Below are 57,222 nucleotides of genomic sequence, written 5' to 3' on the forward strand. Positions count from 1 at the left end.
CAGGACGAACGGCAGCTGCATCTGACCGGAGCCGAACAGCTCACCGACGACCTTCATCCCCTCCAGAAGGGTGTCGTTGACGATGTCCAGGGCCGCACGCGTCTGGAGAGCCTCATCCAGATCGGCCTCCAGGCCGTTCTTCTCACCGTCGATGATCCGACGCTGAAGCCGCTCGTCCAGCGGCAGCGCGAGGAGTTCCTCGGCGCGGCCCGCCTTCAGCGACTTGGTGTTGACGCCCTCGAACAGCGCCATCAGCTTCTGCAGCGGGTCGTAGTCACCCTCACGCCGGTCGTAGATCAGGTCCAGAGCCGTCTGGACCTGCTCCTCGTCGAACCGGGCGATCGGCAGGATCTTCGAGGCGTGGACGATCGCCGAGTCCAGACCCGCCTTCACACACTCGTCCAGGAACACCGAGTTCAACAGGACACGGGCGGCCGGGTTCAGACCGAAGGAGATGTTCGACAGACCCAGGGTGGTCTGCACATCCGGGTGGCGCCGCTTGAGCTCACGGATCGCCTCGATCGTGGCGATACCGTCCTTACGCGACTCCTCCTGCCCGGTACAGATCGTGAACGTGAGGGTGTCGATGAGGATGTCCGACTCACGGATCCCCCAGTTGACCGTCAAATCCCCGATCAGGCGCTCGGCGATGGCCACCTTGTGCTCGACGGTGCGGGCCTGGCCCTCCTCGTCGATCGTCAACGCGATCAGCGCCGCGCCGTGCTCCTGCGCGAGACGGGTCACCTTCGCGAAGCGGGACTCCGGACCGTCGCCGTCCTCGTAGTTGACGGAGTTGATGACCGCACGCCCGCCCAGCTTCTCCAAACCCGCCTGGATGACCGGCACCTCGGTCGAGTCCAGCACGATCGGCAGCGTCGAAGCGGTCGCGAAACGCCCCGCCAGCTCCTGCATGTCGGCCACGCCGTCACGGCCGACGTAGTCCACGCACAGGTCCAGCATGTGCGCGCCCTCACGGATCTGATCCCGCGCCATCTCCACACAGTCGTCCCAGCGGGCCTCCAGCATCGCCTCACGGAACTTCTTCGACCCGTTCGCGTTCGTCCGCTCACCGATCGCCATGTACGAGGTGTCCTGCCGGAACGGCACCGTCTGATACAACGACGCCGCGCCCGGCTCGGGCTGGGGGGTGCGCGGGGCGATCGCCGTGCCACGGACCCGTTCCACCACCTGCCGCAGATGCTCCGGCGTGGTACCACAGCAGCCACCGACCAGGGAGAGCCCGTACTCCCGGACGAACGTCTCCTGCGCGTCCGCCAGCTCGGCGGCCGACAGCGGATAGTGCGCGCCGTCCTTGGTCAGCACCGGCAGGCCCGCGTTCGGCATGCAGGACAGCGGGATCCGCGCGTTCCGCGCCAGATAGCGCAGGTGCTCGCTCATCTCCGCCGGACCCGTCGCACAGTTCAGACCGATCATGTCGATACCGAGGGGCTCCAGCGCCGTCAGCGCCGCACCGATCTCCGAGCCCAGCAGCATCGTGCCGGTCGCTTCCACCGTGACCTGGACGATCAGGGGGAGGTCGTCCATCCCGCACCAGTCCAGTGCGCGGCGGGCGCCGATGACGGCGGCCTTGGTCTGGAGGAGGTCCTGGGTGGTCTCGACGAGGAGGGCGTCGGCGCCGCCTCGGATCAGGCCCTCGGCGTTCTCCTGGTAGGCGTCGCGCAGCCGGTCGTAGGTGATGTGGCCGAGGGTGGGGAGCTTGGTGCCCGGGCCCATGGAGCCGAGGACCCAGCGGGGACGGCCGTCGTCCGCCGTGAAGGCGTCCGCGGAGGCGCGGGCGATACGGGCGCCGGCCTCGGCGAGTTCGTAGATCCGGCTCTCGATCCCGTACTCGGCGAGGGCGGCCAGGTTGGTGCCGAAGGTGTTGGTCTCGACGCAGTCCACGCCCACCGAGAAGTAGGCGTCGTGCACCGAGCGGACGATGTCGGGGCGGGTGGCGTTGAGGACCTCGTTGCAGCCCTCCAGCCCCAGGAAGTCGTCCATGGTGGGGTCGGCGGCCTGGAGCATGGTTCCCATCGCTCCGTCCGCGACCACGACGCGCTGGGCGAACTCCTCCCTCAGTGGCCGTCTCATCTCATTCCAGTCCCGTCAGGTGTATGGACAGTGCCGCCTCGCTCCGCGCCCCGTAGGCGGAGCGCAGCCGGGCCAGCAGGGCGTCCCGGGTCAGCCGGTACTCCTGGGTGCCGGTGTGGTCGAGTACGGTCGCCGCGACCGCACAGCCCAGCTGGGCCGCGTACTCCTCGGGCAGGCCCCAGGCCGTTGCGGCGAGGAAGCCGGCCCGGAAGGCGTCGCCCACGCCGGTGGGGTCGACGACGTCCGCGACGGGAACCGCGGGCACGTCCAGCGGTGCGCCGTCCGCGGTGCGAATGCGGACGCCGTCCTCGCCGCGGGTGGTGACCCAGGAGCCGACCCGCCGGAGGATCTGTTCCTCGGTGAGGCCGGTCCGCTCGCAGAGCAGGGCGGACTCGTACTCGTTGGTGAACAGCCGGGTGGCGCCGTCGAGCAGTTCCAGCGCCTCCTCCCCGGTGAGCCGGGCGAGCTGCTGGGAGGGGTCGGAGGCGAAGGGTACGCCCAGGGCGCGGCAGGCGCGGGTGTGGCGGAGCATGGCCTGCGGGTCGTCCGGCGAGACCAGCACCAGGTCGGGCCGGCCGGTGCGGGCGACGACCTCGCGCAGGTCGATCTCGCGGGCTTCGGCCATCGCGCCCGCGTAGAAGGTCGCTATCTGGTTCTGCTCCTGGTCGGTGGTGCAGACGAAGCGGGCCGTGTGGAGGGTGTCGCTGACGCGTACGGAGTCGGTGTCGACTCCGTGGTCCTTGAGCCAGACCCGGTACGGCTCGAAGTCCCCGCCCACCGCGCCCACCAGCAGGGGGCGCAGTCCCAGTACGCCCAGGCCGAAGGCGATGTTCGCCGCCACGCCGCCCCGCCGCACCTCCAGGTGGTCGGCGAGGAACGACAGGGAGACCCGGTCCAGCCGGTCCGCCAGCAGCTGCTCGGCGAACCGGCCGGGGAAGGTCATCAGGTGATCGGTCGCGATGGAACCCGTGACAGCGATCCGCATGTCAGACTCCGGCTGCCTTGCGCAGCGCGTGCACGCGGTCGGTGCGCTCCCAGGTGAAGTCGGGGAGCTCGCGGCCGAAGTGCCCGTACGCGGCGGTCTGCGCGTAGATCGGGCGCAGCAGGTCCAGGTCGCGGACGATGGCGGCCGGGCGGAGATCGAAGACGGCGGAGACCGCCTCCTGGATCCGCGTGTCGGGCAGGCTGCCGGTGCCGAAGGTCTCCACGAATAGGCCGACGGGCTCGGCCTTGCCGATCGCGTACGCGACCTGGACCTCGCAGCGCGAGGCGAGGCCGGCGGCGACCACGTTCTTGGCGACCCAGCGCATCGCGTAGGCGGCCGAGCGGTCCACCTTCGACGGGTCCTTGCCCGAGAAGGCACCGCCGCCGTGGCGAGCCATACCGCCGTAGGTGTCGATGATGATCTTGCGGCCGGTCAGGCCCGCGTCACCCATCGGACCGCCGATCTCGAAGCGGCCCGTCGGGTTCACCAGGAGCCGGTAGCCCTCGGTGTCCAGCTTGATGCCGTCCTCGGCCAGCTGCTTCAGGACGTGCTCGACCACGTGGTCGCGGATGTCCGGGGTGAGCAGCGACTCCAGGTCGATGTCCGCGGCGTGCTGGCTGGAGACCACCACGGTGTCGAGGCGGACGGCCTTGTCGCCGTCGTACTCGATGGTGACTTGCGTCTTGCCGTCGGGGCGCAGGTACGGGACCGTGCCCTCCTTGCGGACCTGGGTCAGGCGGCGGGAGAGCCGGTGCGCGAGGTGGATCGGCAGCGGCATCAGCTCGGGGGTCTCGTCGCAGGCGTAGCCGAACATCAGGCCCTGGTCGCCGGCGCCCTGACGGTCGAGCTCGTCACCCTTCTCACCTGCGTCAGCACCCTCGACGCGGGCCTCGTAGGCGGTGTCGACACCCTGCGCGATGTCGGGCGACTGGGCTCCGATGGACACCGACACGCCACAGGAGGCGCCGTCGAAGCCCTTCTTCGAGGAGTCGTAGCCGATGTCGAGGATGGCGCCCCGGACGAGTTCGGCGATCGGCGCGTACGCGGTGGTCGTGACCTCGCCGGCGATGTGAACCTGGCCGGTGGTGATGAGGGTCTCCACCGCCACGCGCGAGGCCGGGTCCTCGCGCAGCAGGGCGTCCAGGACGGTGTCGCTGATCCGGTCGGCGATCTTGTCGGGGTGGCCCTCGGTGACCGACTCGGAGGTGAAGAGCCGCTTGCTCATGCCTTCACCTCGGCGGAGAAGAAGTGGGTGGCGATGGCGTCGAGGGTGCGGATCTCGTCCACCTCCAGGGTCTCCATCTGGATGGCGCGGCCGCTGTGCTGTTCGAGCAGGAAGACGAACTCGACGAAGGACAGGGAGTCGATCAGCCGGTTCTCGATGAGGTCCAGGTCGGAAGCGATGTCGTCCAGTTCCTCGTGGCGGGCGAGGAGCCAGTTCTTCACGAGCTGCAGGCCGTCGGACATGGTGTCTCTCCTTGGAGTGCTGGGTGCGTGGTGCGGGGTGGGGGCGGACCCGGTGGCCGGGTCCGGTCGTGCGGGCGGTGCGGAGGGCCCCGGCGGGGCGGGCTCCAGGAGCGGGGCGGCGACCGCCACCGCGTAGTCCACGTCGTGGCTGATGGTCACGGTGACGCCGGTGACGCCGGAGTCGGCGGCCATGGCGGCCGCCGCCCCGCGGAGTTCCACGAGCGGCCAGCCGCCCTCGGAGCGCCGTACGACGATGTCCCGCCAGGGCAGGACCACCGCCCCGACGCGGAGGGTTTTGAACGCCGCCTCCTTGGCCGCGATCCGCCCGCACAGGCTCAGGACGTCGAGCCGGGCGGAGGTGTGGCAGTCGGCGAGTTCGCCGGGGGTGAGCATGCGCTGGAAGAAGTCCTCGCCGTAGGCGACGAGCAGCCGGCGGACCCGGCCGACGGAGACGATGTCCATGCCGAGGTTCGCCCAGCCCAGGCCGCCCGCCGGCGGGGCGACGGGTCGGGTGTGCACGTCAGATCGCCGGCCCCGCCGCGGTCGCGCTCAGGACGGCGGCGGTCGCCGCGCCCCAGCTGCCGTGGCGGCGGGTGAGCGCGGACAGCCAGCGCTCCAGGCCGAAGGCGACGCAGCTGGTGAAGGCCGGGCCCGCGCCGGAGGCGAGGGGGATCTCGCAGCGGTCGCCGAAGAAGTTGCGGTGGGTGTTGACCGAGGCGATGGCGAGGTCCTCGAAGAGGAACTCGTGCTTGACCGGGGTAAGGCGCTGGAGCACCGCCTTGGAGCTGCCCTTGTCGAAGAAGGGGTCGCAGGCGGCCTCCCGGCGCAGCGGCAGGTCCAGGGCCTCGGCGAAGGCGTTGATCCGCCGGGTGAAGCGGGCCAGGTGCTCCTCGGCGTGCTCCCGGGTGCCGATGGCGACGATCTCCCGCATACGGAAGCCGAGCTGGCGGCGCAGACCCTCGTAGTGCTGTTCCTTGCGGAAGCACCAGCCGACCACGGTGACGAGTTCGTCGTCGGCGGCCGGGCGGCCCTGGTGGTCGATGTAGACGGCGTAGCAGGACGCGGAGGGCAGGCCGAGGGCGGCCGGTTCCAGTGCGTCGCAGGGGAAGCAGCCGGTGTCGGTACAGAACTCGCTGGTCTCCCGGACGTCCAGGTTCAGCGGGGCGGCGACGACGGCCTGGTGGGGGAAGTTGTCGTAGTAGTCGAGCCGGGCCAGGTCGGCGGCCGGCAGCAGCGGGGGCATCGTCATGGAACGGGCTCCCGCGTGCACCCCCCAGCTCTCGAAGGTGTCGTCGAGGAGCCGGAGCAGTGCGGTGCCCTCGGGGCCGAGCGACGGCAGGCCGCGGGTGTCTGGGGTGGTGGTCTTGACGGTCGTGACGCTCATGGGGGTGTCACCTCTCGGACGGCGGTGGGCCCTCTCAGACGACGGGCAGGACGTCGTCCGTGAAGATCCCGGTCTTCAGGAAGAAGCCGAGCGGCTTGCGGATGGCCTTGCGCTCGTGGGGACGGCGCCGCTCGTCGGCGACGAGCGCGTTGCGCAGGCCGATCGGGTCGGCGATGCCGGCGTCCCGGTACACGTGGGGGTTGTAGAGGGAGTTGATGCTGTAGACCACGTAGCGCTTGAGGTACGCCTCGACCTCGGCGACGCGGGCGGCGGGGACGGCCTCCTTCATCCGGGTGAACAGGAGGGAGACCAGCTCGCGGCCGAAGGCGATGTGGCGGGACTCGTCCTGGTGGTGGATGCGGTTGACCTCGCGGATGGTGTGGCACAGCGACTCGTCGCGCGCCATCCGCGTGTTGTAGTGGTCGACCAGCTCCTCGAAGAACAGGATCCGGGAGAAGACCAGGAAGTTCTCCACCTCCGGCTCCCAGGCGGAGTCGGCGCGCAGGGCGGTGGAACCGTAGATCTTGTCGCCGTAGCGGCGGCAGAACTCGGCGAAGAACCACATGTGCTCGTTCTCCTCACCGATGAAGTGGTGGAAGAAGTCCGAGGGCACCTCGAAGCCGGGCATGTGGATCCGGCCGACGACCTCGATGAGCAGCTCGCGGATGCCGTGCACGTTGAGGCTGTAGAAGTTGATGCTCTCCCACTTCGAGAGGCGCTGGAGGGTCTCCTCGCCGAGCTCGTCGTAGAAGGGGGTCCCGTAGACGGTGAGCAGCTCGGGGGTCATCCACATGCGGCCCTCGTCGAGCTTCTCGGGCCAGTCGAACTGCTGGTACGGGTTGTAGTACTCCTCGATGGAGCGGGAGCTCAGCCGTTCCAGGACTTCCAGGAACCGGTCGTTGACCGGCAGGGGGGCGCTGACGCCCATGGTGACTCCTCGTCGGTGGTGGTGACGGCCGGGGCGTGCGGGCCCCGCGGTGGGCCGGGCCCTACGGGCGGACTTCGTAGACGGCGTTGACCGGGGTCTCGGTCGCGCGGCGCCAGCGGGTGAAGCCGGCCTCCTCGGCGATGGCGCGGAAGGCGTTCTCGCCGGAGTGGTTGCCGAGCGCGTGGGGGCCGCGCTGGGCGACGGCCACGGGCAGGCACATCACGGCGGAGAGCGCCATGAACATGCGGGCGGCGGGGGTCTGGGTGTCGATGTCGTCGGGCGACACGTTGGACTCGACGAGCATCCAGGTGCCGTCGGCGTCCAGGGACTTGTGCACGTGCTGGGCGGCGGAGACGGGGTCGCCCATGTCGTGCAGGGCGTTGAAGAAGGTGACCAGGTCGTAGCCGGTGCCGGGGTAGTCGTCGGCGGAGGCGACGTCGAAGACGACACGGTCGGAGAGGCCGGCCTCCTCGGCGAGCTGGCGGGCGATCGAGATGGCCTCTTCGGAGTAGTCGAAGCCGTGGACGGTCGCCTGCGGGAACGCCTTCGCGATGAGGAGGGTGGTGTGGCCGACGCCGCAGCCGACGTCGGCGACGGTGCCGCCGGCGGCCAGCTTGCCGGTGACCCCGGTGAGGGACGGCAGCCAGTCGGGGATCAGGCGGTGCTCGTACGTCGGCTGGAAGAAGCTGCCCATGCCGGTGTCGAGGGCCGGGTCGTGCTCGGCCCAGCCGACGCCGTCGCCGGTGCGGTAGGCGTCGACGAGGAGGTCCTCGGTGCCGTAGAGGGCCTTGAGGGCGGTGAAGAAGCCGGCGGCGAAGGTGATCGCGTTCGGGTCGGCCAGCACCGGGACGTGGTCGGCGGGCAGGGTGTACGTGCCGGCGTCCGCCTGGCGTTCGACGTAGCCGGCGCTCAGCTGGGCGTGCAGCCACTCCTCGGCGTAGCGGGCGTTGATCCCGGTGCGGGCGGCGAGGCCGGCCGGGGTGAGCGGGCCGGCCTCGGCCAGGGCCCGGTAGAGGCCGAGCCGTTCGCCGAGGGCGACGGTGAGGCCGCGTACGGCGGCGCCGGCGTCGCCGATGACGCGCTGGTGGAAGTCGTGGGTGGCGCTCATGCGGCTCTCACCTCGGGGGTCGGGAGGTCACAGGTGAACAGGAAGGACCGCGGGATCCGCGGGACGCTGCGCGCGGGCACGGGGTAGGGCCAGCGGCCGAAGTCGGCGCCGTCCTCTCCGGGCTGGCGGACCTCGCGGACGTCCCAGCCGCATTCGGCGAGGAGCTGCTCGGGGGTCTCGGTGCCGAACAGCCAGGGGTTGCCGTCCTCTTCGAGGGACTTGAGGAAGGGGCGGGAGAGCGGGTTCTCCAGCGCCGACTTGCTGATGACGTCGCCGAGGAGGACCGAGCCGGGCGCGGAGTGTCCGGCCAGGGTGGAGATCAGGTCGCGGACGGCGGCCTCGGGGAGGAAGAACAGCAGGCCCTCGACGACCCAGAGCACGGGCTCGTCGGAGCGCCAGCCGGCCTCCTCGAGGGGGCCGGTCCAGTCCTGGGTGAGGTCGACGGGGACGGCGACGCGGCTGCGTCCGGCCGGCTGCGGCTCGCCGGCCAGCATCCCGGCCTTGGCCTCCAGCAGGGCGGGGCGGTCGAGTTCGTAGACGGTGACGCCGTCGGGCCAGGGCAGCCGGTAGAAGCGGGTGTCCATGCCGGCGGCGAGGAACACGACCTGGCGGATGCCGTGCTCCTGGACGGCGGCGGTGATCTGCCGGTCCAGGTAGGTGGTGCGGATCGCGAGGAACGGCACGGTGCCGGCTCCGGCGTAGCGCTCCAGGAGTTCGAAGCCGATGGTGTCGGCGACGGTCCGGGCGTACGGATCGGCGAACAGCCGGTCGTCACGGTCGGTTTCCAGGGCCCGCGCTGCGGCGGTCCACTGGGCGGTGCGGGATACGGCCTCCACGGGAGGACTCCCTTCACTTCGGCGGACGGGGAGGGGGCGGGGCCGGGGCGGGGCGGCCCGGGCCCGGCCGGGTCAGGCCAGGGAGTTCACGCGGACGACCGGGTCCTCCGCGGCGCAGGGGTGCGGCGTGGCGCACTCGACGGGCCGGCGCCGGAAGATGCTGTGCAGGACCATGCTGAAGACGACGTTGCCGTCGGCATCGGAGAGCGTGCACTTGGGCTGGACGACGCCGGTGGCCGGGTTGAACGGCGAGGGGCGCGAGCCGAGGATCTCGACGCGCGCGGTGAGCACGTCGCCGGGGCGGACGGGCCGCAGGTAGCGGATCTCGTCGACGCCCGGCGAGCCGGTACAGGCGCTGTAGGCGAGCAGCCCGTCGACGTAGCGGCGCATGAACATCGAGGCGCTGTGCCAGCCGCTGGCGATGAGGCCGCCGAAGGGGCTCTGCGCGGCGAGCTCCGGGTCGGTGTGGAAGGGCTGCGGGTCGAAGCGCCTGCCGAACTCCAGCACTTCCTCCGTCGTGACGGTGATGGTCCCCAGCTCGTGGACGTCACCGGTCCGGAAGTCCTCGAAATAGCGCATCACGCGCCCCCCTTGACGTGGAGGAGTGGTTTTCTCTGGCGTGAACCAATCTACGAATCGTGCGCTTATTTTGTCAACCCAAAAGAAGACCGCAGTGCCTGTTCAGCGTCCTGCCAGAGGTCCTCCGGGTCCTCGATGCCGACCGACATGCGCACCAGGCCCGGGCCTATGCCCGCGTGCGCCAGCGCCCGTTCGTCCAGCTCCCGGTGGGAGGTGCTGGCGGGGTGGGTGACCAGCGTCTCCACCCCGCCCAGCGACAGTGCGAGCCGCGCGAGGCGGACCCCTTCGACGAAGGCGCGGCCCGCCTCCCGGCCGCCGTGCAGCTCGAAGGAGAGCAGCCCGCCGCCACCGGAGAGCACCTTGCGCGCCAGGGCGTACGAGGGGTGCGTTCTCAGCCACGGCCAGTGGACGGCCGCCACGGCCGGGTGGGTCGCGAGCCGCTCGGCGAGCAGGGCCGCGTTGGCGCAGTGCTCGCGCATCCGCAGGGGCAGGGTGGCGATCCCGCGCAGGGTCAGCCAGACGGCGAACGGGTCGGCGCTGGCGCCGAGTTCGACCGTGCGTGGCCAGACCTCCCGGCGCAGTGCGTCGTCCGCGAAGACGGCGGCCCCGCCGAGGACGTCGGAGTGACCGGCGAGGTACTTGGTGGTGGAGTGCAGCACGATGTCGGCGCCGTGTTCGATGGGCCGGCACAGCACGGGCGAGGCCAGGGAGTTGTCCACGGCGCCGATCACGCCCAGGCGGCGGGCCGCGGCCAGCAGGCCGGGCAGGTCGGGGACCTGGCCGGTGGGGTTGGCGATGGTCTCCAGGACGAGCAGCCGGGTGCGCGGGCCGGCGAGCGCCTCGAACTCCCCCACGTCGTCGCCGCCGATGTGGTCCACCCGGACCCCGTAGCGCTCCGAGAGGTCCTTCAGCGCCGCGTACGTCCCCCCGTACAGGCAGCGCTGCGCGATGACCTGGTCGCCGGGGCGCAGCAGGGCGAGCAGGACCCCGCTGATGGCCCCCATGCCCGAGGCGAAGGCGATGGCCGAGGCCCCGCCCTCCAGGCCGGCGAGGGTGCGTTCCAGGGCGCGCACGGTGGGGTTGCCGCGGCGGCTGTAGACGTAGGCGCCGTCGGGCCCGGCCATGGCCTCGGCCAGTGCGTCGGCGGAGTCGAAGGCGAAGGCGGAGGACTGCACGAGCGGGACGGACAGCGGCCGGCTCGCCGCGGGGGCTTCGAGCTCGTGGGCCACGTGCACGGCCCGGGTGCGGATGTCCTTCATGAGGGGTCTGCCTTTCGTCGGGCACGGAGCGGGTGCGGAACGGGTACCGAACGGGTACGGAGCGGTACGGAAAAGGGGCCGCCCGACGTCCGGGGGAGGACGTCGGGCGACCCCTGGGGCGGGCGCGGGGTGTTCCCGTGCGTCAGACCCCGGCCGTCTCGTTGCGTGACGCCGGGGCGTCGGCGGCCGGAGCGGCGGCGGCCGCCTTGTCGCTCTTCATGGCGAGGAGCGTGATGAGCGCGCCGGCGGCCGCGATGACGGCGGCGGCGATGAACGCGGAGCTGAACCCGTCGGTGAGGGCAGGCAGGTTGCCCAGCTCGCCGGCACCCTGGGTGGTGGCGAGGGCGGTCAGCGCGGCGAGACCCAGGGCCGAGCCCACGTTGTAGGTGGTGTTGACGATGCCGGAGGCCAGGCCGGCCTGCTCCTGCGGGGCGCCGGACATCGAGGCGATCATCGCCGGGATGTAGGCGAGCGCCATGCCGAGCGCGGCGACGAGCGAGGCGGGCAGGACGTCGACCAGGAAGGTGCCGGTCGGCTCGACGGCGGAGAGCCAGAGCAGGCCGAGCGCGAGGGCCAGCAGACCGCCGACGATCAGCGGCTTCGCCCCGAACCGGCCCATGAGGCGGGCGGTGATGGCCGTCATGAAGATCATCAGCAGGATGGTCATCGGGAGCAGGGCCGCACCGGAGGCGAAGGCGCCGTAGCCGAGGACCTGCTGGAGGTAGAGGTTGAGGAAGTACCACATCGGGATCCAGGCGGCGCCGAGCAGGGTCATGGCGAGGTTGCCCGCGCCCAGCCGCGGGATGCGCCACACGCTGAGCGGCATGAGCGGCTCGCGGACGGTCTTCTGGACCACGAAGAAGAGGACGAGGAGCACGGCGGCGCCGATCAGCTCCAGCACGGTGGCGGTGGAGCCCCAGCCGGTCTCGGGGGCCCGGACGACGGCGAACACGGCGAGCGCGAGCCCGGCGGTGACGGCGACGGCGCCGAGGACGTCCACGGAACCGCGGCGGGACTGGACCGCGGGCAGCAGCTTCGTCAGGGCGAGGGTGGCCACGCCGATGGGGACGTAGATGGCGAAGCACCAGGGCCAGCTCACCCACTCGGTGAACACGCCGCCGAGGAAGACGCCGGCGGTGCCGCCGGCCGGGGCGGCGGCGCCGTAGAGGGCCATCGCCTTGCCGAGCTCCTTCGGGTCGTGCCCGAAGAGCATCATCAGGAGGGTCATGGCCGAGGGCGCGATCAGCGCGCCGCCCACCCCCTGCACGGCCCGGCCGGCGATCTCGACCGAGGCGCTCTGCGCGGCTGCGGCGAGCACGGAGCCGACGATCATGACGACCCAGCCGGTGGCGAAGATCTTGCGCGCCCCGAACAGGTCGGAGAGCCGTCCGCCGAGCAGCAGCAGTCCGCCGAAGACGATCACGTAGGCGTTGAAGACCCACTGGAGCTCGCCCTGGGAGAAGCCCAGGTCCTTCTGCATCTCGGGGAGCGCCACCCCGATGATCGAAGTGTCCATGATCACCATGAACTGAGCGGCGGCAAGCACGCCAAGTGCCCACCAGCGCCGGGGATTGACGGTTGACATTGCCCTGGCCCTTCCTCTGTCGTATACCCCCAGGGGGTACCTTCGCGATGCAAAGTAGCATACCCATGGGGGGTATGTAAGGATGCCGCCGGAGGCTCAAGCGAGGCTCGATCCGCCCCGGCTGTGCCGCCCAGCGGTTACGAGGCCGTCCCTGAGCCGGCCTCGCGCTCCGGGGCCGTGATCCGTTCCAGGTCGGCCATCAGGGAGTCCAGCCAGGAGACCGCCGCGTAGGAGCGGCGCGGCGCACCGGGCGGCTCCGCCGCGCGCCCCCCGTCCGCGGGGTCCCGCAGGGGGAACGGCACCGGCGGGGTGTCCCCGCCCGGGTCCAGGTGCGCCGACACCAGCAGCATCCGCCCGGCCACCCGGTCCCCGAACCGGGTCAGCGCCTCGGCCGGCTCCGGGCCGAGCGGAGCGGCCGGGGCCTCGGCGGCGCACCCCGGTGGCGGCGGGTCCGGGGCACAGGTGAGCCGGTCCGCGCCCCACAGGGTGTGGTGCCCGGCCATCAGCGCCGCCTGCCAGTCGGGGCCGGCCGGGCGCGGGGCGGCGGCCCCGAAGCGCACCGGTTCGCTCTGGAACTGCGCGTACGCCGACTCGGCCAGGATCAGCGCGCGCCGCAGCGACCGGTAGCCGCCCGCGTCCGCCGCGCTGGGCCCGGCGGCGCCCGCCACGGCCGGCCCGGCACCGCCCGCCGCGACCGAGGCACTGGTGGCGACCACGATCTCGGCGGCCCGGCGCAGCAGCCCCGCCGCAGCCCGCCCCAGCTCGTCGTGCGCGCCCCGGGGCCAGGCCAGCAGCCCGATCGCACCGCCGATCAGGCTCCCGACCAGCACGTCGAGCATCCGCACGCCCGCCAGCCGCCAGGTCGCGGGCGCCAGCTGCGCGAACACCATCGCCACCAGCACGGTGAACAGCCCCTGCGCCCAGCCCACCCCCCGCACCGGCCCCACGGTGAAGGCGAAGAGCATCCAGGCGGGCAGCAGCACGGCGTACACCGCCGTGTGCGGGCCGACGGCGGTGAGCACGCCCGCGGTGAACAGGGCCCCGGCGAAGGTGCCGGCCAGGGCGAGCCGGATGGTGCTCCAGGTCTCGCCGACGGTGGTCCGCGTCAGGGAGAGCGTCGCCAGCATCGCCCAGAACCCGTGCGGCAGCGTGTCCACTCCGGCGACCAGCCGGGCCGCCGCCAGGGCGAGGCCGATCCGCACCGCGTTCTGGAAGAAGACCGACCGCCGCCCGGCGTGCCCGAGGATCCGGTGCCACCACAGCAGCGGCACGGGAGTCCGGGCGTACCAGAACCGCCCCGGCCGCACCCGGTCCGCCGCCGCCCGGCCGTGTACGGCGAGGGAGGCAGCGGTGGCCAGGGTCAGCGCGGCGTCCGCCACCTCCAGCACGGCCGCGTCCCGGCGCAGCACGGCCGGGGCGGCCGACCCGCAGGGTGCGGCGGCCAGCCGGGCGCGGGCCGCGGCGAGCTCCCCGTACGCGTCCCCCGGGCCCGGGTCCGCCCTCAGCCGCAGGTCGGCGGCGGTGCGTTCCGCGAGGCGCCGTACCCCGGCCAGCACCTCGGGGGCGCCGCCCGGCGGGCCCCCGGGGAGGGCCGCCAGCCGGCCCAGCAGGGCCCGTGCGGCCAGGCCCGTGTGGGTCAGCGCCCGCTCGCGCACCCCGGGGCCCGCCGGCCGGTCGGCCTCGGGCACGTGCAGCGACCGCAGGGCCGTCCCGTCGCGCAGGGCCCGCTCGGCGCGGGCCCGTGTGAGGGCGTACGGCGGCGTGGCCAGCTCGCGGGCGCACTGCGCGGCGGTGTCGGCGGCGCGGGCGGCGAGCTCCCGGTAGGGCGGCGGGGCGGGCTCGGGGAAGAGGTACCGCTCGGCGAGGACGAGCAGCGCGAGCCCGGTGGTGGTGCCGATGAGCCGGACGCCGAGGGAGCCGGGGTCGTAGGGCGGGAAGGAGGGGAGGATGTACAGCAGCTGGAGCCCGGGCCCGGCGCCGGCCGGCCGCGGGCCGCCCACGGCGGCGAAGGCCAGCGCGAAGCCGACGACGAGCATCCCGGCGACGGCGCTCCAGGTGCGCACCGACAGCCAGGTGCCCACCGCGACCAGCAGCCAGCACACCGGGACCAGCCGCAGCACGGTGGCCGCCCGCTGCGGTCCCGTGCCGGGGATCCGGGAGAGCCCGGCGAGGGCCACCGCCGAGAACAGGGCGTACGTGGCGGCGACGGGCGAGCCGAAGCCGTACAGGAAGAGGTAGAACCCGGTGACGGCGACCAGCGCCACCCGGACCGCCCGGACCGCCGGGGCCCGGTAGGCCGCCGGCAGCCACCGCGCGGGCACACCACCCATCCCCCCAGCATCACCCGTCCCCCGGGCCTCGGCACCACGGCCGGGTCAACACGGCGGTGCCCCGCCGACCGCAGTCGACGGGGCACCGCTGGTGAGGCTGCCGGGGACGGTCAGGCGACCGGGACCGGGTAGGTCGGGTACTCGACGCCGGACACGTGCTGGACCACACGGATGACCTGGCAGGAGTAGCCGAACTCGTTGTCGTACCAGAGGTACAGGATCGCGTTGTCGCCGTCGACCTTGGTCGCGCCGGCGTCCACGATCGAGGAGTGGCGCGAGCCGACGAAGTCCATGGAGACGGCGTCGGGGGCGGTGGTGAAGTCGATCTGGCGCTTGAGCGGCGAGTGCAGGGAGACACCGCGGAGGTACTCCAGGACCTCCTCGCGGGTGGTCTCACGGCCCAGGCGCAGGCTGAGGATGGCGATCGAGACGTCCGGGACGGGGACGCGGATCGAGCTGCCGGTGATCGGCGCCTTGAGGTCGGGCAGCGCCTTGGCGACGGCGGAGGCGGCGCCGGTCTCGGTGATGACCATGTTCAGCGGCGCGGAGCGGCCGCGGCGGTCGGCCTTGTGGTAGTTGTCCAGGAGGTTCTGGTCGTTGGTGAACGAGTGGACCGTCTCCACGTGGCCGCGCAGCACGCCGTACTCGTCGTCCATGGCCTTCAGCGGCGGGACGATCGCGTTGGTGGTGCAGGAGGCGCAGGACAGGATCCGCTCGTCCGGCTTGATCGTGTCGTGGTTGACGCCGTGCACGATGTTCGGGACGTCGCCCTTGCCCGGGGCGGTCAGGACGATTTTGTCGATACCGGGGCGCAGGTGCTTGGAGAGGCCCTCGCGGTCGCGCCACTTGCCGGTGTTGTCGATGAGGATGGCGTCCTTGATGCCGTACGCCGTGTAGTCGACCTCAGAGGGGTCGTTCGCGTAGATCACGCGGATCGCGTTGCCGTTGGCGATGATCGTGCTGTTCGCCTCGTCGACGGTGATCGTGCCCTGGAACTGGCCGTGGATGGAGTCGCGGCGCAGCAGCGAGGCACGCTTGACCAGGTCCGCCTCGCCGCCGCCACGGACGACGATGGCGCGCAGGCGCAGGCCGTTGCCGGAGCCGGCCTTCTCGATGAGGAGGCGGGCGACGAGGCGGCCGATGCGGCCGAAGCCGTAGAGGACGATGTCACGGCCGGAGGAGAGCTCCAGCTTGTTCTCGCCGGTGGCGCCGGCGACGGCCTCGGCGGTGAATTCGGCCACGGACAGTCCGCGGTCGTCGCTGCTGTAGTTGGCGGCGAGCATGCCGATGTCGATCTGCGACGGACCGAGATCGAGGGCGGCGAGCGCCTGCAGGAACGGCAGGGTCTCGGTGACCGAGAGCTCCTCGCCGTCGATCTGCCGGGCGAACCGGTGGGTCTTGAGGATGCTGACCACCGACTTGTTCACCAGGGAGCGGCTGTGCAGCAGGATCGTTACATCCCGCTCGCGGTGCAGCTTCCCGATGATCGGGATCATCGACTCCGCGATCTCCTCGCGGGTCTTCCAGTTGCTGAACGAGTCCTCGTTGACAGTCACAGAGTTATCTTTCGAGCTAGGCGGCGCTCATATGCTAACCCGACCGGAATCCGCCTCTTCGGCAGGGGTCAGCCGAGGCGCGGGTGGACCTCCGGGTGGGCGTCCCACCATGTCCGGTGGAAGGCGTGATTGTCCACGTTCGCCAGATACGCCTCCACGGCCGCGCGGTGCAGCAGCTCTGCCTGGTGGGCGGGGACCGACCCCCGGTTCCAGGCCAGCCGGATCCGGCCGCTGACCGGGGACCCGGCCAGGGGCCGCATGACCGTGCCGGGTGCGGCGGGGGCGGTGGGCTGGCTCAGCGAGATGGCCCGGCCCGCCGCGATCAGGTCGTGGTGCATCTTGCGGTCGGTGATCCGGTGGCGCAGCGAGGGGGTGAAGCCCGCCTGGGCGCAGGCCGCGATCAGGGCCTCGGGGCCGCCGTCGTCGTCCTCGACGAGGGTCATCCACTGCTCGCCGGCCAGGTCGGCCAGGTCCAGCCGGCTGCGGCCGGCCAGGGGGTGGCGTGCGGACATCCGGATGCAGAACGGCTCGCGGGGCACGACGGTGCGGGCCTGGACCCCGGCGGGCAGCGGGACCTCGTAGTCGTTGACCTCGCCGTAGACGATGGCGTCGTAGCGGCCGGCGGCGAGCATCCGGACGAGGGTGGTCACCGAGTCCTCCAGGTCCACGTCCACCTCCCGCCCGGACAGGGCCAGGTCGGTGCGGGCGAGCAGGCCGTCCACCAGGACGAGCAGGATGCAGCCGAGCCGTAGCGGGGAGTCCGCCGACAGGGCGCGCGCCTCGGCCCCCAGGGCGTCCATCTCGCCGAGCACCCGGCGGGCCTTGGCGAGGACGAAGTGACCCAGCGGGGTGGGCTCCACCCCGCCGCGGCCGCGGACGAAGAGCTCTCCGCCGGTGACCTGCTCGATCCTGCGCAGCTGGGCGGAGAGCGCCGGCTGGGAGACCCCGAGCCGTCGCGCCGCCGCGCCCAGACTGCCTGCCTCCGCTATCCGGCAGACGGCTTGCAGGTGCCTCAACTCCAGCTGCATCCCGGCAGCTTACGAACGGCGGTCCGGGCGCACCATAACCCGCGCCTTATGCCCGCAGGGATGTCCCGATCCCGTCATGTCCACGCCCATACTCGGCCTCGGCCCACAGCCGGCCACCCCCCACACACACACGATCGGAGTGGACTCGTGCAGCCCACCAGATGGATGGCGTCCGTGGCGGCCTTCACGCTGACCGCGAGCCTCGCCGGCGCGCTGGCCGCCGCCGCCTCGGCCGCGCAGCAGCCGGATCCCGTACCGCCCCGGCCCTCCCGGGCCGACCGGGCCGTGGCCGCCGCGGACGCGGCCGTCCGCAGCGGCCTGGACGGCCTGGTCAACCAGCCCCAGCAGCAGTACGACCGCCGCCTGGTCACCCCCTGGGTGCAGGACCTGTTCTCCGTCGCGTACGAGCGCAGCTACCGCGGCCTGCCGGTCGTCGGCGGTGACGCGGTGGTCCTCGCGGACGGGGAGGGCAAGGTCCGCGCCCTCCAGTCGGCCTCCTCGACGGTGATCGACGTGGCGACCACCCCGACCGTCAGCGCCAAGGCGGCGGAGACCTCCTCCCGGGCCGAGCTGACGAAGGTGGACCGGGTCGACAGCAGCCGCCTGGTCGTCCGGCTCAAGGACGACAAGCCGGTCCTCGCCTGGGAGACGGTCCTGAGCGGATCGGCGAAGTCGGCGCCCAGCCGGATGCACGTCTTCGTCGACGCCCGCAGCGGCAAGGTCGTCGACCGCTGGGACGAGGTCGTCGCGGGCAGCGGCACCAGCAAGTGGAACGGCCCGAACCCGCTGACCGTGGACACCACCGCCTCCGGGGGCACCTACTCCCTGCGCGACCCGAACCGCCCGGGTCTGAGCTGCGCGGACTACGGCAGCGGCACCGTCTTCTCGAAGTCCTCGGACTCGTGGGGCACCGGCAACCCCACCTCCAAGGAGACCGGTTGCACCGACCTGATGTTCGCGGCGCAGAAGCAGTGGGACATGCTGCGCCAGTGGCTCGGCCGCAGCGGCGTCGACGGCAACGGCCGCAGCTTCCCCGGCAAGGTCGGCCTGGGCGACCTCAACGCCTACTGGGACGGCAGCTCCGTCACCATCGGTCACAACAGCGCCAACGAGTGGATCGCCGGCATCGACGTGGTGGGCCACGAGTACGGGCACGCCATCGACTCCACCACCCCCGGCGGCACCAGCGGCCAGGAGTCCGGGTTGGGCGAGGGCACCGGTGACATCTTCGGCGCCCTGACTGAGGCGTACGCCAACGAGCCCGCCCCCTACGACACCCCCGACTACACCGTCGGCGAGATGATCAACCTCCAGGGCCGGGGCCCGATCCGCAACATGTACGACCCGTCCGCGGTCAACAACGACCCGGCCTGCTACAGCTCCTCGATACCCAACACCGAGGTGCACGCGGCCGCGGGCCCCCTGAACCACTGGTTCTACCTGCTGGCCGAGGGCAGCAGCCCCGGCGGCGGCAAACCGAGCAGCGGCACCTGCAACCAGTCCACCGTCACCGGCGTGGGCATCCAGAACGCCGGCAAGGTCTTCTACGGCGGGATGCTGCTCAAGACCAGCGGCATGTCCTACAAGAAGTACCGGACGGCGACGCTGAGCTCCGCCAAGGCCCTCGACGCGAGCTGCGGCCTGTTCAACCGGACCAAGGCCGCCTGGGACGCCGTCAGCGTGCCCGCCCAGTCCGGCGACCCCGCCTGCACCCCCAGCGGACAGGGCGACTTCTCCCTCACCCTCGACCCCGCCTCGGGCACCGTCCAGCAGGGCGCCTCGGTGACCACCACCGTGGCCACCAGCACCACCACCGGCCAGGCCCAGCAGATCACCCTCACCGCGAGCGGCCTGCCCGCCGGGGTGACCGCCTCCTTCAGCCCGGCCACCGTCCAGTCCGGCCAGTCCTCCACCCTGACCCTGTCCGCGAGCTCCGCCACGGCCCCCGGCCCGGCCACCGTCACCGTCAAGGGCCAGGGCGCCTCCCTCGCGCACACCGCCGACTACGCCCTGACCGTCGGCGGCGGCCAGCCCGGCCCCGGGACCCCGCCGGACATCAGCGCGGCCAACGTCCAGGCCCACCTGAACCAGCTGGGCACCATCGCCACGCAGAACGGCGGCAACCGCCGGGCCGGCAGCGGCGGCCACACCCAGTCCCTCGCGTACATCAAGGGCAAGCTCCAGGCCGCCGGATACACCGTCACCGAGCAGAGCTGCACCTCCTGCACCTACCCCTCGAACAACCTGATCGCCGACTGGCCCGGCGGCCCCGACGACCGGACCGTGATGTTCGGCGCCCACCTCGACAGCGTCTCCGCCGGCCCCGGTATCAACGACAACGGCTCCGGCTCGGCCACCCTGCTGGAGAACGCGCTGGTCCTGGCCCAGAAGAACCCCACCATGACCCAGCACGTGCGCTTCGCCTGGTGGACCGACGAGGAACAGGGCCTCAACGGCTCGAAGTTCTACGTAAGCCGGCTGAGCAGCGCCCAGCGCGCCGCCATCAAGGGCTACTACAACTTCGACATGGTCGGCTCGCCCAACGGCGGTTACTTCATCAACAACCTCGACTCCGCCACCGCCGCCCCCCTCAAGGCGTACTGGACCTCGCTGAACCTCGCCCCCGAGGAGAACACCGAGGGCCAGGGCCGCAGTGACGACTACTCCTTCCAGCAGGCCGGCATCCCCACCTCCGGCTACGCGGCCGGCGCCAGCGCCCGCAAGACCTCCGCGCAGGCCGCCAAGTGGGGCGGCACCGCGAACGCGGCGTACGACTCCTGCTACCACAGCTCCTGCGACACGCCGGGCAACATCAGCGCCACGGCGCTGGACCGCAGCGCCGACGGGGTCGCCTACACCCTCTGGAAGCAGGCCGTGGGCGGCACCACCCCCGCCTCGGACTTCTCGATCGGCACCTCCCCCGCGGCCGGCACCACCGCACCGGGCGGCAGCCTCACCTCGACCGTGAACACCGCCACCGTCAGCGGCAGCCCCCAGAACCTGACCCTGACGGTCTCCGGCGCGCCCGCCGGGGTCACCGCCACACTCAGCCCGGCCTCGGTGCAGTCCGGCCAGTCCGCCACCCTCACCGTCCAGGTCGCCGCGGGCACCGCCCCCGGCACGGCCACCCTGACCGTCACCGGCACCGGCACCACCACCCACAGCACCACCTACACGCTGACCATCAGCGGGGGCGGCGGCAGCTGCACACCGGCCCAGGTCGTGGCCAACGGCGGCTTCGAGAACGGCACCACCCCCTGGAGCACCACTTCCGGAGTCATCACCAACCAGGCCGGCGAGGCCCCGCACGGCGGCGCGTACATGGCGTGGCTGAACGGCTGGGGCTCCGCGCACACCGACAGCGCCGCCCAGTCGCTGACCCTCCCGGCCGGCTGCTCCTCCGCCCGCCTGGCCTTCTACCTGCACATCGACACCGACGAGACGGAGAACACCGCCTACGACACGTTCACCGTCTCGGTGGGCGGCCAGACCCTGGAGACCCTGTCCAACACGGATGCGGGATCCGGCTACACCCTCAAGAGCTATGACGTCTCGCAGTTCGCCGGGCAGACGGTGACGCTGCGGTTCCAGGGGGCGGAGGACCAGTCCCTCCAGACCTCCTTCGTGGTCGACGACGTCACCCTCCAGGTGAGCTGACCGTCCCGGCGCGACCCGCCAGGGGCCCGGTCCGGCCCGGTGCCGGACCGGGCCCCGCCGCGTCACCGCCCCGGCGCCCGGATCAACGGCACTGGCCGGCGGCCAGCTCCAGCTCGTCCGCCCACACCGCCGCGTCCCGGGGGCCGACGTGCGGTACGGCCAGCGAGCGGACGCGGAAGCGGTTGCGCGGGGTGGCCGCGTCCGCCTCGCGGATCATGAGGTCCTGGAGCGCGGGCGGGATGGCGCGGTCCTGGGTGAAGCGCAGGAAGGTGCGCGGCACCCGCCCCCACTTCTCCGGCAGCCCCCGGCAGTCGGCGGCGCCGACCGCCGCCGACTCGTCGGGCTCCAGGGTGGCGATCAGCGCCCGCACGGCGTCGTCGGGCCAGTCGGCGGCGAGGGCCTCCTTGGCCGCCTTGAAGAACGCCGGGTCCGCGGAGCGCCAGTTGACCCGGTTGACGCCGAGTCCGGGCGCGGTCCTGACGCTGTCCATCCGGAACAGGGCGCTGGTGGCCGCCTCGGGGGTGGACATGAGCTCCGTGACGGAGGCGTGGCCCGTCGGGCAGAAGGCCGAGGCGTACACCAGGTGGGAGATCAGCTCGGGAACCCGGTTGGCGACCGCGTTGAGGGTCGCCCCGCCCATGCTCTGGCCGACCAGGACCACGGAGCCGAGGCGGGAGGCGCGCCGGACGACGCCCTCGACGTGCGCGGCGAAGTCGTCCAGTGTGACCTTTCCGAGCGGCGAGGGCTCGGTGCGCAGCGCCTCCAGGTCCTGCGGGGCCTGGTAGGAGACCGGGTAGTAGGCGCCGGGCCCGTGCCCGGGCAGGTCGACGGCGACGGCCTTGTGCCCGCGCAGGGCCAGTTCGGCGAGGACGCGGGCCCAGCCGTAGGAGTTGCTGCCGGCCCCGTGCACGAGCACGAACACGGGCGCCATGCACCGCCGCCCCTCCGCGTGCGCGCTCCCCGCCACCCCGGCGACGGCGACGGCCCCGGCCCCCACGACGGCCGCCTTGAGCACGCCGCGCCGAGAACGCCCTCCGGAACTCCTGGTGTCCTTCGATTCGTCCATGCGGCGACTCTAGGCGGGGGCTCCCCGGCCGCCGGACGGATTCGGACACCCCTCACGGGGCCGTGTCAGACGACTGCCTCTCCGTCGTGGACGCCTCCGACACAGGTCCACAATCCGGTCGAGGGGTCGTACTCGACCATTCCCTTGGTGGCCTTGCACGTTTTCGTGCTCACGTCGGCCTGTGCGGCATGGACTCCGGCGCCGAAAACCGCGAAGACCGCGACGGCGATGAGCCCGAGAACCCGTCTGCGCATGGGGACCTCCCGGAAGAACGGGGCAGGGGTCAACATCAGTGTCACCCCGCCCCGGCCGGAGCGCACCCGCCGCCGCCTCCGGGGGCGCTCAGCCGGATACCGAAGCAGACTGGTGGCATGGCGAACACGCCCGTGGTAGCCGTGGGCGGGCCGGACGCGCTCGGGTGGCGGAAGGTCACCATCGACGACAAGCCCGTCGGAAAAGTGCGCAGTCCCAGGGGACTTCAGAAGCTGTTGCGCCGTTCCGGCATCCCCTTCGAGCACGATATCCACTGGCACTGCGGAGACTGTGACGTATGGCCGGACCCCGCCTGGCGCAGACGGGTCCACGGCCTCCTCATGGCGCTCGGCCTCCTGGCGACCGCATACGTGTTCATCAGGATCGGCGTGTCGGACACCTTCACGGCCCTGACCTATCCCGGGCGCATCACCGGGTTCATCTTCCTCCTCATGGCCGTGACCGAAGTGCTGGCCGCGGCGGCCACCCTCGACTACTGGCGCAAACGGGAGATCCGGTACTCGGGGACGGTCATCCTGATCGGAGCCGCCGCTTCCCTCAGCGCGAGTGCCGTCCTGCTCTTCATACAGATCAGGGGCGAGCGGTACACGCCCTGGCTGCTGCTGTGGTGCGCGCTCGTCCCCTGGTCCCTGTGGACCTTGTCGGTCCTCATCCACGGCCGGGCGTGGAAGGGCCTGCCCAATCCCCGGAGGATCGCGATCGGGGTGGTCATCTCCACCCTCCTGGCGTTCGCCAACCTCGCGTACACCCACGTGTACGTCCCCGCCACGACGGCTCCGCTGATAGAGATCACAGAAGTCTTCGGCACACCGACCCTCGACGAGAAGCAGGCGAAGCTGTTCGTTCCGTTCCATCTCCAGGTCAAGAACTCCGGCCAGATTCCCGTGTACGTCCTGGGCAGCATCTACTGGGTCCGCGGCCAGCCCGTCAGCGCGAAGCCGGCGGATGCCCGAAAGCAGAGGGTGATCGGCTCCGACGAATTCATCCAGCCGTCGGGAAGGCCGTTGAATCCGGGTGAGGACTGGGCGGAAGACGAGGTCGCCGTGATCGACAGACCGGTCGAGGCGCCGTACGAGACCCTCAAGATCGAAACCGAGACGTGGGTGGCCCGGAAGGACAGGATGGCGATCACCGGGAACTACGTGTACCACCGGAAGTATTCGTCGACACTCCACAAGGAGAAGAAGGACCAGGACCCCCCGGGGCCGAATCCGCCGTATTACAGGTACCAGGACATCGTCGCGAACAGCAACGAGATCCTCAATCTGACCCGCGGCCGGCAGCGCATCACCCTCTGGCACACGACCAACACGTCCAACCCGTTCCTCTACGTGGCCCTGGGACCGCCCGGCGAGAGGAAGCCGTTCGTCCCCAACAACCCCACGCAGGAGCTGGAGAACTCCCGGAGGTACGGGCTCACCAAGGTGCGCGGCTCCATGACGCAGAAGCCCTTCGCGGAACTCATGGAAAAGGCGCAGATGCAGGCCGCGCGCCGGCCGGCCGCGACCCCCGTGCCGGGTACGGGCTGATCCGACGGTCCATCAGGTCAAGCGTCCCGGACCCTTGACTCCTTACGCGCCAGTAGCCATCCTCATGCCACCGTTGTGCGGGGCATGACAATTCATGCCTCGTTCCCGACCGCGCTCTCCGCCGACCGAAGGCATGAGTGATCACCTTGACCCCTCGCCCCCGTCCGTCCCGCCGATGGCGTGGGCGGCGTCCCTTGGCGCTGCTGTCCCTCCTCTTCGCCGTGATCGCCATGGCGCTCGCCCCCGCCCCCAGCTCAGCCGCCGGCTCCGCGGACGATCCCGGCTGGTGGAACCCCACGGCCCGGCCGCAGCCGGACTCCGCCATCAACGTCACCGGTGAGCCCTTCAAGGGCACCGACGCCCAGGGCAAGGTCCGCGGCTTCGTCGACGCCCACGACCACCTGATGGCGAACGAGGGCTTCGGCGGCCGGCTGATCTGCGGCAAGCCCTTCTCCGAACTCGGCGTCGCCGACGCCCTCAAGGACTGCCCCGAGCACTACCCCGACGGCTCGCTCGCCGTCTTCGACTTCGTCACCAAGGGCGGCGACGGCCGGCACGACCCCAACGGCTGGCCCACCTTCAAGGACTGGCCCGCCCACGACTCCCTGACCCACCAGCAGAACTACTACGCCTGGGTCGAGCGCGCCTGGCGCGGCGGCCAGCGCGTCCTCGTCAACGACCTCGTGACCAACGGGGTGATCTGCTCGGTCTACTTCTTCAAGGACCGCGGCTGCGACGAGATGACCGCCATCCGCCTGGAGGCGCAGAAGACGTACGACATGCAGGCGTACATCGACACGATGTACGGCGGCCCCGGAAAGGGCTGGTTCCGGATCGTCACCGACTCCGGCCAGGCCCGCGAGGTGATCAAGCAGGGCAAACTGGCCGTCGTCATGGGCGTGGAGACCTCCGAGCCCTTCGGCTGCAAGCAGATCCTGGATGTCGCGCAGTGCTCCAAGGAGGACGTCGACCGCGGCCTGGACGAGCTGTACAAGCTCGGTGTGCGCAGCATGTTCCTGTGCCACAAGTTCGACAACGCCCTGTGCGGGGTGCGGTTCGACGAGGGTGCGCTGGGCACGGCGATCAACGTGGGCCAGTTCCTGTCGACCGGCACCTTCTGGAAGACGGAAGCCTGCACCGGCCCGCAGAAGGACAACCCGATCGGCCTGGCCCCCGCCCCCCAGGCACAGAAGGAGCTCCCGGCGGGCGTGGCGGTCCCCTCCTACTCCGCCGACGCCCGCTGCAACACCCGCGGGCTCACCGCGCTCGGCGAGTACGCGGTGCGCGGCATGATGAAACGCAAGATGATGCTCGAGGTCGACCACATGAGCGTGAAGGCCGCGGGCCGGGCCTTCGACATCCTGGAGTCCGAGTCGTACCCGGGTGTGATCTCCTCGCACAGCTGGATGGACCTCGGCTGGACCGAGCGCCTCTACAAGCTGGGCGGATTCGCCGCCCAGTACATGAACGGCTCGGAGGGCTTCAGCGCGGAGGCCAAGCGGACGGACGCGCTCCGCGACAAGTACCACGTGGGCTACGGCTACGGCACGGACATGAACGGCGTCGGCGGCTGGCCCGGCCCCCGCGGCGCGAACACCCCGAACCCGGTGAAGTACCCCTTCCGCAGCACCGACGGCGGCTCGGTCATCGACCGGCAGACCGCCGGGCAGCGCACCTGGGACCTCAACACCGACGGAGCCGCCCACTACGGGCTGGTCCCCGACTGGATCGAGGACATCCGGCTCGTCGGCGGCCAGGACGTGGTGGACGACCTGTTCAAGGGCGCCGAGTCCTACCTCACCACCTGGGGCGCCTCCGAGAAGCACCAGGGCAGCGTCAACCTGGCCGCTGGCTCCTCCGCCTCGGCGTCCACGTCGGAGTGGTGGAACCCGTTCGTCGACTACTCCCCCGCCCGGGCCGTGGACGGCGACCCGGGCACCCGCTGGGCCAGCGAGTGGAACGACGGCCAGTGGCTGCGGATCGACCTCGGATCCGCGCACCGCGTCGGCCGCGTCACCCTCGACTGGGAGCAGGCGTACGGCAAGGAGTACCGGATCGAGACCTCCACGGACGGCTCCGCCTGGCAGACGGTCTGGTCCACGGCCGACAGCGACGGCGGCCTCGACACCGCCCGCTTCGACGGGGTGAGCGCCCGCTACCTCCGCATCCAGGGGGTCCGGCGCGCCACCCAGTGGGGGTACTCCCTGCACGAGGTCGGCGTCTTCAGCAGCTGAGGCGGTGGGGGCCGGCCCTGGCCGGCCCCCGCTCCGGCCTCGTCACGAGAGGGGTTCCATGGCCCGGATGCCGTCGGCGGAGCGGCGGACGCAGCTGACCGAGGCCGCGATCCGGGCGATGACCCGCGACGGCGTCGCCCGCACCACGACCCGCTCCATCGCCGCCGAGGCGGGGGTGTCGCTCAGCGTGGTCCACTACTGCTTCGACTCCAAGGCGGAACTGCTCGAAGCCGTCATCGAGGCGATCACCGGCCACAGCGTCGCCCTCGTCAGGGCGGCGATCCGCCGACGGCCCACCCTGCGCGAGACCGTCCGGGCCGGCTTCCAGGCGTACTGGGACCATGTGTCCGCCCAGCCCGGGGAGCACCTGCTCACCTACGAACTCACCCAGTACGCCCTGCGCCGGCCCGGGCTGGAGCACCTCGCGCACCGCCAGTACACGAGGTACCAGGAGACGTACGAGGAGCTCATCGGCCGGCTGAGCGCCGAGCTCGGGCTCCTGCCGCGGGTGCCGGTGCCCGTGCTGGCCCGCTACCTGGCGGCCATGACCGACGGGCTGACCCTCAACGCCCTCGCCCTCGGCGACACGAAACAGACCGGCGGCAGCGGCTCCGGCACGCCCTTCCTGGGCCTGCTCACCGACCAGGTGACGGACCTGCTCGGCCCCTGACCCACCGCCGGCGACGCCCGGGTCAGGCGGGGTCCGCCGCCCGCCAGACGGTGGTGATGTTGCAGAACTCGCGGATGCCGTGCCCGGACAGCTCCCTCCCGTAACCCGACCGCTTGACGCCGCCGAAGGGCAGGGCGGGGTGGGAGGCGGTCATCCCGTTGATGAAGATCCCCCCGGCCTCCAGCTCGTGGACGAACCGCTCCAGGTCGCCCTCGTCCCGGCTCCAGACGTTCGAACTCAGGCCGAAGGGGGTGTGGTTGGCCCGCTCCACGGCCTCGTCCAGGCTGCCCACCCGGTACAGGGTGGCGACGGGCCCGAAGGTCTCCTCCTGGTCGATCCGCATCTGCGGGGTGACGTCGGCCAGGACGGTCGGCTCGTAGAACCATCCGTCCGGCTGCCCGGGCGGGCGCCGGCCCCCGCACAGGACGGTGGCCCCGTGCCGGACGGCGTCCTCGACCAGTTCCTCCACGTCGGCGCGGCCGCTCTCGGTGGCCAGCGGGCCGACGTCGGTCGCCTCCCGCATCGGGTCGCCGACGGTCAGGGCCGCCATCCCCTCCGTGAAGAGGCGGGCGAACTCCTCGTACACGTCCGAGTGGACGATGAACCGCTTGGCGGCGATGCAGGACTGGCCGTTGTTCTGCACCCGCGCGGTCACCGCGGTCTTCGCGGCCCGGGCGAGGTCGGCGGAGGGCATCACGATGTAGGGGTCGCTGCCGCCGAGCTCAAGGACGGTCTTCTTGACCTCGTCCCCGGCGACCGAGGCCACCGCCCGCCCGGCCGGTTCGCTGCCGGTCAGGGTGGCCGCGGCGACCCGGGGGTCGCGCAGCAGGCCCTCGACGGGGCCCGAGCCGATCAGCAGGGTCTGGAAACAGCCCTTCGGGAAGCCCGCACGCCGGAAGAGGTCGCCCAGGTACAGGGCCGTCTGGGGGACGTTCGAGGAGTGCTTCAGCAGGCCCACGTTGCCGGCCATGAGGGCGGGCGCGGCGAACCGTACGACCTGCCAGAGCGGGAAGTTCCACGGCATGACGGCGAGCACCACCCCCAGCGGGCGGTAGCGCACCCGGACGGCCGAGGCCCCGGCGTCGCGGACGTCGGAGTCGGCGGGCCGCTCGTCGGCGAGGAGGCCCTCGGCGTGGGCGGCGTACCAGCGCATCGCCTTGACGCACTTGGCCGCCTCGGCGCGGGCGGCGACCAGGGGCTTGCCCATCTCCAGGGTCATGGTGCGCGCGATGTCCTCGCACTCGGCCTCCAGGAGGCCGGCCGCGCGGTTCAGCAGGGCGGCGCGTTCGGCGAAGGGGGTCCGCCGGTAGGTCACGGCCGTGCGCGCGGCCTCGTCCAGACAGCGTTCGAGGCCGTCGGCGTCGAGTGCGTCGAAGGTGCGCAGGGTCTGGCCTGTCGTGGGGTTGACGGAGGCGATGGGCATGTTCCGACCTTCCTGCGAGGGAGCCGCCCCACCGACCCTGCCCTCCCCGCTCCGCCGCCGCAACGCGAGGACCGGCCGGGGTCTACGGACGGCGGCGGGGCTTGCCCCGCTTGGGCGCCGCGGCGCCCCGGGCCTGGGCCTTGCCGCCCCCGCTCTTCCCGGCCGTCCTCCCTGCCGTCTTCCCCGCCGGTTTGCCGGCCGTCCGCGGCTTGCCGCCCGTCTTCTTCGCCGCGGCGGCCTTGCGGTCCTGCTGGGGCTGCGCCGGTGCGCCCTGGCGGCCGCGCGAGCTGTTGACCGTCCGGCCGCGGACGATCCCGATGAAGTCCTCGACCAGGTCGGTGGTCCTCGCCTCCGGCCAGGACAGCGCGATCCGCGAGGCGGGCGCGTCGGTGACCGGCCGGTAGGTGAGGTCCTTGCGGTGGTGCAGCCGGGCGAGGGACTGCGGGACGACGAGCACCCCGATCCCGGCCGCCACCAGCTCGATGGCGTCCGCCGTGGTGGCGGGCCGCTCGAAGGCGGGCTTGCCGGGCAGGACCTCCCAGCCCAGGACGTCGTCCAGGGGGTGCAGCACGATCTCGTCGGCCAGGTCCTCGGCCGTCACCTCGTCCACGGCGGAGACGACGTGATCCTTGGGGACCACCACCACGGTGGTCTCGGTGTAGAGCGGGATCGCGCTGAGGTCCGTGCCGTCCACGGGCAGCCGTACGAATCCGGCGTCGGCGTCACCGGCGCGCAGCGCGGCGAACGCCTCGCCGGCGCTCACGCCGACCAGGGTCAGCGGGATGTCGGGCAGCCGCTCGTTCCAGATCCGCACCCACTTGGTGGGCGTCACTCCCGGGACATAGGCGAGCCGGAACGAAGGGGTTGCATCCGAGCCTGTCACCCCGCAAGGCTACCGGTCGTGGTCGGAGACCGCGCACATGCTCGATACCCTGGGAGCATGACGTCGCACCAGAGCACCCAGACGATGAAGCCCGCGACCGCGGCGAAGAAGCTGGGTGTGTACCTCGAGGCCACCCCCGCAGAGTTCCAGGAGGGCGTGGTCTCGCGAGCCGAGCTCAACGCGCTCCAGGCCGAGCCGCCCGCCTGGCTGGTGGAACTGCGCCGCAACGGTCCCCACCCGCGCCCCGTCGTAGCCGCCAAGCTGGGCGTCTCCATCGCCGGCCTCGCGCGCGGCGGGATCACCGAGCCGCTCACCACGGACCAGATCGAGGCCCTGAAGCAGGACAACCCGGAGTGGCTGCAGAAGGAGCGCGCCACCCAGGCGGAGGTCCGCAAGGAGGCCGTCCGCATCAAGGAGAAGCAGGCGGAGCAGGCCCAGAAGAACAGCGGGCGCGACGCCCGCTGACAGCGCGCCGCACTCCTCCCCCGCGAGCCGACGGCCGGGCCGGGTCCCCGAAGGGACCGGGCCCGGCCGTCGTGCGTCTGCGCAAGCCGGTGAAACCCGTCCGGCCGTCGGGCGTTAGAAGGACGGACCGGGGCGTGCGCCCGCGCAGCGCGCCGGTCCGCCACACGCCGATCCGCGCGCCGGGCGCGCGTACGGGTACGAGGACGAGGAGCGAGATGACGGACACCACGCCGGCCGGGTCCGGCCGCGCCAGGCTTGCCGCCCACTGCCGGGGGATCACCGAGGCCCCTTCGTTCGGCATGGGCGTCTTCATCGTGATCCTGATCAACGCGGGGCTCATGGGGGCGGAGACGTACAGCGGCCTGGCGGCCTCCGAGGGCCGGATCCTCCAGCTGGCGGAGGACGGCTGCCTGGTCCTGTTCACCCTTGAGATGGTGCTGCGCATCGGCTCCTACGCGGACCGGCCGAAAGCATTCTTCCGGGACCCCTGGAACATCTTCGACCTGCTGATCGTGGCCTCGGCCTTCCTGCCGTTCCTGCGGTCGAACACCACCGTGCTGCGGCTGCTGCGGCTGGCCCGGGTGCTGCGCACCGCCCGTTTTCTGCCGCACCTGCGCATCCTGCTGCTCGCGGTCGGGCGCAGCCTGCCGGGGACGGCGAGCTTCCTGTTCGTCGGTGCGCTGGTGGTGTACGTCTACGCGATGGTCGGCTGGGTCTGCTTCGCCGGGTCCGATCCGCAGCACTACGGCTCGATCGGCCGGGCCGCGCTCACCCTGTTCCTGCTCACCACCCTGGACGGGCTGACGGACGCCGTCCGCGCCGGGCTGGAGATCTCGCGGCTGAGCATCCTCTACTACGCCTCCTACGCGCTGCTCGCCTCGTTCGTGCTGGTCAACGTGCTGATCGGGGTGGTGCTCAACTCGCTGGACGAGGCGCGCGAGATGGAGGAGGCCGAGGCGCGGGCCCGGGAGCGGGCGGCACGGGACAGGGACGCCGCGGACGAGGTCCGGGACCGGATCGCGGCGGCCCGCCTCGCCCTGGACGATCTGGAGGCCGGCCTGGACCTCCTGCGGACCGCGCCGGAGCGCCTGCCGGAGCAAGGGCCGGAGCGGGAGGCGGAGCGGCAGCTGGAGTCCGCCGTGTAGCCCCCGCCCCCGCCCGTCCCCGGGTCAGCGGGTGTCGCGGACCGCCACGATGCCGTTGAACACGCCGACGTACGCCGTGCCGTCGGGGCCGAGGGTGATCGGCGCCCAGTTGTTGTCGTACAGCGGGCCGGTGCCCGTCAGCCGCCGCCAGCGGCGCTCACCGGTGCGGAAGTCCACCGCCGTGAGGTACCAGGCGTCGATGCCCCAGACGTTGGGCTCCTTCTCGTAGAAGTAGAGCAGCCCGTTGCCGGTGGAGAGCTTGGGGACGACGGACGGGGAGCGGATCGCGCTCTCCCAGACGGTGTCGCAGCCGCTGCCGTCGGGGCGGACGTCGATACGGCTGACGCCGCCGGTCACCGACTTGCCCAGCAGCAGCGAGGTCACGTTCTCGTAGCCGTAGTTGTTCTCGACGACGATGCTGTTGCCCCAGGTGATCAGGGAGTTGTCCGTGGTGGAGGCGCCGGAGCGGAAGACGGGCACCGCGCAGACCAGCCGCCGGCCGTCGGGGACGTCGGTGCCCCGCCGGTAGACCAGGACGTTCATCCGGTCGTCGGCGTTGTCGGTGATGGCGACGTAGCCGTCGCCGAAGAGGTCCGGGGTGGTGCCCGAACCCTGGTTCACGGAGCCGGGTTTCGTCCCGGTGCCGCGGTCGTACGTCTCGCGCCACTGCACCCGCGGGGTGCCGTCGGCGGTGGCGCGGAAGCTGTACAGGGCGTGGTCGCTGACGATGGAGACCCCGTCCTCGGCGACCGAGAAGGAGTTCTGGATCTCCTCGCCCTCCAGCCGCACCGAGCGGATCCGCCCGGTCCCCGGCTCCACGGTGCCCACGCGGCCCTGGCGGGTGACCCACCAGATGAGCCCGTTCCAGTCGGGCATGACGGAGGTGACGGGGTCGCAGGTGCCGCTGGGCCACAGGTTGGTCCAGCCGGCGCAGTCGTGCGGGACCTGGCCGGTGAGGTCCCAGTCGTCCGCCACGGTGAACGTCCAGCTGCCGTCGGGCTTCTGGGAGTGGGCCAGGCGCAGGACGTGCTGGCGGGAGTCGGCCAACACGGCGCGGTCCTCGTTGTCGAGGTAGAAGTAGGCGCCGCCCGAGGTGTCCTTGAAGATCTTCGAGAAGTCGAGCGAGGTGATCGCCTCGACCGTCGAGGAGCGCTGCGGGAGCTGGTACTCCGCGAGCGTGGCGAGCGTACGGGGCTCCAGGAGCTTGACCTTGAAGCCGGAGAAGGTGCCGCAGACGGTGACCAGGCGGCCGCCCGCGTCGAAGGTGGCGGTGGCGCACTCGCCGCCGAGTGCGGCGATCTTCTCGCTGGCGACCTCCGGGTCGCGGCCCAGCGGGCCGGACCACGGGGTGGTGGCGCTGCCGCCCGCGTCGGCGTGCATACCGCTGCGGCCGTTGGGCGCGAGGAAGGGGTGCTGTGGCGGGGCGGTGCCGGGCAGCGGGGCGGCGGTCGCGGGGGCGCCCTCGTAAGGGCTGACCAGGCGGTGGCCCGGGGCCTGGGGGATCTCCTCGGCACGGGCCGGGGAGGCGGTCCCCGCGAGGACCGTCAGGGCGGCGAGGGCGGGGACCACGGCGCAGTTCAGCGTTCTTCGGAACATCCGGGCGTCCTCCTTCTCTTGCGGTGTTGTTGACCTCGTGTCTGATATCGCGCCGCCGCCCGACGCTAGATCGCACCGCCCGAGGAGTCCATGGAAGGAGGGGATGGTTCATGAACGCGCAACAACGCAACCACGCAGCACGCAGCAACCGCTCAACCGCGTTCGATATCGCTCCAGTTGACGGTGCGGTCGCACCAGCGGCCCAGCAGCACCGGATCGTGCCCGACGGCGAGGAGTGCGGCGCCGGTCTCCCTGCGGTACTCCTCGACCACGCCGACGAGGGCGGCGGCGGTGGAGGCGTCGAGCATCGCGGTCATCTCGTCGCAGACCAGCCGGCGCGGCCGCAGCACCAGGGCCCGGGCCAGGCAGGCGCGTTGCAGCTGGCCGTCGCTGACCTCGTGGGGGCGCCGACCGAGGAGGTCCGCCCCGAGGCCGACCCGGTCGGCCAGGGCCTCCACCGCCGCGTCCGCCTCTTTACGCCGGCCCGTGGCCCGGAGTGGTTCCGCGACGAGGTCGCGCAGGCTGAGGCGGGGGTCCGCCGAGAGCCGGGGCTGCTGGAAGACGACCCCGGTCGCGATGCGCAGGGCGCGCGGGGCCCGGTAGCGGAAGCCCGTCACCGCGCGGCCGTCGACGGCCACCGTCCCCCGGTCGGGCCGGTGCAGCAGGGCGGCGACCCGGGCCAGGGTGGACTTGCCGCAGCCGCTGGGCCCGAGCAGGCCGAGGGCCTCGCCGGGGCGCAGGGCGAGGTGCGCGTCGCGGACGACGGGGTCGCGGCGGCCGTAGCCGGCGGTGATGCCGTGGAGCTCAAGCACGGTGGCAGGCCACCCCTTCGGTGAGCGGGGGCCGGACGGTCCGGCAGGTGGGGTCGGCGAGGGCGCAGCGGGGGGCGAAGGCGCAGCCGGGCGGCAGGTCGCCGAGTGCGGGCGGGGCGCCCGGGATCGGGGTGAAGGCCCGCTCGGGCAGGGCGTCGAGCAGACCGCGGGCGTACGGGTGGCGGGGTCCCGGGGCGCCGAAGAAGGCGTCGGCGGGGGCGAGTTCCACGATGCGGCCCGCGTACATCACGGCCACGGTGTCGGCGACGCGCTGGGCCGCGGCCAGATCGTGGGTGATCATCAGCAGGGCCCGGCCGGCGTCCCGGGTGTGGGCGCGCAGCTCGTCGGCGGTGCGCTCGACCAGCCCCCGGTCGAGGCCGGTGGTGGGCTCGTCGGCGAGGAGCAGGGGGGCGTCCCCGATGAGCGCGAGGGCGGTGGCCGCGCGCTGGGCGAGCCCGCCGGAGAGCTGGTGGGGGTGGTGGTCCAGGTGGCTCGCGGGGAAGGCGGCCCGGGCGGCCGCGGCCTCGGCACCCTCGCGCGGGGTGCGGGAGCCGGTGAGTTCCCGGACGGTCTCCTCCAGGTGGGAGCGGACGGTGCGGACGGGGGTCAGGTGGGCGGCGGGACTCTGCGGGACCAGGCCGACGCGGCGGCCCCGTACGCGGCGCGCGAGGGTGGCCTCGTCGGCGGCGAGCAGGTCGAGGCCGTCGGCGAGGAGGGCGGACCCGGCGGTCTCGGCGTTGCCGGGGAGCAGCCCGAGCAGGGCGGAGGCCAGGACGGACTTCCCGCAGCCGCTCTCCCCGACGAGGACCAGGCACTCCCCCGCCGCCAGCCGGAACCCGGCGTCGGAGACGGCCTCGACGTACCCGCCGCCAGCCGTCCGGAACCGCACGCGGAGCCCGCGCACGCGCAGCACGTCACCGCCGGCGCTCACCGCACCGGACTCCCGCGTCCGTCCCGGCTGCCCGGCCCCTGGTGCGCATCCGGGCGGGGGCGGGGTGCGGTGGTGGCGGGTCACAGGGTCAGCTCCGAGCGTCGGCGGGGGTCGAGGCGGCTCTGCCAGGCGGCCGCGAGGCCGGCGAGGGCCAGGGTCGGCAGGATCAGCAGCAGGCCGGGGAAGAGCGTGGGCCACCAGTCGCCGGCCAGCAGGGAGCCTCGGCCACCCTGGACGAGGATGCCGAGACTGGCCTGGTGGGCGGGCAGGCCCAGGCCCAGGAAGGACAGGGCCGACTCGTGCCACATCGCGTGCGGAACCATCAGCACCGCCGCCAGCCCGGCCTGCGGCAGGACGCCGGGCAGCAGGTGCCGGACGGTGACCCGCCACCGCGAGGCACCCCCGGAGACGGCCGCGTCCACGTACGGGCGGGCGCGCAGCGAGAGGACCTCGGCGCGGACGATCCGGGCGGTGGACAGCCAGTGGGTCACCGCCACCGACGCCACCACCGGCCAGATCCCGGGCCGGAACAGGGCGACGAAGAACACGCCCAGCAGCAGGTGCGGGACGGACGACAGGGTGTCGACGGCCCGCATCAGCAGCCGGTCGCTCCAGCCGCCCAGGGCCCCGGCGGCCGCCCCGACGGCCGTGCCGACGACGGTGGCGACGAGCGCCGCGACCAGGCCGACGAGCAGGGAGACCCGCAGCCCGTGGAGGCAGCGCAGCAGCAGGTCCCGTCCCACGTCGTCGGTGCCGAAGGGGTGCGCCCAGGAGGGCGGCAGCAGTTTCGCGGAGAGGTCCACCGCCTGCTGGTCGAGCGGGACCAGCGCGGGCACCACCAGCACGGCCACGGTCAGGGCCGCCGCGAGGGCGGCCGGGGCGCGCCCGTACGACGTACGGACGGGGCGGCGGCCGTGCGACCGCCAGGCCGGCGCGTCGGCGGGTTCAGCCATCGAAGCCCACTCTCGGGTCGGCGAGTCCGTACAGCAGGTCGGACAGCAGGTTGCCGGCCAGGACCGCGGCCGTGGCCAGGACGGTGAGCGCGGCCAGCAGGGGGAAGTCCACCGAGGTGGCCGCCTGCACGGTGGCGGCGGCGATGCCGGGCCAGCTGAAGACGGTCTCCACCAGCAGGGCGCCGGTGATCAGCTCGGGCACCCGGGAGCCGATGAGGGTCAGCACGGGGAGCATCCCGCAGCGCAGGGCGTGCCCGAGCAGGACCCGTCGCCGTGACAGGCCACGGGCGCGGGCCCCGCGGACGGGGTCCTCGTCGAGGGCGCCGGCGACTCCCTGGCGTACGTACAGGAAGAACCAGGGCAGTTGGGAGAGGCCGAGCACCAGCGCGGGCAGCACCAGGTGCGAGGCGACCTGGCCGGGGGTGACGGCGTCGGCGGCCGCGTCGGTGAGCCCGCCGGAGGGCAGGACGCCCAGCCGGACGGAGAACACCCAGACGGCCAGCAGCCCCAGCCAGTAGGCGGGGGCCGCCTCCAGGGTGTAGGCGAGGGCGCTGAGGGCGCGGTCGAGGGCTCCGCCCCGGCGGTGCGCGGCGAGCACGCCGAGGCCCGTACCGAGGAGGAGGGCCAGGGCGAAGGCGCAGCCGGCGAGCAGCGCCGACCAGCCCAGGCGCTCGCCGATGGCGTCGGCGACGGGCTCGCGCAGGACGGCGGAGTCGCCGAGGTCGCCGGTGAGGGCGGAGGTGAGCCAGTCCCACCAGCGGTCGAGCAGCGGCCGGTCCACCCCCAGGTTGGCGCGCAGCTGGGCCAGTTCGGCTCCGGAGGCGGTGAGTCCGGCGGCGCCGGCGTAGGCCCGGACGGGGTCGAAGGGGGAGAGCGCGGCGACGGTGAAGACGCCGAGGGTGACGGCGAGCAGGACCGGGACGGCGGACAGGAGCCGCCGCCCGGCCATCCGGGCCATCGGCCCCCAGGGCGGGTGCGGGGCGCGGGCGGTCACTTCTGCTTCGGCTTCCAGCTCTCCACGTTCCACCAGGGGCCGGAGCCCAGGCCGTGGTCGTGCGGCTCCACCTGGGTGGACAGGCCGTCCCACCGGTCGGAGACCACGTAGAGGTGGTCGATGTGGGTGAGGAAGACGTAGCCGGGGTCCTTGGCCAGCTCGCGCTGGACGGTGTCGTACGCGGCCTTGCGGACGGCCGGGTCGCCGCTGGTGCGGCCTTCGGCCACGGCGCGGTCGACGGCGGGGTTGGCGTAGCGGGCCATGTTGTTGAAGCCGTCGCCGGCGAGGGAGGAGGTGAGGAGCTGGTACTGGTCGAAGTCGGGGTCGGCCGGGGAGCCGCCGCCGGCGAGGACGGCGTCGGTCCTCATCCGGGGTTCGATGACCTCCCAGGTGCCGGCCTCGGTCTTCACCTCGATACCGGCCTTCTTGGCGTCGGAGGCGAAGGCCAGCGCGTGGTCCTGGCGGATCTTGTCGCCGGAGAGGTACCAGAGCGGGAAGGCGGCGCGGACCCCGTCCTTGACGCGGATGCCGTCCGGCCCGGTCTTCCAGCCCGCCCCGTCGAGGATCCGCCGGGCGCCGTCGAGGTCGTGGGGGCGTTCGGTGCCGGGGGCGAACCAGGGGCTGTCGGTGGGGACGGGGCCGTAGGCGGGCTTGCCGGCGCCGTCGAGGAGGGCTTCGACCATGGCCTTGCGGTCGACGGCGAGGTCCAGGGCCCGGCGGACCGCCCCGTCACCGGTGACGGGGTGCTGGGTGGGGAGGGTGACGTCGCGGTAGTCGAAGGTCCTGGCGGCGTAGGTCCTGCGGGCGCCGTCCCGGGCGAAGCCGCGGGCGAGGTCGGGCGGCAGGATCGCGGCGTCGAGCTCGCCGGAGCGCAGCCGGGTGGCGCGGACGTCGTCGTCCTTGATGACCGCCATGGTGAAGTGCTTCACGGCGGGCTCGCCGCCCCAGTAGCCGGGGTTGGCCTTGAAGCTGAGCTTCTCTCCCTTGGACCAGCCGGTGAGCACATAGGGCCCGGTGCCCACGGGACGGGTGGTGAACTCCCCGCTGTTGACGTCCTGGCGGCCCGCGACGTGCTCGGGCGCGATGGGCAGGACGGTGCGCTCGGCGAAGGGGGCGTAGGGGTACTTGAGGGTGAACACGACCCGGTCGGCGCCCTGGGCGGTGACGCTCTGGAGGGCGTCGAGCTCCGTGCGGGAGGCGTTGTTGGTCCTCGGGTCGAGGATGGTGCGGTAGGTGAACTCGACGTCGCGGGCGGAGAAGGGCTCCCCGTCGCTGAACTTCACGCCCCGGCGCAGGGTGTAGGTGTAGGTGCGGCCGTCGGCGGAGACCTCGGGGAGGGCCTCGGCGAGGGCGGGCTTGAGCTTCATGTCCGCGTCGTGCGTGAGGAGCCCGTCGAAGATCTTGGAGTTGCCGTCCTTGCCGTAGCCGAGGAGCGGGCTGAGGGTCTCCGGTTCGGTGGCGATGCCGACGACGGCGGAGTCGGCCGCGGCGGGGGCCGGGGGGTGCGAGCAGGCCGTGACGCCCGTGATGAGTGCGGTGGCGAGCGCCGCGCCGGCGGCTCCCCGTACGTTCCGGGCGGTCATGCTGTGCACATCCCTGTTTAAGATCATCCGTTATTGCAAAGAGCTCGCAATAATGCCAGACGAGATCAGAAGAAGACGAACCCGGTCATACGGACGCCGATTCCCGGCCACCGGGGTCTTGTCCCGCCGCTCCGCCCGTGCCATATATGTCTAGACCTTTACGAGAGCACGAGACCACGTACGAGGAAGGCACCCCGTGCGACCCACCACGGCCCCGCGCCGCGCCGGGGCGTTCCTCGCGGCGCTCGCCCTCGCCCTGGCCGCCGCCGCCCTGACGGCCTGCGGCGCGGACGCGGACACCACGCCCCCGCACTCCCCCGGCGGGCTCACCGCCCAGGCGGGCAGCGCCACTTCGGTCCATGTGATGTGGGAGGCGGCCGCCCCCGCCGACGGGGTCACCGGCTACCAGGTCTTCCAGGGCGGCCGGCTGGTCCGGGAACTGGCCGCCGAGAAGACCATGGTGGACATCACCGGCCTCACCCCGCGGAGCGCCTACGCCTTCACCGTCCGGGCCCGCGACGCCGCCGGGAACCGCTCCGCCCCGAGCGCCCCCGTACGGGTCGACACCCCCGCCGCGCGGGCCGAGGACCACCAGGCGCCCACCGCCCCGCCCACCACGGCGGGCCACGCCGAAGGCGCCCGGCAGGTCCGCCTGACCTGGACCGCGGCGACGGACGACACGGGCGTGACGGCGTACGACGTCTACCAGGGCGGGGTCCGGATCCACACCGCCGGCGGCGCGGAGAGCGCCACCACCCTGACCGGACTCCAGCCCGGCACCGCCTACTCCTTCACCGTCCGGGCCCGCGACGGCTCCGACAACAGCTCCCCCGACGGTCCCGCGGCGGCCGTGACCACCCCCGGCGACCCGTCGCAGGGCCCGGACACCGCGCCCTCCGCGTTCACCGCCTCGGTCTCCCCCGGCACGGTCGAGCTGGCCTGGACCGCCCCCGGCACCGGCCGGGAGACCTCCGAATACCAGCTCTACGTCAACGACCGGCCCGTCACCGTCATCCAGTTCGGCGCCGGAGCCGTACCGCGGGGGCGGGTCACCTACCGGCTCACCACGACCGAGCCGGCCGGCACGGCCTGGGCCCTGAAACTGCGCGCCCGCCTGCCCGACGGCACCTGGGGCGCCTTCTCCCAGGAGCAGCGGATCACCCTGCCCGGCTGAGGGCGCGGCTCCGGTCCACCGCCACCGATCCGGCCCGAACGGCACGGACGGGCAAGGAGATCGCGCACAATACAACCGTGTTCGGTGAGTACTCGGTCAACCACAGTCAGGCAGGTGCCACCGGCGGCGACCGTGCGTCAGAATCTGACGCCGTGCCGGGAAACCTTCCAGCGGAGACGGCGAGCTTCGTCGGCCGCGAGGCCGAACTCGCCCGCCTCACGGGGCTGCTGGACCAACGCAGACTGATCACGCTGACCGGCGTGGGCGGAGTCGGCAAGTCCCGCCTCGCCCTGCGGGCCGCCGGCCGCCCCGGCCGGACCCGGCCCGACGGCGTCTGGTGGGTGGAGCTCTCGCCGCTGCGCGACCCCGGACTCCTGACCACCACCCTCGCCCACACCCTCGGCCTGACCCTCGGCCTCGCCTCCCCGGACGCGCACTCCCTCGACGAGGAACTGTGCGCGTGGATGGCCGACAAGAGCCTGCTCATCGTCCTCGACACCTGCGAACACCTGGTCACCCCCGTCCGCCACCTGGTGGGCGAACTCCTGCAGTCCGCACCGGGCCTGACGGTGCTGGTGACCTCCCGCGAACGGCTGGGCTCCCCCGGCGAGACCGTCGTCGAGGTCCGCCCGCTGCCCTGCGAGGGCCCCGACAGCGACGCCTTCGCCCTCTTCCGGGCCCGCGCCCTGTCCGCCGCCCCGCAGACCGCCGCCGACCTCGCCGATCCCGCCCGGGCCGCCCTCGCGGCCGAGGTCTGCCGGCGCCTGGACGGCATCCCGCTCGCGCTGGAACTGGCCGGAGCACGGCTGCGGTTGTGGACGCTGGAGCGGATGGCACACCTGCTGAGCGCCCGCTTCGAGGTGCTCTCCGACAGCACCCGCGCCGCCCTTCCGCCCCGGCACCGGACCCTGCGGACGGCGATCGGCTGGAGCCACGAGCTGTGCGAGCCGCTGGAACGGCTGCTGTGGGCCCGGCTGTCGGTGTTCACCGGGGACTTCGACGCGGCCGCGGCCCGTACGGTGTGCGCCGGCGGACCGCTGCCCGCGTCGCGGGTGGAGCGGCTGCTGGAGGGCCTGGTCGCGAAGTCCGTCGTCCGCCGCTCCTGGGAGCGGGGGTCGGGCCCCCGCTACCGGATGCTGGACACCGTTCGCGAGTTCGGCCAGGACTGGCTCGCGGAACTGGACGAGGTACGGGCCGTCGCGGACCGGCACGCCCACTGGTACGCCGCCCTTTCCCGGACCGCCGAGCAGGGGTGGATGGGCCCGCAGCAGGTGGACTGGTACCGCAGGATGAGCACCGAGCACGCGCAGCTGCGCACCGCCCTGGAGCACCTGCTCGGGGCGGATCCCGAGGCGGCCCTGGAGATGGCCGGGGCCCTGTGGTTCTTCTGGTTCTCCTGCGGCCACCTCCGGGAGGGCCGGGGCTTCCTGGAACGGGCCCTGGCCCAGGCCGAGCCGACCGGGGCCGCGCACGCCCGGGCGCTGTGGGCACTGGGCCTGACGATGCTGCTCCAGGGCGACATGGGGGCGGCCCGGCTGACGGGCATCGCGTGCGTACGGGCCGCGGAGGCCCTCGACGACCCTGAGGAGCGGCTGCGCGCCGCCTACCTGCGCTCGGTGTCGCTCCTGATGCCCGGCGACCCGGTCCGGGCCCTCGCGCTGGCGGGGCCCCCGGCACGGACGGCCCACGGCGGCGCGGGCAGCGGTGCGGGAGCACTGCTGTGCCAGCTGGTGAGCGCGTACGCCCTGTGCGACCTCGGGCGCTTCGAGGAGGCCGCCGAGGAGGCGCGGGGGCTGCGCGAGGCGTGCGTGGAGCGGGGCGAGCGCTGGCTGCGGGCGTACGCGGACTACGTCCTGGCCTTCGCGGCGCTCGGGCTCGGCCAGTACGGGGAGGCCGCCCGGCACGTACGGGCGATGCTCTCGGGCAAGCGGCTGCTGGGCGACCGTTTCGGCATCGCGATCGGCCTGGACCTGCTCGCGGCGGCGGTGGCGGCCCTGGGCGACGGCGAGCTGGCCGCGCGGCTGCTCGGCAACGGGCACGCCTGGTGGCGCACGGTGGGGCGGCCGCAGATGGGCTCGCCCTCGCTGACGGCCCTGCGGGACCTCGGCGAGCGGCAGGCCCGGGCGGCGATCGGCGACGCCGCGTACGAGACGGCGTTCCGGTGCGGTGCGGCGGCGCCCACCGGATGACGTACGGCCGGTGGGCGGCCAGGGGCGGAGGCTCCCGTCAGTACGGGAGGGTTCTGCCCGACGGGGTGCGCAGATCCAGGTCTCGGGGGGCGGGCTTGGGGACGGGCTTGCGGATCAGCTGCTGGCGCATGCTGCCTCCTGGCTCAGACCAGGGCCGGGCGACGGGGTTCGACCGTCCGGCCTTCGGGGAGCAGTTCCCCGGTGTCGTCGAAGACCACCACGCCGTTGCAGAGCAGGCTCCAGCCCTGTTCGGGATGGAAGGCCACGGTGCGGGCAGCGTCGCGCTGGGCGCTGTCGGCGGGCGGGCAGGGGGGCTGGTGGGAGCACATGGCGCACCTCCTCGCAGTGTGGGGCGGGAGGGCCGGTGGTCACCCGGTCGATTCCGCGATCCACGGTGGCGGCGAGTATGTCCGATCGCCGCCCCCGGACGGAACCCGTATTCGAGGTCGAGTTCAGGGTGTGTATGCCCGCTCACCATGCGCTCATACCCCGGATACGGATCTTCTCGGAGGCGGCCGGAGCCGCCCGCCCCGCAATCCCGGGGCGGACGCCGCCGCAAACCGGGCTGATCACCACAACTCGGCCGCCCCAGACGCCCCGGTGAGTGGCGGGGATCACACCGGCCCCAGCCGCTGGGGGACGCCCCTTCGGACCCCCGGGCGCGTCCGCGGCGGGGCGGCCCCGCCCCCCGGAACCGCGGCTAGCGGATCGGCATCCCGGAGAGCGTCCGGGCGATCACCAGGCGCTGGATCTCGCTGGTGCCTTCGAAGATCGTGTAGATGGCCGCGTCCCGGTGCATCCGTTCCACCGGGTACTCCCGGGTGAAGCCGTTGCCGCCGAGGATCTGGACCGCCTGGGCGGTGACCTTCTTGGCCACCTCGCTCGCGTAGAGCTTCGACATGGAGCCCTCCGCCGAGGTGAAGGGCTTGCCCGCCACGGCCATCCACGAGGCCCGCCACACCAGCAGCCGCGCGGCGTCGATCTGGGTGCGCATGTCCGCGAGCTGGAAGGCCACGCCCTGGTTGTCGATGATCGGGCGGCCGAACTGGGTGCGGGTCTTCGCGTAGTCGAGGGCGACCTCGTAGGCGGCCCGGGCGGTGCCGACCGCCATCGCGCCGACGGCCGGCCGGGACGCCTCGAAGGTGGCCATGGCCGCGTTCTTCACACTCCCTCGGCTACCGCCGGGAGGTGCCCCCACCCCGCCGCCGGCCCTGGCCTTCTCGCGGGCGCGCGCGAGCCGCTCGTCGAGCTTCTCCTTGCCGCCGAGCAGGCAGGAGCCGGGGATCCGTACGTCCTCCAGTACCACCTCGGCCGTGTGGGAGGCGCGGATGCCGTGCTTCTTGAACTTCTGGCCCTGCGAGAGGCCCGGGGTGCCCGGCGGGACGATGAAGGAGGCGTGGCCCTTGGTGCCCAGCTCGGGGTCGACCACGGCGACGACGATGTGGACGTTGGCGATGCCGCCGTTGGTGGCCCAGGTCTTGGTGCCGTTCAGCACCCACTCGTCCTTGGCCTGGTCGTAGACGGCCCGGGTGCGCATGGCGCCCACGTCGGAGCCGGCGTCCGGCTCGGAGGAGCAGAAGGCGGCGACCTTGACGTCCTCGGGAGTGCCGTACATCTGCGGGATCCAGGTCCCGATCTGCTCCTCGGTGCCGTTGGCGAGGACGCCGATGGCCGCGAGTCCGGTGCCCACGATGGACAGCGCGATACCGGCGTCGCCCCAGAAGAGCTCCTCCATGGCCATCGGGATGCCCAGACCCGTCGGGTCGAAGAACTGCTGGGCGTAGAAGTCGAGCGAGTAGATGCCGACCTTGGCGGCCTCCTGGATGACGGGCCAGGGGGTCTCCTCGCGCTCGTCCCACTCGGCGGCCGCGGGCCGGATCACGTCGGCGGCGAAGCCGTGGATCCAGTCGCGGACCTGCGTCTGGTCCTCGTTGAGCTCCATGGTGAACTCCGCCATGTCCCCTCCAGCTGTCGCGCACGGCCCTGAGGCCCGGTCCGGCAGCCGCACCCCCATGGGTTACTGCCGGTAACATTATCGGTGGCCACAGTCTGTTACCGGCCGGTAAGGGCTGTCAAGCGCCGCCGGTTCGGCCGTCAGGGTGTGCGGGGTGTTACGTTGCGTGGGCGTCACGGACATCGCAAGGGCGGGGAGAGAAACACAGTCATGCAGACCACCCAGGAGGCCGCGGCCGGAGAGCCGGGAGCGGGCGAACGCCGCCGGCGCGAGCTGCTGGAGGCGGCGGAGCGCGTCGTCCTCAGGGACGGCCCGAAGGCGTCCATGAACGCCATCGCGGCCGAGGCGGGCATCACCAAGCCCATCCTCTACCGGCACTTCGGCGACAAGGCCGGGCTCTACCAGGCCCTGGCCGTCCGGCACACCGACGCCCTGCTCGACTCGCTGCGGGCCGCGCTGGACGCCCCCGCCGAGCGCCGCAGCCGGGTGGAGTCCACCCTGGACACCTACCTCGCCGCCATCGAGGCCCGCCCCCAGGTGTACCGGTTCCTGATGCACCCCGCCGAGGACTCGCAGAGCTCCGAGCGCGGCTTCGACGTCGGCCTGCACTCCGCCCCGCTGCTGCGCCGGCTCGGCGAGGAGCTGGCGAAGGTCGTCGGCGAACGCGTCGACCTCGGGCCGGGCGGCGAACAGCTCGCCCGGATCTGGGGGCACGGCATCGTCGGCATGATGCACGCCGCCGGTGACTGGTGGCTCGGCGAACGCCCGTGCTCCCGGGCCGATCTGGTGGCGGGCCTGACCGACCTGCTCTGGGGCCGCCTGGCCACCGCCGGCAACCGCGAGGACGGTCCCGGGTTCTGAGCCGGCCCGCGGGACCGGGCTCGGGGCCGGCCTACTTCCGCCCGGCCTCCTGGCCCCATGAGGTCTTGCGGATGGCCCGGCGCAGCAGGCGGGCGCGCAGCCCGGTCACCCGGTCCGCGTAGACGGTGCCGTCGAGGTGGTCGCACTCGTGCTGGAGGCAGCGGGCGAAGAACCCGGTGCCCTCGATCCGCACCGGGGCCCCGTCGGAGGTGACCCCCTCGACGACCGCGCGGTCGAAGCGGGCGGTGCCCGCCTCCAGACCGGGCAGGGACAGACAGCCCTCGGGCCCCAGGTACTCCTCCCCGCCGGCCTCCACCAGACGGGGGTTGACGACGTGGCCCACGTGGCGGACGTCCTCGTCGTCGGGGCAGTCGTAGACGAAGACCCGCTGCCCGACGCCGATCTGGTTCGCGGCGAGACCGACCCCCTGGGCGGCGTACATCGTGGCGAACATGTCCTCGATGAGCCGGTCGAGTTCGGGGCCGAAGGCGGTGACCTCCGCGCAAGCGGAGTGGAGCACCGGATCGCCCAGCAGGCTCATGGTGCGGACGAGTCCGGTGGTGCCGGGGAGGGGGCGCTGTCGCATGGCCGTAAGGGTACGACGGGCGACTATATGAGGAGATCCGCGGCTGACCGGGGGCGCCGCGGTCAAGGCTCCGGCCGGTACTGGATAGGCTGGGGCGACCGACGCTAGGAGGACAAAGGACGATGGCAGGCAACACGGAGCCGCTTTCGCCGCGGGCCAAGCTGGCCGTGACGGCGGGCAAGGCCGCGGCGGCGGTGTCGCGGGCCGCGGGACGCGGAAGCGGATCGGTGATCGGCGGCAAGGTCGCGCTCAGGCTGGACCCCGATCTCCTCGGCGCGCTGGCGCAGCATCTCGATGTCGTCCTCGTCTCCGCGACGAACGGCAAGACCACGACGACCCGCCTGATCGCGGAGGCCCTGCGGGCCAGCGGTCCGGTCGTCTCGAACGCGCTGGGCGCGAACATGCCCGCGGGCATCACCTCCGCCCTGGCCGGCGGCTCGGACGCCAAGTACGGCGTCATCGAGGTGGACGAGAAGTACCTGGCCGGGGTCGCCCGGGACGTCACCCCCAAGGTGATCGCCCTGCTGAACCTCTCCCGCGACCAGCTGGACCGCGCGGCCGAGACCCGCATGCTCGCCGAGAAGTGGCGCGAGGGGCTCCAGGGCTCCAAGGCCGTCATCGTCGCGAACTGCGACGACCCCCTGATCGTGTGGGCGGCGTCCTCGTCGCAGACCGTCGTCTGGGTCGCGGCCGGCCAGGAATGGAAGGACGACGCCTGGTCGTGCCCCTCCTGCGGCGGTGTCATGCAGCGCCCGGGCGACGACTGGTTCTGCGGCGAGTGCGGCTTCCGCCGCCCGACCCCGACCTGGGTGCTCTCCGGCGACCACGTGCTGGACCCGCACGGGAGCGCCTGGCCGATCCACCTCCAGCTGCCCGGCCGTGCGAACAAGGCGAACGCCGCCACCTCGGCCGCCGTGGCCGCCGTGTTCGGTGTGCCCCCGCAGGTCGCGCTGGAGCGCATGTACCAGGTCCAGGCCGTCGCCGGCCGCTACGACGTGGTCACCTTCCAGGGCCGTGAGCTGCGCCTGCTACTCGCGAAGAACCCGGCCGGCTGGCTGGAGACCTTCTCGCTGATCGACGGCCCGCCGGCTCCGGTGGTCCTCTCGGTGAACGCCCGCGGCGCGGACGGCACCGACACCTCCTGGCTGTGGGACGTGGACTACCCGCGCCTCGCGGGCCACCCGATCTTCGTGATCGGCGACCGCAAGCTGGACCTGGCCGTCCGCCTGGAGGTGGCCGGCCTGGACTTCCGCGTCTGCGAGACCCTCGACGAGGCCGTGCAGCTGGCGCCGCCCGGGCAGATCGAGCTGATCGCCAACTACACCGCCTTCCAGGACGTGCGCCGCCGCGTCGGCAACTAGCGCCCCGTCAGAACCGCAGAGGACAAGAGCATGAGCGACAACAGCCTGCGTCTGGTGTGGGTCTACCCCGACCTGCTCAGCACGTACGGAGACCAGGGCAACGCCCTCGTGGTGGAGCGCCGCGCCCGCCAGCGCGGCCTGGACGTGCAGCGCGTGGACGTGCGCAGCGACCAGCCCATCCCCACCTCGGGCGACATCTACCTGATCGGCGGCGGCGAGGACCGGCCGCAGCGGCTGGCCGCGGAGCGGCTGCTGCGCGACGGCGGCCTGGAGCGGGCCGTCTCGAACGGGGCGATCGTCTTCTCCGTCTGCGCCGGGTACCAGATCCTCGGCAACGAGTTCGTCAACGACATGGGCGAGCGCCAGCAGGGCCTGGGCCTGCTGGACGTGGTCACCGTGCGCGGCGAGGGCGAGCGGTGCGTCGGCGACGTGCTCGCCGACATCGACCCGCGGCTGAACCTGCCGCCGCTGACGGGCTTCGAGAACCACCAGGGCGTCACGCACCTGGGCCCGACGGCCAAGCCGTTCGCCCGGACCCGGCTGGGCCGGGGCAACGGCACCGGCGACGGCACCGAGGGCGCGTACAACGACACCGTCTTCGGTACGTACATGCACGGCCCCGTGATGGCCCGCAACCCGCTGATCGCGGACCTGCTGCTGAAGCTGGCCCTCGATGTGAACGCGCTGCCGGCCATAGACGACCGCTGGTACGAGGCGCTGCGCGCCGAGCGCATCGCGGCGGCCACGCAGCCCGCGTAAGGCCCTCCAGGGGCCGTCCACGCACCCTCCGCACGGCACGCCCGTCCGGCCCGGATCCCCTCGGGGGTCCGGGCCGACGTGCTTTCGTACGATCTTCCGTTTGGTGTGTCCTTCCTGTGGAGGATGGTTCAGTCCACCGGGGATCCGCTTGTAGGCTGACCAGTAGTTCCAACCGGACGACGTGGTCCGGTCGTCGGCCCACGTTGCAAAGGTTCTCTCTGCCATGCGCATTGGTGTGCTCACTTCCGGTGGCGACTGCCCCGGCCTCAATGCCGTCATCCGCTCCGTCGTGCACCGCGCCGTGGTCGACCACGGGGACGAGGTCATCGGCTTCCACGACGGCTGGCGCGGCCTGCTGGAGTGCGACTACCGCAAGCTCGACCTGGACTCCGTGGCCGGCATCCTGGCCCGCGGCGGGACCATCCTCGGCTCCTCCCGTGTCCAGCCCGCGCACCTGCGCGACGGTGTGGAGCGGGCCCGCGGCCACATGGCGGACCTCGGCCTGGACGCCATCATCCCGATCGGCGGCGAGGGCACGCTGAAGGCCGCCAACCTGCTCGCGCAGGGCGGTCTGCCCATCGTCGGCGTACCGAAGACCATCGACAACGACATCTCCTCCACCGACGTGACCTTCGGCTTCGACACCGCCGTCGGCGTGGCCACCGAGGCCCTGGACCGGCTGAAGACCACCGCCGAGTCGCACCAGCGCGTGATGGTCGTCGAGGTCATGGGCCGCCACACCGGCTGGATCGCCCTGCACTCGGGCATGGCGGCCGGCGCGCACGCCATCGTCGTGCCGGAGCGCCCGTTCGACATCGAGGAGCTGACGGCGATCGTCGGCGAGCGCTTCTCGGCCGGCAAGCGGTTCGCGATCGTCGTCGTCGCCGAAGGCGCCAAGCCGCGCCCCGGCTCGATGGACTACCAGCAGGGCGGCAAGGACCAGTACGGGCACGAGCGCTTCGCCGGCATCGGCAACATCCTCGCCGCGGAGCTGGAGCGGCGCCTGGGCAAGGAGGCCCGCCCGGTCATCCTCGGCCACGTCCAGCGCGGCGGCACCCCCACCGCCTACGACCGGGTCCTGGCCACCCGCTTCGGCTGGCACGCGGTGGAGGCGGCGCACCGGGGCGAGTTCGGCATGCTGACGGCCCTGCGCGGCACCGACATCGTGATGGTCCCGCTCTCCGAGGCCACCTCGACCCTCAAGACCGTCCCGGACGCCCGGTACGACGAGGCCGAGACGGTCCTGTGATGTTCGACCCGTTCTGACCCCTTCGGCCGCCCCCGGACACGATCGCGTCCGGGGGCGGCACTACTGTGGTGGGGCGCCACAGTCAAGGGAGTGAACAGATGGACCACAGCGGTCACGGCATGGACATGAACATGGATATGGACATGAACATGGACCTGCCGCCGTTCACCCTCGGGCGCGGTCTGGAGTTCTCCTTCGACGCGTTCTTCCTCTTCGGCTCCCTCCTGGCGCTCGCCCTCTACGGCTGGGGCGTGCTGCGGCTGCGCCGGCGCGGGGACGCCTGGTCGCCGGGCCGGACGGTCGCCTTCGTCATCGGCGTGCTGACGGTGGTGCTCGTGATGTGCACCAAGCTGAACGACTACGGCATGGTCATGTTCAGCGTGCACATGATCCAGCACATGGTGATCAGCATGGTCACGCCCATCCTGGTGCTCCTCGGGGCCCCGGTGACCCTCGCCCTGCGCGCGCTGCCGCCCGCGCCCCGCGGCAGCAAGGGTCCGCGCGAGCTGCTCCTGATGCTGCTGCACAGCCGGTACATGCGGATCGTCACGCACCCGGCGTTCACCATCCCGGTGTTCATCGCCAGCCTCTACGCCCTGTACTTCACCCGGGTCTTCGACTTCCTCATGCAGAGCAGGACCGGGCACATCGCGATGATGGTCCACTTCCTCGCCGTCGGCCTGGTCTTCTTCTGGCCGATCATGGGCGTGGACCCGGGGCCGCACCGCCCCGGCTACGTGATGCGGATGCTGGAGCTCTTCGCGGGCATGCCCTTCCACGCCTTCTTCGGCATCGCCCTGATGATGGCGAGCGAGCCGATGATCAAGACGTACGCGAACCCGTCGGCCTCCCTGGGCATCGACCCCCTGGACGACCAGCACTGGGGCGGTGGCATCGCCTGGGCCTTCAGCGAGATCCCCTCGGTCCTGGTGCTGATCGCCCTGGTCTACCAGTGGTACCACTCGGAGCAGCGCGCGGCGAAGCGCTCGGACCGGGCCGCGGACCGCGACGGTGACAAGGAGCTGGAGGCGTACAACGCGTATCTCGCCTCGCTCCGAGGGCGCGGCCAGTAGCGCGGAGGCCGGTCGGCGCGCCACCATGAGGCATGACCGGATCCGTTAAGGCGATGGCCGTCACGACCTTCACCGCCCTGGTGGCCGTCTCGACGTACTCCGTGGCCCTCGGCAGCAACGGCTGGCTGTGGTTCGGCTGGGTGGTGCTGGGGCTGCTGACCCTGGGCATGGCCGTCTCCGGCAGCTCCTGAGAGCGGCGCCGGGCCCGCGCGGCCCGCTCCTCGCCACCGCATGGCTGATCCGTCCGTGGTCCGACCGTCGGGTGAAGGGAAGCGCCGGGTGTTCTACCACCTGCTCAAGCACGTGCTGCTCGGTCCGCTGCTGCGGCTGCTGTTCCGGCCGCGGATCGAGGGACTGGAGAACATACCCGAGGAGGGCGCCGCGATCATCGCGGGCAACCACCTGTCCTTCTCGGACCACTTCCTCATGCCCGCGATCCTCAGGCGCCGGATCACCTTCCTGGCGAAGGCCGAGTACTTCACCGGGCCCGGGATCAAGGGCCGGCTGACCGCCGCCTTCTTCCGCAGCGCCGGGCAGATCCCGGTCGACCGCTCCGGGAAGGACGCCGGCCAGGCGGCCCTGCGCGAAGGGCTCGGAGTGCTGGCCAGGGGCGAGCTGCTCGGCATCTACCCGGAGGGGACGCGCTCGCACGACGGGCGGCTCTACAAGGGCAAGGTCGGGGTGGCGGCGATGGCGCTCGGGGCCGGGGTTCCCGTCGTCCCGTGCGCGATGGTCGGCACCTTCGAGATCCAGCCGCCCGGACAGACCCTCCCGAAGATCCGGCGGGTCACGATCCGCTTCGGCGCCCCGCTGGAGTTCTCCCGGTACGCGGGGATGGAGGGCGAGCGGGCGGTGCTGCGCGCCGTCACGGACGAGATCATGTACGCGATCCTCGGCCTCTCCGGACAGGAGTACGTCGACCGGTACGCGGCCGAGGTCAAGGCGGAGGAAGAGCAGGAGCGGAAGAAGGCCCGGCGCACGAAGCGCTGAGCCCCCTCCCGCTCACCGACGTCCTACGGCGGTCCTAGCGGACGGCCGGGAGCTCCTCGAGCTTGGGCAGGTCCGCGGCCGGGGCCTGGGCCGTCAGCGACTTCGCGGCGGCCGGGGCCGGCGGCACCGGAGTGGCGTGCGGGCCGCACTTCACGTCCTGGGCGTCGACCTTGCCGGTCAGCAGGTAGGACTCCACCCGCGTGTTGATGCAGGGGTTCACCAGGCTGGTGACGCCGTGCGAACCGGCGTTCTGCTCGGTGATCAGGCGCGAGCCCGCCAGCCGGCGGTGCAGCTCGACACCGCCCTGGTAGGGGGTGGCGGCGTCACGCTCGGACTGGACGATCAGGACCGGGGCGATGTGCTTCGCGCCGACCTCGATCGGGGTGCTCTGCTTGGACTTCCAGGTCGCGCAGGGCAGGTTCATCCAGGCGTTCGACCAGGTCAGGAACGGGTACTTCTTGTTCAGCGCGGTGTTGTCCCGGTCCCACTTCGCCCAGCTGGTCGGCCACTTGGCGTCGGCGCACTCCACCGCGGTGTAGACGGCGTTGCCGTTCTCGGAAGCGGCGTTGCCCTTGGTGTCCGACATGTCGGGGGCGATGGCCTCGATGAGCGGCTTCTCGTCACCGGCGGCCCAGGCGCTGAACGCCTGCGCGACCGGGACCCACGAGGAGTCGTAGTACGGGGCTCCCTGGAAGAAGCCGATGAGCTCGGCCGGACCGACGACCCCGCCGAGCGGGTGGGCCTTGGCCTGGGCGCGCAGCTGCTGGTACTTGGCCTCGACCTTGGCGCGGGTGTCGCCGAGGTGGAAGACCGAGTCGTACTTGGCGACCCAGTCCTGCCAGTCGTTCCAGCGCGTCTGGAAGGCGACGTCCTGCTCCAGGTTGGCCTGGTACCAGATGTTGTCGGTGTCGGGGTTGACCACGCTGTCGACGATCATGCGGCGGACGTGGCCCGGGAACAGGGTCGCGTAGACCCCGCCCAGGTAGGTGCCGTAGGAGACGCCGAGGTAGTTCAGCTTCTTCTCGCCGAGGGCGGCCCGGACGACGTCCAGGTCGCGCGCGGTGTTGGTGGTGGTCATGTGCGGCAGCATCTCGCCGCTGCGCTCCTTGCAGCCGTCCGCGTACTCGGCGGCGAGCTTGCGCTGCGCGAGCTTGTCGGCCTCGCTGGAGGGGACCGGGTCGGCCTTGGGGGCCTTGACGAACTCCTGCGGGTCGATGCAGGAGATCGGCGCGGAGTGGCCGACGCCGCGGGGGTCGAAGCCCACGAAGTCGTACGCCTTGGAGGTGTTGACCCACAGCGGGCTCTTGGTGGTGACCCGGCGCGGGAAGCGCATGCCGGAACCGCCCGGGCCGCCCGGGTTGTAGACGAGGGAGCCCTGGCGCTCCTCCTTGGTGCCGGTGCTGACGGCACGGTCGACCGCGATGTCGATCGTCTTGCCGAAGGGCTTGGTGTAGTCGAGCGGGACCTTCACCCAGCCGCACTGGATCGGCTTCTCGAAGCCCCAGTCGGCCGGGCAGTCCTTCCAGTCGATGCCCGTGCGCGCGGCGCGTGCCGCGGCGATCTGGGCACCGACCGCCTCCGCGGCGCCGTTGTCCTTGCCGGCCGGAGCCGCCGAGGCGGACGGCGCGAGCAGCAGGCCCGCCGCCAGCGCGCCGGTGATGAGAGTGGCGGCGCTGCCCAGCGTCGCGTTGCGTATCACGTGGTTGATCCCCCTGGTCAGATGCCGCGCGAGGCGGCCGGGTTGGGTCAGGGGGATCCTTTCGTCTGACGGGTACCTGGCAACAGGGCGGGGTCGAGTTCTTTGCCAACCCGATAACCGGCGACGGGTGTACCGCTGAGCGGTGTCCCTTTCGCCCCGAACACCCGTGCCTCACCAGCCGTACGCCCGGGCGGCCTCCTCCAGCAGTTCGCGCAGCCGCAGCGCGTCGGGGGCCAGGGCCGTCACCAGGACGGCCGGGCCCGCGAGCGGGGTGACCGCCGCGAACTCCCCGAGGACCGCGGCCGGCGGCGGGTCCTGCTCGAACCGCGGGTCCACCACCAGGAGCTGGCCCAGTGTCCGGTGTCCGGCGAGCCCGGCGGGGCCGTCCCAGCCGCCCGGTGCGCCGGGGCCGCAGGACAGTTCCTGGTCCAGCAGCGGGCGGCCGCCCCGGGTGACCGTGAGGCGGCTGCGCAGCAGACCGGGTGCCTCACCGGTGCGGCCGAGCACCTGCTCCTCGCGCAGCATCAGCCGGGCGGAGGGGGCCAGTTCGGCGCGGGTGGAGACCCGCAGGTCGCTGCCGCGCACCGAGACGAGCGGCTCGGGCAGCCAGCGCACCGCCGACTCCCGGGCCAGCGTCAGCCGTACGTCGTACCGCGCGCTCTCCCCGCCCCGGCCGGGCAGGGCCAGGGTGGCCGCCGCCGAGCGCAGGCCGAGCCGGGCGCCCGGTCCCGCGTCGGCCTCCACCGCGAGGCGGTCGCCGCCCAGGGGGGCGCTCATCGCGCCGACCAGCATCACGCCCGCCTCGGCGCCCTCGCCGCGGACCCGGCGCAGGGCGAGCGGGCCGTCCCCGGCCAGCACGGGCAGGGCGGTGCCACCGCGCCCGTCGGCGGCCGCGGTGATCCGGGCGGTGGCCCGCAACCCGGCGGCCGGGAACGGGGGCGCGGGGGGTGCGGTGGTCACCGTCCGGCCCAGACGGCGAGGCGCTCGCGCACCCAGCCGGCCACCGGGGCCACGCCCTCGGCGCCGCGCAGGGACTGGAAGGCGACGGGCAGGTCACCGCGCTGCTCGGCCGCGTCGCGGGCCATCCGGTCGAGGTCGGAGCCGACGTAGGGGGCCAGGTCGGTCTTGTTGACCACGAGCAGGTCGGCGGTGGTGACGCCGGGGCCGCCCTTGCGCGGGATGTCGTCACCGCCGGCCACGTCGATGACGAAGATCTGGGCGTCCACCAGCCCCCGGGAGAAGGTGGCGGTCAGGTTGTCGCCGCCGGACTCGACGAGGATCAGGTCCAGGGGGCCGACGGCCTCCTCCAACTCCTCGACGGCCTCCAGGTTGGCGGAGATGTCGTCGCGGATGGCGGTGTGCGGGCAGGCGCCGGTCTCGACCGCGCTGATCCGCTCGGGGGGCAGGACCGCCTCGCGGAGCAGGAACTCCGCGTCCTCCCGGGTGTAGATGTCGTTGGTGACGACGGCCATGGACAGGTCGGCGCGCAGGGCGCGGCAGAGCGCGGCGACGGTGGCGGTCTTGCCGGAGCCGACGGGTCCGCCGAGTCCGATGCGCAGGGCGCGGCGGCTGCCGTCTGCGCGCAGGGGGGCGGCGCCGTGGGTGTGCCGGTGGGGATAGGTGACGTCGTGGTCGAGGTGCACGGCAGGTGTCTCCTTGGGGGTGGTCTGGTGGTGGGGGCGCCCGCGCTCAGGAGGCGAAGAGGCGTACCGCCCAGTCGGCATGGGCCTGTGCCGCGATGTCCAGCAGCGGCGAGGAGGCCGCGGGCAGCGCGTCGGTGCCCTGCTCGCGCGCGAGGAGGGCGGCCTCTGCGGCCCGGGCCGACACCGCGTCGAGTTCGGGGGTGAGGCCGGCCAGGACGGCGCTCGCCTCGAAGGGGTCGAGGCCCAGCAGCCGTACGGTGGCGGTGGCCGGCCCGCTGACGCTCTCGTAGGCCGCCACGTGCGCGGCGTCCAGGGCGCCGAGCCCGGCGGCCCGGGCGGTGAGGCCGAGCACCACGGGCTGGTGCGCCCCGCGCGGGAAGGCGGCGGCCAGCGCCTCCAGTTCGGCGCAGGGCCAGGTGGCGCGGCCGGCCCGCAGCAGCTGCCGGCCCAGCCGGCGGGCCGCCGCGCGCAGGGCGGGCGAGGGGGTGCGGGCGTCGGCGGCGGCGTCGAGGTCCGCCGGGTCGAGGCCGAGGGCGGCCGCCGCGGCGAGGGCGGCGGCGGTGAGCCCGGCGGTGTGCAGCCGGCCCCGGCAGAACTCGGCCAGGGAGGCGGCGTCGTGGATCCGGCCCGCCTTGCAGGCGGCCTCCGCCCCGCCGGAGTGGGCGTGCCCTCCGGCGGGGAAGCGGCCGTCGGCGAGGACGAGCAGCGCGGCGAGGCTCATCAGAAGAGGAAGTAGCGCTGGGCCATGGGCAGCTCCGCGGCGGGGGCCGGTGCCACGACCTCGCCGTCGATGCTGACGGTGAAGGTGTCGGCGTCCACCTCGACCCTCGGCATGGCGTCGTTGTTGCGCATGTCCGTCTTGCCCACCTGGCGGGTGCTCTCGATGGCCGTGAACGCCTTGGTGAGGCCGAGCCGTTCGGGCAGGTGGTCGTCGAGGGCTGCCTGGGAGGTGAAGTTCAGCGAGTTCAGGCCGGGTGCGCGTCCGATGGCGCCGTACATGGGCCGGGGCAGGACCGGCTGGGGGGTGGGGATGGAGGCGTTGGCGTCGCCCATCTGCGCGTAGGCGATCTGGCCGCCCTTGACGACCACCTCGGGCTTGACCCCGAAGAAGGCCGGGTTCCACAGCACCAGGTCGGCGAGCTTGCCCACCTCGACCGAGCCGATCTCGCGGGCCAGGCCCTGGGCCACGGCCGGGTTGATCGTGTACTTGGCGACGTAGCGGCGGGCACGGTGGTTGTCCGCGGGGCCGTCCCCGGGCAGGAAGCCGCGCCGCTTCTTCATCACGTGGGCGGTCTGCCAGGTGCGCAGCACGACCTCGCCGACCCGGCCCATGGCCTGGGAGTCGGAGGAGATGATGGAGATGGCGCCGAGGTCGTGGAGCACGTCCTCGGCGGCGATGGTGGAGGGCCGGATCCGGGACTCGGCGAAGGCGAGGTCCTCGGGGACGGCGGGGTTGAGGTGGTGGCAGACCATCAGCATGTCGAGGTGCTCCTCGACGGTGTTGACGGTGTGCGGCCGGGTGGGGTTGGTGGAGCTGGGCAGGATGTTCGGCTCGGAGACCACGGTGATGATGTCGGGGGCGTGGCCGCCCCCGGCGCCCTCGGTGTGGTACGAGTGGATGGTCCGCCCGGCGATGGCCGCGAGGGTGTCGCCCACGAACCCGGCCTCGTTGAGGGTGTCGGTGTGGATGGCGACCTGCGTGCCGGTCTCGTCGGCGACGCTCAGGCAGGCGTCGATGACGGCGGGGGTGGCCCCCCAGTCCTCGTGGATCTTGAACCCGAGGGCGCCGCCGCGCAGCTGGGAGTACATGCCCTCGCGGGACATGGTGTTGCCCTTGCCGAGCAGCCCGATGTTGACGGGGTACGCCTCCAGCGCCGCGAACATCCGGGCCAGGTGCCAGGGTCCGGGGGTGACGGTGGTGGCCTTGGAGCCCTCGGCGGGGCCGGTGCCGCCGCCGACGAGGGTGGTGATGCCGGAGGCGAGGGCCTCGTCCACGACGGTCGGGGAGATGAAGTGGATGTGGGTGTCGATGGCCCCGGCGGTGACGATCTTCCCGTTGCCCGCGATGATCTCGGTCTCGGGGCCGATCACCAGGGCGGGGTCCACGCCGTCCATGGTGTCGGGGTTGCCGGCCTTGCCGATGCCGCAGACGCGGCCGTCGCGGATGCCGACGTCGGCCTTGACGATGCCCCAGTGGTCGAGGATCACCACGCCGGTGATCACCGTGTCGGGGGCGCCCTCGGCGCGGGTGGTGCGGGCCTGCCCCATGGACTCCCGGATCACCTTGCCGCCGCCGAAGACGGCCTCGTCCCCGGAGCGGCCGGGGCCGCCGCTGAGGTCCTGCTCGATCTCCACGAAGAGGTCGGTGTCGGCGAGCCGGATGCGGTCGCCCCGGGTGGGCCCGAAGAGGTCGGCGTACGCCTGGCGCGAGATCTCAGCCATCGAGGGGTCCTCCGGTCTCCCCGCGCAGTCCGGGCACGGTGCGCAGCCCGCCGAGCGGTACGAGTTCCACGGCGACCGGGATGCCCGGCTCGAAGCGGACGGCCGTGCCGGCGGCGATGTTCAGGCGCAGGCCGCGGGCGGCCTGCCGGTCGAAGTCGAGGCCGGGGTTGGCTTCGGCGAAGTGGTAGTGGGAGCCGACCTGGACGGGCCGGTCGGCTGCGTTGAGCACGGTGAGACGGGTGACGGGACGGCCTTCGTTGAGGCGCACCGGACCGTCCCCGAAGGCGATTTCGCCGGGGATCATGTGGGGGGCCCTCTTCAGATGATCGGGTCGTGGACGGTGACGAGCTTGGTTCCGTCGGGGAAGGTCGCCTCGACCTGGACGTCGTGGATCATCTCGGGGATGCCCTCCATGACCTCGGCACGGGTGAGCACCTTGCGTCCGGACTCCATGAGTTCGGCGACGGTCCGGCCGTCCCGGGCGCCTTCGAGGAGGTGGGAGGTGATGAGGGCGATGGCCTCGGGGTGGTTGAGGAGGACCCCGCGCGCCCTGCGCTTCTCGGCCACGTCGGCGGCGACGTGGATCATCAGTCTCTCTTGTTCGTGTGGTGTCAACTGCACCTGTATCACCAAGCTTCCGGGACAAGATCTCATCGCGCCGTGGCGAACCGTACCGGTCGTCAACACTTTGTTGACCTGCGCATATCCATGCCAAGCATGTCTTGCCCAACGCAGAGCGAGGCTTTCCGTCCCGATCACCCGCGCTTTACCGGCCCATGGGTCGCCATTGGCGCAAGGCGGCGGACACACCCTAGAGGCGACACTTTTCGGCCGGGTTAACCCACGTTTCCACGAGACACCCGGTTCATCCCATCGGGGACGTGCGGGGCCCGTTCGCGCTACGGCCGCCGGGGCCTGAGGGGTTTCAGCGGCCCCGGAGGGTCCCGGCGGGCCGTCCGGCCGGCCAGGGCAGGCAGATCCACACCGTCTTCCCGCCGTCCTCGGTGGGGCTGACCGACAGCCGGCCACCCGCCTCCGCCGCCAGCCAGCGGATGATGACCATGCCCCGGCCGTTGTCCTGCTGGACGGCCGCGGGCAGCCGCCGGGGCCAGCGCGGGTGGCTGTCGGTCACACCGACGCGGAGCCACTCCTCGCGCTCCAGGCGGAGGTCGACGGTGAAGGTGGGCGACTGCCCGAAGGTGTGCTGGACCGAGTTGGTCGCGAGCTCGGAGACGACCAGCCGTACCGTGTCGGCGGTGTCCGCGTCCCCGGGCAGTCCCCAGTCCTCCAGCACCTGCAGGACGTAGCGGCGGGCGGCGGCCACGGAGACCGGGTCGCTCGGCAGAGTGACGGATGCTTCCAGCTGATCTGCCATGGCGACGTCCCTTTCCCACCGGGGCGGAGCCGCCCCGGATCTGCGCTGAGCGCCAGCGTGTCACCCATCCTGCCGCCGATTGCGGCGTTCCCCCAAGATATGCATATATCTGTCCCCCAATGCGGTGAACTCTGCTACGGAAAAGCGGATTCGGACGGCAGACTGGTGCGGGTCTGTGCCGGTGGAAGGAGAGCGGGTATGCAGCACGGTCCCGCGGTGCGCCGGCGCAAGCTCGGCGAGGAACTGCGCGCGCTGCGCGACCGCACCGGGCTCACGAGCGGCGAGGTGGCCCGCATCGTGGGATGGCACCAGTCGAAGGTCAGCCGTATCGAGACGGGCCGCAGTGGCGTGAAGACGCAGGACATCCGGCTGCTGCTCGACGCCTACGGGGCCGTGGTCAGCCCCCAGCAACGCGCCCTGTTGGAGGCCCTGTGCGCCTCGGCGGCGGGACCGGCCGCGGGGGGCGGGGAGGCGCGCGGACGGCAGTGGTGGCACGACTACCGGGGGCTGCTGCCGC

At 72.5% G+C, this 57,222-nt stretch carries 51 protein-coding genes (1 of these 51 only partly in view); 16 read left to right on the forward strand and 35 right to left on the reverse strand.

Features of this window, described 5'->3' with window-relative positions; translation table 11 throughout:
* From ABZ716_RS21030 to ABZ716_RS21095, 14 genes are all read right to left on the reverse strand, one after another.
* Positions 1-2,091: homocysteine S-methyltransferase family protein (locus tag ABZ716_RS21030; RefSeq protein WP_358960767.1), on the reverse strand; the 2,091-nt coding region annotated here is incomplete at its 3' end.
* Position 2,092: 1 nt separating this feature from the next.
* A complete protein-coding gene (locus ABZ716_RS21035; protein WP_358960769.1) occupies positions 2,093-3,076 on the reverse strand; it encodes a carbohydrate kinase family protein in 984 nt (327 codons plus the stop codon).
* A 1-nt stretch (position 3,077) separates the two neighbouring features.
* Positions 3,078-4,301, reverse strand: a complete 1,224-nt coding sequence (metK, locus tag ABZ716_RS21040) for a methionine adenosyltransferase (RefSeq protein ID WP_358960772.1) — start codon at positions 4,299-4,301, stop codon at positions 3,078-3,080.
* Positions 4,298-5,062, reverse strand: a complete 765-nt coding sequence (locus ABZ716_RS21045) for a 4'-phosphopantetheinyl transferase superfamily protein (RefSeq protein ID WP_358960775.1) — start codon at positions 5,060-5,062, stop codon at positions 4,298-4,300. The genes metK and ABZ716_RS21045 overlap by 4 nt, the downstream gene beginning before the upstream one ends.
* 1 nt (position 5,063) lies before the next feature.
* Complete coding sequence (locus tag ABZ716_RS21050) at positions 5,064-5,927, reverse strand: hypothetical protein (RefSeq protein WP_351891438.1); 864 nt, start codon at positions 5,925-5,927, stop codon at positions 5,064-5,066.
* A gap of 34 nt (positions 5,928-5,961) precedes the next feature.
* Entirely contained in the window at positions 5,962-6,855 is an 894-nt protein-coding gene (locus ABZ716_RS21055) for a diiron oxygenase (protein ID WP_079424602.1), read from the reverse strand.
* A gap of 61 nt (positions 6,856-6,916) precedes the next feature.
* Entirely contained in the window at positions 6,917-7,963 is a 1,047-nt protein-coding gene (locus ABZ716_RS21060) for a class I SAM-dependent methyltransferase (protein ID WP_358813576.1), read from the reverse strand.
* A complete protein-coding gene (locus ABZ716_RS21065; protein ID WP_358960778.1) occupies positions 7,960-8,799 on the reverse strand; it encodes an SAM-dependent methyltransferase in 840 nt (279 codons plus the stop codon). Before ABZ716_RS21065 ends, ABZ716_RS21060 begins: the two co-directional genes overlap by 4 nt.
* Positions 8,800-8,871: 72 nt before the next feature.
* A complete protein-coding gene (locus ABZ716_RS21070; protein ID WP_351891446.1) occupies positions 8,872-9,378 on the reverse strand; it encodes a MaoC family dehydratase in 507 nt (168 codons plus the stop codon).
* A gap of 65 nt (positions 9,379-9,443) precedes the next feature.
* Positions 9,444-10,637, reverse strand: a complete 1,194-nt coding sequence (locus ABZ716_RS21075) for an aminotransferase class I/II-fold pyridoxal phosphate-dependent enzyme (protein WP_358960781.1) — start codon at positions 10,635-10,637, stop codon at positions 9,444-9,446.
* 142 nt (positions 10,638-10,779) lie between these two features.
* Positions 10,780-12,222, reverse strand: a complete 1,443-nt coding sequence (locus ABZ716_RS21080; protein WP_358960784.1) for an MFS transporter — start codon at positions 12,220-12,222, stop codon at positions 10,780-10,782.
* A 137-nt stretch (positions 12,223-12,359) separates the two neighbouring features.
* Entirely contained in the window at positions 12,360-14,552 is a 2,193-nt protein-coding gene (locus ABZ716_RS21085; RefSeq protein WP_358960787.1) for an FUSC family protein, read from the reverse strand.
* Between the two features lie 110 nt (positions 14,553-14,662).
* Positions 14,663-16,108 (reverse strand): glyceraldehyde-3-phosphate dehydrogenase, encoded by a 1,446-nt coding sequence (locus tag ABZ716_RS21090; protein ID WP_358960790.1) that lies wholly within the window; start codon positions 16,106-16,108, stop codon positions 14,663-14,665.
* Positions 16,109-16,176: 68 nt separating this feature from the next.
* The gene (locus ABZ716_RS21095; RefSeq protein WP_358813583.1) at positions 16,177-17,136 is read right to left on the reverse strand and encodes a LysR family transcriptional regulator; all 960 of its coding nucleotides are present in this window, start codon (positions 17,134-17,136) and stop codon (positions 16,177-16,179) included.
* A 165-nt stretch (positions 17,137-17,301) separates the two neighbouring features.
* On the opposite strand from ABZ716_RS21095, the gene ABZ716_RS21100 reads away from it, so the two are divergent.
* Entirely contained in the window at positions 17,302-20,793 is a 3,492-nt protein-coding gene (locus tag ABZ716_RS21100) for a M28 family peptidase (RefSeq protein ID WP_358960903.1), read from the forward strand.
* 82 nt (positions 20,794-20,875) lie between these two features.
* Here the strand turns inward: ABZ716_RS21100 and ABZ716_RS21105 are convergent, their stop codons facing one another.
* Positions 20,876-21,859 (reverse strand): alpha/beta hydrolase, encoded by a 984-nt coding sequence (locus ABZ716_RS21105; protein WP_358960792.1) that lies wholly within the window; start codon positions 21,857-21,859, stop codon positions 20,876-20,878.
* 65 nt (positions 21,860-21,924) lie between these two features.
* Positions 21,925-22,113, reverse strand: coding sequence for a hypothetical protein (locus ABZ716_RS21110; protein ID WP_358813585.1), 189 nt, complete (start codon positions 22,111-22,113; stop codon positions 21,925-21,927).
* Between the two features lie 117 nt (positions 22,114-22,230).
* Here ABZ716_RS21110 and ABZ716_RS21115 point away from each other — a divergent pair, with 117 nt between their 5' ends.
* From ABZ716_RS21115 to ABZ716_RS21125, 3 genes are all read left to right on the forward strand, one after another.
* A complete protein-coding gene (locus tag ABZ716_RS21115; RefSeq protein WP_358813586.1) occupies positions 22,231-23,661 on the forward strand; it encodes a hypothetical protein in 1,431 nt (476 codons plus the stop codon).
* 230 nt (positions 23,662-23,891) lie between these two features.
* Positions 23,892-25,895, forward strand: a complete 2,004-nt coding sequence (locus ABZ716_RS21120; protein WP_351891513.1) for a discoidin domain-containing protein — start codon at positions 23,892-23,894, stop codon at positions 25,893-25,895.
* A gap of 58 nt (positions 25,896-25,953) precedes the next feature.
* Positions 25,954-26,565: a TetR/AcrR family transcriptional regulator gene (locus ABZ716_RS21125; protein WP_358960795.1), complete on the forward strand. Its 612-nt coding sequence runs from the start codon at positions 25,954-25,956 to the stop codon at positions 26,563-26,565.
* A 22-nt stretch (positions 26,566-26,587) separates the two neighbouring features.
* Here ABZ716_RS21125 and ABZ716_RS21130 read toward each other — a convergent pair whose 3' ends face one another.
* Positions 26,588-27,988 carry an NADP-dependent succinic semialdehyde dehydrogenase gene (locus ABZ716_RS21130; RefSeq protein ID WP_358960798.1) on the reverse strand — a complete coding sequence of 467 codons (1,401 nt, stop codon included), beginning with the start codon at positions 27,986-27,988 and terminating at the stop codon, positions 26,588-26,590.
* 82 nt (positions 27,989-28,070) lie between these two features.
* Positions 28,071-28,871, reverse strand: coding sequence for a LysR substrate-binding domain-containing protein (locus tag ABZ716_RS21135; RefSeq protein ID WP_358960800.1), 801 nt, complete (start codon positions 28,869-28,871; stop codon positions 28,071-28,073).
* Between the two features lie 57 nt (positions 28,872-28,928).
* On the opposite strand from ABZ716_RS21135, the gene ABZ716_RS21140 reads away from it, so the two are divergent.
* Together ABZ716_RS21140 and ABZ716_RS21145 are read left to right on the forward strand one after the other, a co-directional pair.
* Complete coding sequence (locus ABZ716_RS21140) at positions 28,929-29,336, forward strand: DUF5997 family protein (RefSeq protein WP_351888045.1); 408 nt, start codon at positions 28,929-28,931, stop codon at positions 29,334-29,336.
* A gap of 215 nt (positions 29,337-29,551) precedes the next feature.
* Positions 29,552-30,481, forward strand: coding sequence for an ion transporter (locus ABZ716_RS21145; RefSeq protein ID WP_358813590.1), 930 nt, complete (start codon positions 29,552-29,554; stop codon positions 30,479-30,481).
* Positions 30,482-30,505: 24 nt separating this feature from the next.
* Here the strand turns inward: ABZ716_RS21145 and ABZ716_RS21150 are convergent, their stop codons facing one another.
* The 6 genes from ABZ716_RS21150 to ABZ716_RS21175 form a co-directional block, all read right to left on the reverse strand.
* Entirely contained in the window at positions 30,506-32,077 is a 1,572-nt protein-coding gene (locus ABZ716_RS21150) for a hypothetical protein (protein ID WP_358960802.1), read from the reverse strand.
* Between the two features lie 152 nt (positions 32,078-32,229).
* Positions 32,230-32,889 carry an ATP-binding cassette domain-containing protein gene (locus ABZ716_RS21155; RefSeq protein WP_358960805.1) on the reverse strand — a complete coding sequence of 220 codons (660 nt, stop codon included), beginning with the start codon at positions 32,887-32,889 and terminating at the stop codon, positions 32,230-32,232.
* The gene (locus tag ABZ716_RS21160) at positions 32,882-33,820 is read right to left on the reverse strand and encodes an ABC transporter ATP-binding protein (protein WP_358960807.1); all 939 of its coding nucleotides are present in this window, start codon (positions 33,818-33,820) and stop codon (positions 32,882-32,884) included. The genes ABZ716_RS21155 and ABZ716_RS21160 overlap by 8 nt, the downstream gene beginning before the upstream one ends.
* A gap of 80 nt (positions 33,821-33,900) precedes the next feature.
* Positions 33,901-34,773 (reverse strand): ABC transporter permease, encoded by an 873-nt coding sequence (locus tag ABZ716_RS21165; RefSeq protein ID WP_358960809.1) that lies wholly within the window; start codon positions 34,771-34,773, stop codon positions 33,901-33,903.
* Positions 34,766-35,731: an ABC transporter permease gene (locus tag ABZ716_RS21170; RefSeq protein WP_358960905.1), complete on the reverse strand. Its 966-nt coding sequence runs from the start codon at positions 35,729-35,731 to the stop codon at positions 34,766-34,768. Before ABZ716_RS21170 ends, ABZ716_RS21165 begins: the two co-directional genes overlap by 8 nt.
* Positions 35,732-35,763: 32 nt before the next feature.
* The gene (locus ABZ716_RS21175; RefSeq protein ID WP_358813595.1) at positions 35,764-37,350 is read right to left on the reverse strand and encodes an ABC transporter substrate-binding protein; all 1,587 of its coding nucleotides are present in this window, start codon (positions 37,348-37,350) and stop codon (positions 35,764-35,766) included.
* A gap of 196 nt (positions 37,351-37,546) precedes the next feature.
* Between ABZ716_RS21175 and ABZ716_RS21180 the strand changes: the two genes are divergently transcribed.
* Positions 37,547-38,524, forward strand: coding sequence for a fibronectin type III domain-containing protein (locus ABZ716_RS21180; protein ID WP_358960811.1), 978 nt, complete (start codon positions 37,547-37,549; stop codon positions 38,522-38,524).
* Positions 38,525-38,676: 152 nt separating this feature from the next.
* Complete coding sequence (locus tag ABZ716_RS21185) at positions 38,677-40,713, forward strand: NB-ARC domain-containing protein (protein ID WP_358960813.1); 2,037 nt, start codon at positions 38,677-38,679, stop codon at positions 40,711-40,713.
* Between the two features lie 143 nt (positions 40,714-40,856).
* On the opposite strand, the gene ABZ716_RS21190 is transcribed toward ABZ716_RS21185, so the two are convergent.
* Positions 40,857-41,042, reverse strand: a complete 186-nt coding sequence (locus ABZ716_RS21190; RefSeq protein WP_351888067.1) for a DUF5999 family protein — start codon at positions 41,040-41,042, stop codon at positions 40,857-40,859.
* Positions 41,043-41,413: 371 nt separating this feature from the next.
* The gene (locus tag ABZ716_RS21195) at positions 41,414-42,670 is read right to left on the reverse strand and encodes an acyl-CoA dehydrogenase family protein (protein ID WP_358960816.1); all 1,257 of its coding nucleotides are present in this window, start codon (positions 42,668-42,670) and stop codon (positions 41,414-41,416) included.
* A 207-nt stretch (positions 42,671-42,877) separates the two neighbouring features.
* Between ABZ716_RS21195 and ABZ716_RS21200 the strand changes: the two genes are divergently transcribed.
* Positions 42,878-43,528 (forward strand): TetR family transcriptional regulator, encoded by a 651-nt coding sequence (locus ABZ716_RS21200; RefSeq protein WP_358813599.1) that lies wholly within the window; start codon positions 42,878-42,880, stop codon positions 43,526-43,528.
* A gap of 31 nt (positions 43,529-43,559) precedes the next feature.
* On the opposite strand, the gene def is transcribed toward ABZ716_RS21200, so the two are convergent.
* A complete protein-coding gene (def, locus tag ABZ716_RS21205; protein WP_351888077.1) occupies positions 43,560-44,114 on the reverse strand; it encodes a peptide deformylase in 555 nt (184 codons plus the stop codon).
* A 122-nt stretch (positions 44,115-44,236) separates the two neighbouring features.
* Between def and ABZ716_RS21210 the strand changes: the two genes are divergently transcribed.
* The 6 genes from ABZ716_RS21210 (at position 44,237) to ABZ716_RS21235 (ending at position 49,546) form a co-directional block, all read left to right on the forward strand.
* Positions 44,237-45,475, forward strand: a complete 1,239-nt coding sequence (locus tag ABZ716_RS21210) for a MurT ligase domain-containing protein (protein ID WP_351888080.1) — start codon at positions 44,237-44,239, stop codon at positions 45,473-45,475.
* A 30-nt stretch (positions 45,476-45,505) separates the two neighbouring features.
* Positions 45,506-46,234, forward strand: a complete 729-nt coding sequence (locus tag ABZ716_RS21215) for a glutamine amidotransferase (RefSeq protein ID WP_351888083.1) — start codon at positions 45,506-45,508, stop codon at positions 46,232-46,234.
* A gap of 223 nt (positions 46,235-46,457) precedes the next feature.
* A complete protein-coding gene (locus ABZ716_RS21220; RefSeq protein ID WP_351888086.1) occupies positions 46,458-47,483 on the forward strand; it encodes a 6-phosphofructokinase in 1,026 nt (341 codons plus the stop codon).
* 98 nt (positions 47,484-47,581) lie between these two features.
* Positions 47,582-48,556, forward strand: a complete 975-nt coding sequence (locus ABZ716_RS21225) for a cytochrome c oxidase assembly protein (RefSeq protein ID WP_358960818.1) — start codon at positions 47,582-47,584, stop codon at positions 48,554-48,556.
* 32 nt (positions 48,557-48,588) lie between these two features.
* Positions 48,589-48,747 (forward strand): hypothetical protein, encoded by a 159-nt coding sequence (locus tag ABZ716_RS21230; RefSeq protein ID WP_358813602.1) that lies wholly within the window; start codon positions 48,589-48,591, stop codon positions 48,745-48,747.
* A gap of 88 nt (positions 48,748-48,835) precedes the next feature.
* Entirely contained in the window at positions 48,836-49,546 is a 711-nt protein-coding gene (locus tag ABZ716_RS21235; protein ID WP_358813603.1) for a lysophospholipid acyltransferase family protein, read from the forward strand.
* Between the two features lie 34 nt (positions 49,547-49,580).
* Here ABZ716_RS21235 and ABZ716_RS21240 read toward each other — a convergent pair whose 3' ends face one another.
* The 8 genes from ABZ716_RS21240 to ABZ716_RS21275 all read right to left on the reverse strand — a co-directional run bounded on the left by ABZ716_RS21240 (position 49,581) and on the right by ABZ716_RS21275 (position 56,705).
* Complete coding sequence (locus ABZ716_RS21240) at positions 49,581-51,245, reverse strand: alpha/beta hydrolase (RefSeq protein WP_358960820.1); 1,665 nt, start codon at positions 51,243-51,245, stop codon at positions 49,581-49,583.
* 171 nt (positions 51,246-51,416) lie between these two features.
* Positions 51,417-52,205 (reverse strand): urease accessory protein UreD, encoded by a 789-nt coding sequence (locus tag ABZ716_RS21245; protein WP_358960823.1) that lies wholly within the window; start codon positions 52,203-52,205, stop codon positions 51,417-51,419.
* Complete coding sequence (ureG, locus tag ABZ716_RS21250) at positions 52,202-52,888, reverse strand: urease accessory protein UreG (RefSeq protein ID WP_358960825.1); 687 nt, start codon at positions 52,886-52,888, stop codon at positions 52,202-52,204. The genes ABZ716_RS21245 and ureG overlap by 4 nt, the downstream gene beginning before the upstream one ends.
* A gap of 46 nt (positions 52,889-52,934) precedes the next feature.
* Positions 52,935-53,609: an urease accessory UreF family protein gene (locus ABZ716_RS21255; protein ID WP_358960828.1), complete on the reverse strand. Its 675-nt coding sequence runs from the start codon at positions 53,607-53,609 to the stop codon at positions 52,935-52,937.
* On the reverse strand, positions 53,609-55,330 hold the full coding sequence (locus ABZ716_RS21260; RefSeq protein ID WP_358813608.1) for an urease subunit alpha: 1,722 nt from the start codon (positions 55,328-55,330) through the stop codon (positions 53,609-53,611). The genes ABZ716_RS21255 and ABZ716_RS21260 overlap by 1 nt, the downstream gene beginning before the upstream one ends.
* The gene (locus ABZ716_RS21265) at positions 55,323-55,634 is read right to left on the reverse strand and encodes an urease subunit beta (RefSeq protein WP_100865164.1); all 312 of its coding nucleotides are present in this window, start codon (positions 55,632-55,634) and stop codon (positions 55,323-55,325) included. Before ABZ716_RS21265 ends, ABZ716_RS21260 begins: the two co-directional genes overlap by 8 nt.
* Before the next feature lie 14 nt (positions 55,635-55,648).
* Positions 55,649-55,951: an urease subunit gamma gene (locus tag ABZ716_RS21270; protein ID WP_351888112.1), complete on the reverse strand. Its 303-nt coding sequence runs from the start codon at positions 55,949-55,951 to the stop codon at positions 55,649-55,651.
* Between the two features lie 304 nt (positions 55,952-56,255).
* Positions 56,256-56,705: an ATP-binding protein gene (locus ABZ716_RS21275; RefSeq protein ID WP_358813609.1), complete on the reverse strand. Its 450-nt coding sequence runs from the start codon at positions 56,703-56,705 to the stop codon at positions 56,256-56,258.
* Positions 56,706-56,903: 198 nt separating this feature from the next.
* On the opposite strand from ABZ716_RS21275, the gene ABZ716_RS21280 reads away from it, so the two are divergent.
* Positions 56,904-57,222: the 5' end (the start) of a helix-turn-helix transcriptional regulator gene (locus tag ABZ716_RS21280; RefSeq protein ID WP_358960831.1), read on the forward strand. 566 nt of this gene lie beyond the right edge of the window; 319 of the gene's 885 nt are visible here — the first part of the coding sequence; its start codon is at positions 56,904-56,906; the stop codon falls past the right edge of the window.

The organism is Streptomyces sp. NPDC006687 (assembly GCF_040636215.1).
Taxonomy (GTDB): Bacteria; Actinomycetota; Actinomycetes; order Streptomycetales; family Streptomycetaceae; genus Streptomyces.

Coding starts and splice junctions, on each gene's coding strand:
- ABZ716_RS21110 (WP_358813585.1), bottom strand. CDS start 22,113: ATGCGCAGACGGGTTCTCGGGCTCATCGCCGTCGCGGTCTTCGCGGTT.
- ABZ716_RS21080 (WP_358960784.1), bottom strand. CDS start 12,222: ATGTCAACCGTCAATCCCCGGCGCTGGTGGGCACTTGGCGTGCTTGCC.
- ABZ716_RS21115 (WP_358813586.1), top strand. CDS start 22,231: ATGGCGAACACGCCCGTGGTAGCCGTGGGCGGGCCGGACGCGCTCGGG.
- ABZ716_RS21150 (WP_358960802.1), bottom strand. CDS start 32,077: ATGTTCCGAAGAACGCTGAACTGCGCCGTGGTCCCCGCCCTCGCCGCC.
- ABZ716_RS21255 (WP_358960828.1), bottom strand. CDS start 53,609: ATGAGCCTCGCCGCGCTGCTCGTCCTCGCCGACGGCCGCTTCCCCGCC.
- ABZ716_RS21060 (WP_358813576.1), bottom strand. CDS start 7,963: ATGAGCGCCACCCACGACTTCCACCAGCGCGTCATCGGCGACGCCGGC.
- ABZ716_RS21265 (WP_100865164.1), bottom strand. CDS start 55,634: ATGATCCCCGGCGAAATCGCCTTCGGGGACGGTCCGGTGCGCCTCAAC.
- ABZ716_RS21215 (WP_351888083.1), top strand. CDS start 45,506: ATGAGCGACAACAGCCTGCGTCTGGTGTGGGTCTACCCCGACCTGCTC.
- ABZ716_RS21210 (WP_351888080.1), top strand. CDS start 44,237: ATGGCAGGCAACACGGAGCCGCTTTCGCCGCGGGCCAAGCTGGCCGTG.
- ABZ716_RS21190 (WP_351888067.1), bottom strand. CDS start 41,042: ATGTGCTCCCACCAGCCCCCCTGCCCGCCCGCCGACAGCGCCCAGCGC.
- ABZ716_RS21165 (WP_358960809.1), bottom strand. CDS start 34,773: ATGGCTGAACCCGCCGACGCGCCGGCCTGGCGGTCGCACGGCCGCCGC.
- ABZ716_RS21095 (WP_358813583.1), bottom strand. CDS start 17,136: ATGCAGCTGGAGTTGAGGCACCTGCAAGCCGTCTGCCGGATAGCGGAG.
- ABZ716_RS21260 (WP_358813608.1), bottom strand. CDS start 55,330: ATGGCTGAGATCTCGCGCCAGGCGTACGCCGACCTCTTCGGGCCCACC.
- ABZ716_RS21145 (WP_358813590.1), top strand. CDS start 29,552: ATGACGGACACCACGCCGGCCGGGTCCGGCCGCGCCAGGCTTGCCGCC.
- ABZ716_RS21275 (WP_358813609.1), bottom strand. CDS start 56,705: ATGGCAGATCAGCTGGAAGCATCCGTCACTCTGCCGAGCGACCCGGTC.
- ABZ716_RS21170 (WP_358960905.1), bottom strand. CDS start 35,731: ATGGCCCGGATGGCCGGGCGGCGGCTCCTGTCCGCCGTCCCGGTCCTG.
- ABZ716_RS21220 (WP_351888086.1), top strand. CDS start 46,458: ATGCGCATTGGTGTGCTCACTTCCGGTGGCGACTGCCCCGGCCTCAAT.
- ABZ716_RS21075 (WP_358960781.1), bottom strand. CDS start 10,637: ATGAAGGACATCCGCACCCGGGCCGTGCACGTGGCCCACGAGCTCGAA.
- ABZ716_RS21195 (WP_358960816.1), bottom strand. CDS start 42,670: ATGGCGGAGTTCACCATGGAGCTCAACGAGGACCAGACGCAGGTCCGC.
- ABZ716_RS21130 (WP_358960798.1), bottom strand. CDS start 27,988: ATGCCCATCGCCTCCGTCAACCCCACGACAGGCCAGACCCTGCGCACC.
- ABZ716_RS21175 (WP_358813595.1), bottom strand. CDS start 37,350: ATGACCGCCCGGAACGTACGGGGAGCCGCCGGCGCGGCGCTCGCCACC.
- ABZ716_RS21050 (WP_351891438.1), bottom strand. CDS start 5,927: ATGAGCGTCACGACCGTCAAGACCACCACCCCAGACACCCGCGGCCTG.
- ABZ716_RS21200 (WP_358813599.1), top strand. CDS start 42,878: ATGCAGACCACCCAGGAGGCCGCGGCCGGAGAGCCGGGAGCGGGCGAA.
- ABZ716_RS21225 (WP_358960818.1), top strand. CDS start 47,582: ATGGACCACAGCGGTCACGGCATGGACATGAACATGGATATGGACATG.
- ABZ716_RS21085 (WP_358960787.1), bottom strand. CDS start 14,552: ATGGGTGGTGTGCCCGCGCGGTGGCTGCCGGCGGCCTACCGGGCCCCG.
- ABZ716_RS21035 (WP_358960769.1), bottom strand. CDS start 3,076: ATGCGGATCGCTGTCACGGGTTCCATCGCGACCGATCACCTGATGACC.
- ABZ716_RS21055 (WP_079424602.1), bottom strand. CDS start 6,855: ATGGGCGTCAGCGCCCCCCTGCCGGTCAACGACCGGTTCCTGGAAGTC.
- ABZ716_RS21070 (WP_351891446.1), bottom strand. CDS start 9,378: ATGCGCTATTTCGAGGACTTCCGGACCGGTGACGTCCACGAGCTGGGG.
- ABZ716_RS21100 (WP_358960903.1), top strand. CDS start 17,302: ATGGCGTCCGTGGCGGCCTTCACGCTGACCGCGAGCCTCGCCGGCGCG.
- def (WP_351888077.1), bottom strand. CDS start 44,114: ATGCGACAGCGCCCCCTCCCCGGCACCACCGGACTCGTCCGCACCATG.
- ABZ716_RS21230 (WP_358813602.1), top strand. CDS start 48,589: ATGACCGGATCCGTTAAGGCGATGGCCGTCACGACCTTCACCGCCCTG.
- ABZ716_RS21140 (WP_351888045.1), top strand. CDS start 28,929: ATGACGTCGCACCAGAGCACCCAGACGATGAAGCCCGCGACCGCGGCG.
- metK (WP_358960772.1), bottom strand. CDS start 4,301: ATGAGCAAGCGGCTCTTCACCTCCGAGTCGGTCACCGAGGGCCACCCC.
- ABZ716_RS21105 (WP_358960792.1), bottom strand. CDS start 21,859: ATGGACGAATCGAAGGACACCAGGAGTTCCGGAGGGCGTTCTCGGCGC.
- ABZ716_RS21125 (WP_358960795.1), top strand. CDS start 25,954: ATGGCCCGGATGCCGTCGGCGGAGCGGCGGACGCAGCTGACCGAGGCC.
- ABZ716_RS21120 (WP_351891513.1), top strand. CDS start 23,892: ATGGCGCTCGCCCCCGCCCCCAGCTCAGCCGCCGGCTCCGCGGACGAT.